Below are 56,323 nucleotides of genomic sequence, written 5' to 3'. Positions count from 1 at the left end.
GACATAGCCCATCAGATCGAACTCATGGAACTGTTCACCGACCTGAACGAGTCCGGCAGCACGCTCGTGGCGGTGCTGCACGACCTCAATCACGCCGCGCGGTACGCGACTCATCTCATCGCCATGAAGGACGGAGCCGTCGTTGCTCAGGGCGCCCCGACCGACATCGTGACGGCCGAACTCGTCGAGTCTGTCTTCGGACTGCCCTGCGTCGTCACGCCCGATCCTTTAACGGGCGCCCCGTCAGTGTCGCCGCGGGGACGCACGCGACCCAGCAAGCCCTAACGGATTCCATCGGACTGCACACGCGGTGAGTGAAACCAACGGCTACGCAGGAGTCAGGCGAGGACCTGTCCGTTATAGGTCTCGCCCCACGCCTCGTTACCTGCGGGAGTAAGGCCGCGACCCTGCGCGACCTATTCCGCCAACATCGGGGCAGCGCCTCGATAATCGCGTCACATTGACACAGGAAGATGAGTCGCCGGAGAAAGCCACTCAACGAGATCGACAGAACAATGGGGGAGTCGTCGACCCACACCGTTGTCGCTCATTTCAACGCCCCGGTCGATCTTTCCCGGCGTTTACCCACGGAGACGGGCTCCAGAACCGCATAATCACGCGGCACTGGAGCCCATACCGCGAACGGCATTTCGCCCGATCTTTCTCACTTCCATTCAATGAGAATCAGAAAGTGACCTTGATCAGGGATTTTTGGCGGTGACGGTGGGATTTGAACCCACGACCCCGGAGTGGGACTCACTCGGAATCCGATGATTCTCGCGGTTTGGATCAGGTCATAAGGCGTATCAGATCAGATATGCGGTGTTCGATTTCGTTCATCCGTTGCCACGCCGTTGCCAAAGGCACAGTCCTGCCTCGGCCGCATTCGCCAGTGTCGGAGGGGGTTACTAGTTTCAACCCAAGCCCTGACCTGAAGGAGTATTCATGACCGATCGCAACAACCTAGAGGCCAGACAGGCTCAAGCGCAACGCGTCACGCTTTCCGCGTGGCAGGGATTCGTTGCTGCGCAGCGCGTCTACCTCACCAACGAGCTCAGGCTCCAGGCGCGCACAACTGTTCTGCAACAGGACGACGTCACCGACCGGATCGCTGACCGCGGAGCCCTCCGAGCAAGCGCCGACCAGATCATGGGACTGCTGCACGGATAGGTGACAGTTCCTAGTCACGCCGCCAGCGCGACGGTCGTGTTCATGATGGTCTCGAACTCGATGGGCGTCAAACGTCCCAGGCGGCGCTGCCGGCGCCGTCGGTGGTAGGTCCGCTCAATCCAGGTCACCATCGCGATCCGCAGTTGTTCCCGGGTGGTCCAGGTGCGGCGGTCGAGGACGTTCTTCTGCAGCAGTGCGAAGAAGCTCTCCATGGCGGCGTTGTCCCCGCTGGACCCGACTCGGCCCATCGATCCGACCATGCGGTGACGGGTCAGAGCGCGCAGGAACTTCCTACTTCGAAATTGGCTGCCCCTGTCGCTGTGAATCACGCAGCCGGCGACGTCGCCACGCATCGCGACAGCATTCTCGAGTGCCTGGACGGCCAACCGCGACTTCATTCTCGAGTCGATCGAATAGCCCACGATGCGGCCGGAGAACACGTCCTTGATCGCGCAGAGATAGAGCTTCCCTTCCGCAGTTTTGTGCTCCGTGATATCGACCAGCCAGAGCTCGTTCGGCGCGTCAGCGGCGAATACATGCCGCACCCTGCCGTCCTCATCGATCACGGCGCAGAGGTCGTCGTGGACGGGTGGTCCGGGCCGCCGTCCCTTGCCGCGCTTGGGTTTCCCGAACGCGCTGAACCAGCCGTTGGCCGACGCGATCCGCCACGCGGTGCGGTCAGCCATCGCCTCACCCACGTCGCGGGCCTCGTCGGCGAGCAGCCGATGCCCGAACTCGGGATCGTCCTTATGCGCGTCGAAGAGCGCGTTCGCGCGATATGCCTCGACCACCTCGCTGGGCGTGATGGGGTCCGCCAGCCACCGGTAGTAGGGCTGACGGGAGAGCTTCAAAACCCGGCACGTCACCGTCACGGGAATCCCCGATGCGGCGAGCTCTGTCACGAGCGGGTACCACCTTTTCCCGGCAGGTTCGCCTGCGACAGATACGCCGCCGCCCGCCGCAGGACCTCGTTCTCCTGCTCCAGCAGCCGGTTCCGCTTCTTCAGGTCGCGGATCTCGGCCGCCTCGGTGCGGGATTGGCCGGGCTTGGCGCCCTCGTCGATGTCAGCTCGACGCAGCCACTTCTGCAACGTCATCGGATGGACACCGAAGTCTTTCGCGATCTGCTCGATCGTCACTCCGGGCTCGCGGTTCCTCGCGACGCGCACGACGTCGTCACGGAACTCGCTCGGGTAGGGCTTAGGCACAGCAACATCCTTCCAGGCCGCCCTCCCGGGCAAGCCAGATCAGATGTCACCTATCCGTGCAGCAGTCCCGTGTTCGGATGGGAGTTTGGTCGGACTCGGGAGCCGAGGAGCTCGGCGATCAGGGTTCACGCCTCGCGGAGGTTGCCGCGCCCCGATTTCTCCCAATACCCCTGGGGGGTATGAAGCGATTTTACCCGGATGCGGCCGGCCGTTGTCAAACCAGGGCGGAGACGCTGCTCCCGCTGGGGGCTCGTCGCGAGCGACCGCGGTGACCCCAACTCCCGCCTTGTATCGCCCAGCGGAATGGGGAAGAGTGGAGGAGTAGGCCCAGCCCGGGACTTCGGTGAACTGGGGTCGACGGATCAGAAGGGGAGGTCGACCGCCATGGCGGCTGACGTGCAGACGGTGGTGCTCGAGGCGAAGGGAATGTACCGGGGATCATCGAAGGCGGTGGTCGAGGCGGCCCTCTCACGACGCCCCGGCGTGACCCGAGTCGAGGCCAACCCGGTGTCGCAGACAGCGACCGTGACCTTCGACCCTGCGCGGACCTCGCTGGCCGACCTTCGCCGGTGGGTGGAGGACTGCGGCTACCACTGCAGCGGCATGTCCGTTCCCGATCACCTCTGTGACCCGATGGAGCAGGTCGACCATGGCGGACACGGGGGAACCGGAGCGGTGGTGACCCACGAGGACCACGAGGACCACTCGGCGCATGGGCTGCCTGCCACCGCACAGGCCGGACAGGCACAGCCGGACACGGGGCACGCGGCGGCTCCGATGGCGGGCGCGTCTGCGCATGCCGATCACGCCGTGCATCCGACGCCGGTGAGAAGCGCCCAGGAGGTGATGGGGCACGGCGGCCATGGCGCCGGCACGTCGATGGCCGACATGGTGCGGGACATGCGGAACCGCTTCCTGGTCGCCGCGATCCTGTCGGTGGCGGTCACTCTCTGGTCGCCCATCGGCCGGGAAGTCCTCGGCTTCACGGTGCCGGCACCGTTCGGGCTCCGCGATGACGTCTTCGCGCTCATCCTGTCGCTGCCCGTCATCTTCTACTCGGCGTGGATCTTCTTCGACGGTGCATACCGGGCGCTTCGGGCCCGCACGCTGGACATGATGGTGCTCGTCGCCGTCGGAGTGGGGGCGGGGTGGCTGTACAGCCTCGTCGTCACACTGACCGGAGGTGGGGAGGTGTTCTACGAGGCGGCGACCGTCCTCGCGAGTTTCGTCCTGCTCGGTCACTGGTTCGAGATGCGGGCGCGCGGCGGCGCGAACGACGCGATCCGCACCCTGCTCGAGCTGGCACCGCCGAAGGCACTCGTCATCCGGGACGGCGAGACGATCGAGGTGGGCACATCCGACATCGTCCCCGGCGACCTCATGCTCGTGAAGCCCGGGTCCAAGATCCCAACCGACGGGAACGTCGAAGACGGCGAGTCGGAAGTCGACGAGTCGATGGTCACCGGCGAGAGCCTTCCCGTGCCGAAAAGCCCCGGGTCGGGCGTCATCGGGGCCTCGGTCAACACGACCGGCACGCTGCGGGTCCGCGCGACGAAGGTCGGTGCCGACACCGCGCTCGCGCAGATCGTCGCGCTCGTGCAGGAGGCGCAGAACTCCAAGGCACCAGGGCAGCGGCTGGCCGACCGCGCCGCGTTCTGGCTCGTGTTCGTGGCGCTGATCGGCGGCAGCGGCACGTTCATCGTCTGGCTGCTCGCCGGGGCGTCGCTGCAGAGCGCCCTGCTGTTCGCCATCACCGTCGTCGTGATCACGTGCCCCGACGCACTGGGGCTGGCCACACCGACCGCGATCATGGTCGGCACCGGTCTCGGCGCGAAACGCGGCGTGCTGTTCAAGAACGCGACCGCGCTGGAGGCTTCCGCAGGCATCGACACGGTCGTCCTCGACAAGACCGGAACCCTCACCAAGGGCAAGCCTGAAGTCACGGACTTCGTGGCGGCGGGAATCCCCGAGCGAGAGCTGCTGTCTCTTGTCGCTGCAGTCGAGCGGGAGTCGGAGCACCCGCTCGCCGGCGCCGTGGTCGCCTACGCCGACAAGATGGGAGCTCCGGTGCTCAGCGCGTCCGGCTTCCGGAACGTGCCGGGCCACGGCGCCGGCGCAGAAGTCGACGGCCGGCAGGTCCTCGTCGGAAACCGCAAGCTCATGGTGTCCGAGGGCGTCGACATCGGGCGCGTCGCCACGCAGCGGGACGAGCTCGCGGCGACCGGCAGGACGGCGGTGCTGATCGCCGTGGACGGGACAGCGGCCGGGTTCGTCGGACTCGCCGACGCGGCCCGGGAGACCGCCCCGGCAGCGATCGCAGCCCTGCACGAGGCGGGCGCCGAGGTGGTCATGCTCACCGGTGACAATGAGGCGACCGCGAAGCGGATCGCGGCGCAGCTGAACATCGACACGGTCATCGCCGATGTGCTGCCGCAGGACAAGTCGGCGAAGATCGCGGAGCTGCAGTCGGCCGGCAAGCGGGTCGCGATGGTCGGCGACGGCGTCAACGACGCCCCGGCGCTGGCGAAGGCCGATCTCGGCATCGCGATCGGAGCCGGCACCGATGTGGCGATCGAGACGGCGGACGTGGTGCTGATGCGGTCGGATCCGCTGGACGTGCCGATCGCACTCAGGATCGGCAAGGGCACGGTGCGGAAGATGCGGCAGAACCTCGCCTGGGCGATCGGGTACAACGTGATCGCGCTGCCCATCGCCGCGGGCGTCTTCTACCCCGCGTTCGGGCTGATGCTCAGGCCCGAGATCGCGGCGATCTCGATGTCCGGGTCGAGCCTGATCGTGGCGGTCAACGCCCTGCTGCTGAAGCGGCTCCGCCTGCCCCGAGCCGTGGATGCCCCGGCCGGCGCCGAGTCCCCGCAGCTCGCTGCGACGAGCGCCTGACCTTTGCGCCGAATCCTGCACGATCGATCGAAAGGACATTCATGCCCGGCACGGATAGGAACACTGCAGTCACTCCTCCTGCCCTGAACCCGGACGACCTGGCCCGCCTCGATGCCTGGTGGCGCGCGGCGAACTACCTGTCGGTGGGTCAGATCTACTTGATGGACAATCCGCTGCTGCGCGAGCCGCTGCGGCCGGAGCACGTCAAGCCCCGGCTGCTCGGGCATTGGGGGACGACCCCGGGGCTGAACTTCATCTACGCCCACTTGAACCGCGTCATCGCGAAGCGCGATCTCGACATGATGTACGTGATGGGGCCGGGGCACGGCGGTCCGGGCCCGGTCGCGGCGGCGTGGCTGGAAGGCACCTACAGCGAGGTCTACCCGCACATCTCCCAGGATGAGGCCGGGATGAAGCGGCTGTTCACCCAGTTCTCCTTCCCGGGCGGCATCCCGAGCCATGTGGCCCCGGAGACACCGGGGTCGATCCACGAGGGCGGCGAGCTGGGCTACGCGCTGTCCCATGCGTATGGGGCCGCGTTCGACAACCCTGACCTCATCGTGGCTGCCGTGGTCGGTGACGGCGAGGCAGAGACCGGGCCTCTGGCCGCCGCGTGGCACTCGAACAAGTTCGCCGACCCGGTGCGTGACGGCGCCGTGCTGCCGATCCTGCACCTCAACGGCTACAAGATCGCCAATCCGACGGTCCTCGCACGGATCGACCGGGACGAGCTCGATTCGCTGCTGCGAGGCTTCGGGCACGAACCGCACTACGTCGAGGGCGAGGATCCCGCGCAGATGCATCAGCGGTTCGCCGAGGTGCTGGACGCCTGCGTCGACCGCATCCGGCAGATTCAGGAACACGCGCGGTCGAGCCGGGACAGCACCCGTCCTCGCTGGCCAATGATCGTGCTCCGCTCGCCGAAGGGCTGGACCGGACCGAAGACGGTGGACGGGCTCGCGGTCGAGGGCACGTGGCGCTCGCACCAGGTGCCGTTCGCGGAAGCACGGGAGAACGACGACCACCGGGCGGTGCTCGAGGAGTGGCTGCGCAGCTACCGGCCTCAGGAGCTGTTCGACCCGTCCGGCTCCCCGGTGTCCGAGATCCGCGACTTGCACCCGCTCGGCGCGCGCCGGATGAGCGCCAATCCGCATGCGAACGGCGGCCTGCTGCTGACGAGCCTGCACATGCCGGACTTCCGCGACTACGCCGTGCCGGTGGAGGTTCCCGGCACCGGGGCGGTGGAGTCGACGCGGGTCCTCGGCACGCTGCTTCGCGACATCATGGCAGCCAATGACAGCACCTTCCGGGTCTTCGCCCCGGATGAGAACAACTCGAACCGGCTCGGCGCGGTGCTGGAGGCAACGGATCGGGCATGGAACGCCGAGACACGCCCCGGGGACGACAAGCTCGCGCCGGACGGCCGGGTGATGGAGATCCTCTCGGAGCACACCTGCCAGGGTTGGCTCGAGGGGTACCTGCTCACCGGCCGGCACGGCCTATTCTCCTGCTACGAGGCCTTCATCCACATCATCGACTCGATGTTCAACCAGCACGCGAAGTGGCTCACCACCACCAACGACATCGAATGGCGCAGGCCCGTCGCGTCCCTCAACTACCTGCTCACCTCGCATGTCTGGCGGCAGGATCACAACGGGTTCTCACACCAGGACCCCGGGTTCATCGACCATGTGGTGAACAAGAAGTCCGACGTGATCCGGGTCTACCTGCCGCCGGACGCGAACACCCTGCTGTCCGTCGCCGACCACTGCCTTCGCAGCCGCCAGTACGTCAACGTGATCGTCGCCGGGAAGCAGCCGCAGCTGCAGTACCTCGACATGCAGTCAGCGATCGAGCACTGCACGAAGGGCGTCGGAATCTGGGACTGGGCGAGCACCGACCAGGACGCGAAGCCCGACCTCGTGATGGCCTGCGCCGGCGATGTCCCGACCATGGAGACCCTGGCGGCGGTGCAGCTGCTCACCGCGCGCTTCCCCGACCTGAAGATCCGGGTGATCAACGTCGTGGACCTCATGCGCCTCCAGGACCAGGCAACCCACCCGCACGGACTCTCCGACGCCGACTTCGACGCCCTGTTCACCACGGACACCCCCGTGATCTTCGCCTACCACGGCTACCCGTGGCTGATCCACCGGCTCACCTACCGCCGCACCAATCACAAGAACTTCCACGTGCGCGGCTACATCGAAGAGGGCACCACGACCACCCCGTTCGACATGTGCGTGCTCAACTCGATCGACCGCTTCAGCCTCGCCAGCGACGCGCTGGACCGGGTTCCCCGGCTCCGCGACGTGGGTGCCCACGCCCGCGAGGAGTTCAAGAACGCGCTCATCCGCCACCGCCAGTACATCCGCACCCACGGGGAGGACCTGCCCGAGGTACGGAACTGGCAGTGGTCCCCGGCGGACGGCCCGGCGAACGGAGTGCCGAACGAGCCGTTGCGGGAGCCGGTCTGAGATGACGGTCGAGACGCCTGCCATCCGCACCGGGTACGGCGCGGTGCTGTTCATCGTGGACGGCGGCGCGCTGGAGGCGGAGGCCGGGAACGCCTCGGCCGGCCTTCCCCGAGGCGTTCCCGATATGCTCCCGCGGCTGCGTGCGGGCGGAATTCCCGTGGCGCTCGTTCCGGCGATCGGTGCTCGGCCCGAAGCGGCAGGCGTCGAGGAGCTGTTCGATCTGGTTGCGGTCCCCGCGGCGTCGTCCGCCATCCCGCGCTCGGGTCGGGAAGCGGGCGCGCTCGTCGATGCCTCCCGACGGCTGGGAGTCCCACCCGCGCGGACGGTGGTCGTGGCGGACTCCCCGGCTGGGGTGCAAGCCGGCCGTGCCGGGAACTTCGGGCTGGTGGTCGGCATCGACGATGCATCCCGCCGCGCCGGTCTGGAGGACGCCGGAGCCGACCTCGTGCTCGGGAACGCGGCGGAACTCGATCTCGGCGCCGCCCGCACCGACCCGTGGCGGCTCGTGTACGAGGGGTTCGACCCGGCGCATGAGGGCCACCGCGAAGCGCTGACCGCGCTCGGGAACGGCTACCTCGGCAGCCGCGGCGCCCATCCCGAACGACACGACGACGGGGTGCACTACCCCGGCACCTACGTGGCGGGTCTCTTCAACCGGACCGTGGTCGAAGCGCACGGACGGCGCTTCGACGAGGAGCACCTCGTCAACCTCCCGAACTGGCTGCCGTTCGACCTGCGGATCGGGAACGGTGCGTGGTGGTCGTCCGGGGAGATCCCGGCGAGCGGCGAGCGCCGTGAGCTCGACCTGCGCAGCGGCGTGCTGACCCGCACCGTGACCCTGAGAGGCCCGCAGGGGCCGCTGCAGATCGTGCAGCGCTCCTTCGCCGCCATGCACGACCCACACCTGCTCGCGCTCGAGACCACCCTCACGGCGCAGGGGTGGAGCGGCCGGGTGCGCGTCCGCTCCGGAATCGACGCCGGGGTCCGCAACGCGAACGGCGGTGCGGACGCTCCCGCCGTGCATCTGGCCGCACCGGTCTTCCGGCACGTCGACGGGGTCCTTCTCTGCGAGGTGGAGACCGCCCGGAGCGGGGTGCGGATCGCCCTCGCCTCCCGCACACAGGTTGCTGGTGCCGACGGTGAGCCGGGACGGGGGACGGTGCACGACGGCTTCGCCGCTGCGGATGAGATCGACGTGGACGTGGCGGCCGACCGCCCGGTGCGGATCAGCAAGACGGTCGCGCTCGTCACGTCCCGCGATCCGGCGATCGCATCCCCCGCGCAGGGTGCGCTCGACCGCTTGCGCTGGCACGGCGAAGAACTGGCGCCGCTCCTGCTGCGGCACGAGGACGCCTGGCGGCGGCTGTGGCATCTGTTCGAAGTGTCCATCGAGGCGGACACGCAGAGCCGGCTGGTGCTCAACCTGCACCTGTTCCACTTGGTGCAAGCCGTGTCGCCCCATACCGCCCTCGTCGACGCCGGCGTGCCGGCCCGCGGCCTGAACGGCGAGGGATACCGCGGCCACATCTTCTGGGACGAGCTGTTCGTGGTGCCGGTGATCGGACGGCGGATGCCGGAGGTCGCCAGCGCACTGCTCGATTACCGGTGGCACCGGCTGGACGCGGCGCGGGCCGCTGCGCGGGAGGCCGGCCTCGCCGGCGCGATGTTCCCCTGGCAGAGCGGCAGCGACGGTCGCGAGGAGACTCCGACGGAGCTCTTCAACTCCCGCTCGCAACGCTGGATACCCGACAACTCCAGGCGGCAGCGGCACGTCGGACTCGCCGTCGCATTCAACGCCTGGCAGCACTTCCAGACCACCGGCGACCGGGAGTGGCTGGCCAACCGCGGCGCGGACCTGATGGTGGAAGTCGCAAGACTCTTCGCCTCGCTCGCGGCGCTTGACCCCGCTGACGGCAGGTTCCACATCGACGGTGTGATGGGTCCCGATGAGTTCCACGACGGATATCCCGGGCGACCCGGGTCGGGTGTCCGCGACAGCGCGTACACGAACGTGCTCGCCGCGTGGCTGTTCGCGCGGCTTGGTGATCTGCAGGGTGAGCTCGGCGGACACGCCTGGGAGGCGATCACGGATCGCCTCCGGGTCAGCGTCGAGGAGATCGGGCGGTGGAGCGAGCTGAGCCGGACGCTTGCGGTGCCCTTCCTTTCCGATGGGGTGGTCAGCCAGTTCGCCGGGTACGGCGAGCTCGCCGAGCTGGACTGGGACCACTACCGCCGCACGTACGGCAACATCGGCCGGCTCGACCTCATCCTGGAGGCGGAGGGCGACGCCACCAATCACTACCGGCTCTCGAAGCAGGCGGATGTGCTCATGCTCGTCTACCTCCTCGGCACCGAGGGGGTGATCGACCAGCTGTCGAACCTCGGCTACCCCACCACGATGGAGGATCTCCGCCGGACGCTCGAGTTCTACAGCGCCCGGACGTCGCATGGGTCGACGCTCAGCCGGGTCGTTCACGCATCGGTGTGGGCGGCTTTCGACCCGTCACGCTCCTGGGAGCTGTTTCGGGAGGCGCTCGTCGCCGACCTCGATGACACGCAGGGCGGCACCACCCGGCAAGGCGTGCATCTGGGCGCCATGGCGGGCACCGCGGACATCGTGGTGCGGTCGTTCGCCGGACTCACCCTCCGCGCCGGGGAGCTCGCATTCAACCCGCAGCTGCCGCCCCGCTTGCGCAGCGTGAGCTTCACGATCCACCACCGGGGTCACGGAATCACAGTGATGCTGACCCCACATGAGCTGCGGCTGGTGTGCGCGCCGAGCTCCGCCGCCCCCGTCGTTGTCGACGTCCGGGGGGAGCGGGTGCCGTTGAGCGGCGGCACGGAGCAGGTGTTCGCGCTCGACAGAAGACCCTCGAGAAAGGAAGCGAAATGACCACTGTGCGCGTCGCCGTGAACGGCTATGGCGTCATCGGAAAGCGGGTCGCAGATGCCGTTCTGGCGCAGCCCGACATGGAATTGGCCGGCATCGCCGACGTCGCCACGGACTGGCGCATCAAGGCCGCCATCGGGCGGGCGCCGATCTACGCGGCGACGGCCGAGGCGGCTGCCGGCATGGCCGACGCCGGCGTGGAGGTGGCCGGCACCCTGCACGAGCTCCTCCACTCCGCCGACATCGTGGTGGACACGACCCCGAAGCACGTGGCCGCAGGGAATGTCGCACACTACCGGGAGCATGGCGTCAAGTTCATCCTGCAGGGCGGCGAATCGCACACGACGACCGGGCACTCGTTCGTCGCCCAGGCCAACTACGCGAGCGCGATCGGACGGGAGAGCACCCGCGTGGTGTCGTGCAACACCACGAGCATCGTGCGCGTGCTCGGCGCGCTCCGCGACGCCGGTCTGCTGCTCCGCGCCCGGGGGGTGCTCATCCGCCGGGCCACCGACCCGTGGGAGTCCCACGAGGGCGGCATCATGAACACCATGGTTCCGGAGCCCGTCATCCCGTCCCACCAGGGGCCCGACGCGCAGACCGTCGTCCCGGATCTCGACCTCGTCACCATCGCGGCGAAGGGCGCGCACACGCAGACGCACAACCACTACTGGACCATCCAGCTGACCCGGCAGGCGACGCGCGAAGAGGTGCTGGACGCCTTCCGGAAGGCCCCTCGGATCGCCTTCATCCGCATGTCGGACGGCCTGGTCGCACTCAACTCCACCATCGAGCTGATGCGCGACCTCGGGCGTCCCCGCGGCGACATGTGGGAGGTGGCGCTGTGGGAGGACCTCGTCACAGTCAACGGCGACGAGGTGTACCTGACCTACCAGGTGTTCAACGAGGCCATCGTCGTCCCGGAGACGATCGACGCCATCCGCGCGCTCACCGGGCTCGCACCGGATGCCGCAGCATCGATGACGATCACCGACGCCACCTTCGGTATGCGCAAGGAATTCCTTGACGCCAGCGGGCGGAACGCGTGACCTCAGGCGGCCCGCACGGCCAGGGCCCCGCAGCGCACCAGGGCGATACCGCCCGGCCCGCCGGTGGCCCCCGCCGCTCGCCGTCGATGTGGGCGGTGCTCGCGCTGGCGGTTGCCGGGATCATCATCTACCTGGTCGTGGACCACTGGCCGCACGTGCTCGCCGCCCTGCCGTATGTCGGGATCGTGGCTCTCGTGGCGATGCACCTGTTCGGGCACGGCGGGCACGGCGGGCGGGGTGAACGGGGCGGGCACGGCGGGCACGGCAAAGCACCCGCTAACGGATCGGCCCGGAAGTGAGCACGCACCGGCCGCGCTACCAGTTCATCGCCGAGACCCTGGCCCGCCACAGTCTCGGCTTCGTCGCTGGCGTCACCGGAGTCGACCGGTTCATCCCCTTCCACAAGGGGGCGTTCGGTCACGGCCAGCGGGAGGAGCCCTACCTGACGCCGGATCACGTGCGGCTCGCGCTCGAGGAGCTCGGTCCCACCTTCATCAAGCTGGGTCAGCTGCTCTCCACCCGGCCCGACCTGGTTCCCCGGGCCTACGCCGACGAACTCGCCAAGCTGCAGGACGACGCTCCCCCCGTTCCGGTGGACGAGATCCGGGACGCGATCCGGCAGGAACTCGGTGCCGAGCCGGAGGAGCTCTTCTCCCGCTTCGACGCCAAGCCGCTGGCCGCGGCGTCGATCGGGCAAGCGCACACGGCTCGGCTGCACGACGGCATCGAGGTGGTGGTGAAGGTCCGCCGGCCCGGCGTCGTCGCCGGGGTCGAGGAAGACCTCGACATCCTGCACAACCTGGCGGCGACGGCGAGCCGACGTTGGGAGGCGGCCCGCGCCTACGACCTCCCGGGCGTGGCCCAGGAATTCGCGGCGAGTCTCCGGCGCGAGCTCGACTACCTTCAGGAGGGTCGAAACGCCGAGCGGTTCGCCGAGAACTTCGCGGGCACCGACGTCGCGATCCCGAGGGTGTTCTGGGACACCACGACCTCGCGGGTGCTCACCCTGGAGCGGATGGTCGGGATCAAGATCGATGATCTGCCCGCGCTCGATGCGGCGGGAATCGACCGGCAGCGGCTCGCCCGCCGAGGCGCCGACACGGTGCTGAAGATGATTTTCGACGATCGCTTCTTCCACGCCGACCCGCACCCCGGCAACATGTTCGTGCAGGCCGACGGCACGCTGGCGCTCATCGACTTCGGCATGGTCGGGGAGGTGGACGAGCAGCTGCAGGAACGGCTCACCGACTTCCTCGTTGCCTTCACTCGTGGTGACCCGGACGGGCTGGCTTCGGCGCTCGCGGAACTGTCGGTGAGCCCCGACCGGGTGGACGAGAAAGCGCTGCGCGGCTCCCTCGTCCCCTTCGTGGCCCTGTACCACGGCCGGCCTCTCGGTGAGATCAGGATGGGCGACCTCATCACGCAGCTGTTCACGCTGCTGCGAGAACACCGCCTGCGGCTTCCGTCCGAGATGGCGGCGCTGTTCCGGGTGCTCATCATGGCGGAGGGGCTGGGCGTGCGGCTCGACCCCGCCTTCGACCTGCAGGAGGTGCTCACGCCATACTCTGAGCGCCTGATGCGGGAACGGGTGACCCTCTCCGCCATCGTACGGCGCCTCGCCGGCTCATCCATCGACACCGGCCGACTGCTTCTGGAGCTGCCGGGAGGAATCCGCCGGCTGCTGAAGATGCTCGACTCCAGCGGCGTGGAGGTGCATCTGCGAGCGGCCGAACTGGAACCGCTAATGGGGCGTGCTGAGCGAATCGGACACCGGCTGGTCGCCGGAATCGTCACGGCCGCCCTCATCGGGGGCATCGGCGAGCTGGTCGCCGGCGAGCGCAAGTGGCGATCCTGGGAGGGTGCGCTGCTCGGCGCCGGCGTGAGCACGGTGAGCGTGCTCGGCGGTTACCTGCTCTTGACCGCGCGGCGACGCCGTGGCTGAGGTGGGACGGCATCACGCCGAACGGACGAAGCGGGCCCCCACCAAGCTGGGAATCGTCGGCGCCGGTTCGGTCGGCTCCTCCTTGGCGTACGCGGCACTGATCCGCAACAGCGCCGACCAGATCGCGCTCCTCGACCGCAACGCCGCGAAGGTGGAGGCGGAGGTCCTCGACCTCGCCCACGGCACGCCGTACACCGGCACAACGCAGGTGTCCGGCGGCACGGATCTCGATCAGCTCGCCGGGTCGGACGTGGTCGTCGTCACGGCTGGGGCGAAGCAGCACCCTGGTCAGTCAAGGCTGGAACTGGCTGGCGCCAACACCGCTCTCCTGCGTGGCTTGATGCCGCAACTCGTCGCCTGCGCACCGGACGCTATCTTTCTCGTCATCACCAATCCGGCGGATGTGCTCACCGTCGTGGCGCAGCGATACGCCGCCCTTCCGCCGAACCGGGTGTTCTCGACGGGGACTGTGCTCGACTCCTCCCGCCTTCGATGGATGCTCGCCCGGGCGGCCGGAGTCGCCGTCGCGAGCGTCCACGCCATCATCGTCGGGGAGCACGGCGACTCACAGTTCCCGCTGTGGTCCGGGGCCAGAATCGGACCGGTTCCCGCCAGGGAGTGGGCGCCTGCGGGGCGGGCGAAGTTCCGTCCTGAGGAACTGGACGACATCGCCGCCGCCGTCCGGGGCGCTGCGGCACGCGTGATCGCCGGGAAGGGGGTGACCAACTACGCGATCGGCCTCTCCGCAGCGAGAGTCGTTGAGGCGGTGCTGAAGGACGAACACGCCGTGCTGCCGGTGAGCTCGATCCTCAGCGACTATCACGGACTCAGCGGCATCGCGCTCTCCGTTCCGACCGTGGTGGGCGCCGAGGGGATCTTGCGAGTGGTCGACACGCCGATGGACGACCAAGAGATCGCACTGCTGCACCGCTCCGCCGGCGCACTGCGGGACACCCTGCGTTCCATGAAGTCCGCATAATGGCCAGCAGTGGGAAGGCCTCCGCCCTCCGCATCAATGAGACCCGGCGTGAGGCGGGTGGCGCCAGCCGATGGAGCGTCCTCGGGGGCCTCACGCTGGTGACGTTCCTGCTGCTCGCCGACGACACCGCCGTGTCGGTCGCTGTACCGGCGATCCAGACCGATCTCGGGGCCGACTTCGTCTCGATCTCCTGGGTCGTCAAGACGTACACCCTCGCGGTCGCCGCGTTCACCTTGCTGGCAGGCCGACTCGCGGACCGGAACGGCGCCCGGCCCATCTTCCTGCTCGGGCTCGCCGTGTTCGTGCTCGGGTCGCTGCTTGGCGGCCTCGCGCCGAACGCGGCCGTCCTCATCGCCGCCCGCGGCGTGCAAGGAGTCGGCGCTGCGCTGGTGGCACCGGCCGCGCTCGCGCTCATCGCATCGACGTTCCCAGACCGAGAGCGAGGTGTCGCAATCGGAATCTGGTCCGGTGTGTCTGCGAGCGCGCTCGGTGCCGGGCCGTTGTTCGGGGCCATCATCACCGACTGGGTGGGTTGGCCGTGGATCTTCCTGGTGAATGTGCCGCTCGGTGCGGGGGCCTGGCTCCTCGCACGCATCCTGCTGCCGCGATCGACCCACGTGAGGACCGGCGGCGGTGTGGACCTTCCGGGCGTCGTGCTCTCCGCGCTTGCGCTCGTCGCGCTGGTGATGTCGCTCGGACTCTTCGAAGACGGCGGGTGGGCCTCCCCCGGCTTCCTCGCCCTGCTGCTCGTGAGCTTCGCCTCCGCCCTCCTGTTCATCGCGAGGGAACGTCGCGCACAGCAGCCACTGGTCGACCTGAAGCTGTTTCGAAGCCGGTCGCTCACGGCGGCGAACCTGGTCACCCTGCTCTCGACGGCGGTCATGTGCAGTTTGTTCTTCTTCCTCGCCCTCTACCTGCAGACGGTCGCCGGCCTATCGGCCCTCGCCGCCGGCGGGGCCCTGCTGCCACTGACCCTGAGCATCGTCGTCGTGGCGCCCATCGCGGGGCGCCTGGCGGACCGGTTCGGCAATCGTCTGCTCGTCGTCGTCGGGATGCTCGCGCTTGCCGTGGCGCTGCTCGGTCTCGGCACGTTCGGCCTCCGGTCTGGCGGCATTGCGCTCCCGGCGTGGCTCGCATTGGCGGGGATCGGCATCGGCATCGCCCGCACACCGACGACGAGCGCGGCCCTGAGCGGGGCCGACGGTTCCGCATACGGCATGGCGGCGGGCATCTTGAACACCGCACAAGCCACGGGACTTGCGCTGGGGATCGCCGTGATGAGCGTGATCCTCACTTCCTTCGGGCCGAACGCCGCGTTCGATCGCACGCTGGACGCGGCACATCACGAAGCATTCGTCGACGGACTCACCGCTGCCCTCGCGGTCAACGCCGGCATCGCCGCGGCGGCCGCCCTCTTCGCCGCAGTCCTGCTAGGATCGCGCGCTCAGCGGCCGGCTGATCGCTGACCGAGTTCGGCCCGCTTGGTTCCCCGACCAACCGCCCATCCACTGTCGCCACGGTGATGTCACCCGCTCCCGGAACCTGCTGTCAAGCGCACGCCGACCATTGCCCGCAGCGCCGGTGGCGAATAGCGTCGCCAGGGCACGGATGACGGGTTCCGCTGCCCGACAGTCGGGGAAGCGAGTCACCGCGCGGGAGAAGGGGCCGTCATGAAAGCGCTTGTCTACAAAGGGCCGGGCCAGAAGAGCTGGGAGGACGTGCCGGATCCGACGATCCAGAAGCCCACGGACGTGATCGTCAAGATCGACACCACCACCATCTGCGGAACCGACCTGCACATCCTCAAAGGCGACGTGCCAGCGGTCCAGCCTGGACGCATACTCGGCCATGAAGGGGTGGGCACGATCACCGAGATCGGCGACGCCGTCACCACCCTGAAGGTCGGCGACCAGGTGATCCTGTCCTGCATCTCCGCGGACGGCAAGTGCGACTACTGCAAGCAGGGCGTCTACTCGCACTGCCTCGGCGACGAGGGCGCCCCGGGAATCGGCTGGATCTTCGGCCACCTGATCGACGGCACGCAGGCCGAGTATGTCCGCGTGCCCTACGCCGAGACGTCGGTGTACCGGCTGCCGCCGGGCGTGACACCGCAGCAGGGGACGCTGCTGTCCGACATTTTGCCCACCGGGCACGAGATCGGGGTGCGGTACGGGCAGGTGAAGGCCGGCGACGTCGTCGCGGTCGTGGGCGCCGGGCCGGTGGGGCTCGCCGTCATCGCCACGGCCGGGCTGTACGGACCCTCCCGGGTGATCGCCATCGACCTCGACGCCAACCGCGCCGAGAAGGCGAAGGCGTTCGGCGCCACCGACACCGTCCTCTCCAGCGATCCCGACTGGAAGGAGCAGGTCCTGGCACTGACGGACGGGCTCGGCGTGGACGTCGCCGTGGAGGCGGTGGGGATTCCGCAGACATTTCAGATGTGCCTCGACATGGTGCGCCCGGCGGGCCGGGTGGCGAATGTGGGGGTGCACGGCAAGCCGGTCGAGTTCCCGCTCCAAGACCTGTGGATCTCGAACATCAGCATCACCATGGGGTTGGTGAACACCAACACCTCCGCGACCCTGCTGCGGCTGCTGGCGCAGCACAAGCTGCCCGTCGATGAGTTCATCAGCCACACCTTCCAGCTCGACGACATTCTGGAGGCATACGACGTCTTCGCCCGGGCGGCGGAGACGAAGGCACTCAAGGTGATGATCAACGTGTGATCGCCTGAGCCCGGTCGTGTGGGTGTGCGATGGACACATGCGATGGACAACAGCGGGCTCAAACGGTTCAATGGGAATGGTCGGGAAGGGGGCCACATGGCGGAGCATCCGGTCGGTGTGGAGATCCTCAGCAGTGATGAATGCTGGGCCCTGCTGCACCCGCAGCGCCTGGGACGACTGGCCGTCGCGACCTCCGGAGACGTGGACATCTTCCCGATCAATTTCTTCGCCGACGGGCAGAGAATCCTGTTCCGGACGGACGCCGGCACGAAGTTGCGGAAGCTCATCGAGAACCGCCACGTCGCGCTGGAGACGGATGAGCACACCGACACGTCAGCCTGGAGCGTGGTGGCGAAGGGGCAGGCCCGTCCGCTGCTGCACCAGTCCGAGTTCGACTGGGCCGAGCGGCAGCCGCTGGAGCCCTGGATCCCGACGCTGGATTACGACGGCCCGAAATACGACTATGTGGTGATCACGGAACCGCAGGTGAGCGGTCGGCGGTTCCAGCGGCGCGGGCAGCCCAGGTGAGGATGCCGCCGGAAGGAGGACAAGATGTGGCAGGACGCAGGCGAAGTCGAACAGCTCAGCGCGGATGAATGCTGGGAAATTCTGGCCGCCCAGACGCTCGGCAGACTTGCGGTCTGCGCCGGCGGTGAGGTTGAGATCTTCCCGGTGAATTTCCATGCGGACGGCTCAACAATCCTGTTCCGCACCGCGCCAGGCACGAAGCTGCTCGCGCTCACTGTCAGCGGCCGGGTGGCGCTCGAGACGGACGGCTTCACGGAGGCAGAAGCCTGGAGCGTGGTCGCGAAAGGACCGGCGCGTCGGCTCGACCGCCAGGCGGAGATCGACGCGGCGGACCAGCGGCCGCTTCGACCGTGGATCCCCACGCTGAAGTACACGTTCGTGGAAATCACTCCGGTCCAGCTCACCGGTCGCGGCTTCGAGCGCGGCCATGAGCCCGACCGCTATGCCATGTGAGAGCGCGATGACCGGAACCGCGGCTACCGCGGCTCTTCTCGTTCTCTCGTGCGTGCCAGCCCGGAGAAGACCTTGCTCAGGACGGGAAAGTCGTCGGGACTGGCGACGGCGCGCGGTCGAATGCCGCGACGCACCCGTTCCAAGGCCAGCACAACACGCACGCACAGCGTTCCGGCGACGATGGAAAGTACGGCGCTGGCGGCGAACAGCAGCCCGGTCGCCGGACTCGGTGCGGCGGAGATCGCCGCTGTGAGCCCGCCCGCGGCCAGGATCGAGAGACCGGTCAGCACGACCAGCGACACGTGTGCGCGCCGGGGACCGGGCCTCGAGGCTTCCCTGGCGCGCCGCGTTGCGCCGGTCACAGGTGCACTTCGGCCGGGGTGATCGCCATCAGCACGGTGAGCGCCACCAACATCAGGACGAGCACGAGGGCCGCGCTCATCGCGACAGGCCGCCTGCGCCACCAGCGCTCGGGATTCCGGTCCACGAACGGCAGGATCGCGAGCAGCAGGAAGAACACCACCTCGCCCCAGACGATCGCCGCCAGCCCGAACCAGTTCTCCAGCGTGAACGGCCACCAGAACATCCACGGCGGCTTGGTGATCTCGATGCCCGGAACCGGGGGCGACCCGAGCGGTGCTGGCAGCAGCACGGCAAGGATGCCCAGGATCCCGGCGAGGGCGATGCCGAAGGCGACCAGCCGCCGCAGATGACTGGTGAACGGCTGCGTCGGCTCCGCTTCGGCGGCCTGCTCCGGCAACGAGCCGGCTGGCAGGATCGGATGTGGCGACATACGGTGCCGCTTGACGAGGAGGAAGTGCAGCACGACCAGCACGAGCAGGACGCCGGGGATGATCACGGCATGCGCCCCGTACAACCGCAATAGGATGGGAATCTGGTCTGCGAACCCGGGCGAGAACCAGTAGCCGACCCCGCCCAGCAGATCCCCGATGCCGATGTTGTGCCCGAGGGCTTCGAAGCCTTCCTGGTCCCACTTCAGCACGGTGCCGGTGAAGATGGCGAACGTGATCAGCCCCAGCATCCCGACCCCGATGAGCCAGTTGCCCTCCCGCGGCCTCTTGTAGGAGCCGGTGACGAAGACGCGCACCATGTGCAGGACCGCGCCGACGTACATCGCCTGCGCCGCCCAGAAGTGCACGCCGCGCAGCAGGCTACCGCCCCAGATCTCCGTCTCGATCATGCGGATGGACTGATTCGCCGTCTCGGGCATCGGCGAATAGAACTGGGTGAGCAGAATGCCGGAGCCGATCAGCAGAGCGAAGCTCACCGCGGTGATCCCGCCGAGCGTCCATGCGAACCGGTTCGCATGCTCCGGCACCGGGTAGGCCAGCGCGGAGACCCCGAGTCGCTCATCGATGACGTCCCAGGCGCGGCGCCACACACCCCGAGGTTCGGAGAATCCCGCTTCCGGAATCAGCGTTCGTGTCGACATCACCGCTCCTGACTCGTCATGCTGCGCGCCTGCCGCCGGCGAGCCGCCTCGGCCGCAATCGTCGCGCTCAGCTCGCGGAGGCTCTCCTTGGGCCGGAACAGTACCGCGAGCGCGATCCCCGCCGCTGCGGCGAGGACGGACAGCGCGAGGAACAGCCAGTCGGTCGGGGACAGCCCGTTCTGCGGCGGCAGCGGAGGCAGCATCTGCGTGGTGCCCGTCTCGTCCCCGACTGCCGGCTCCAGCTCGGCGATCGCCTCGGCGATGGAGTCCTGCAACAGCTGCTGCGCCTGGTCGGCATCGCCTGCCTCAAGCGCCGTCTGCGCCTGCTCCAGAGCCGCAACGTCGACTCCGTCCTGGTCCTCGGCCGCGAGCGCATCCTCCACCATGGCGCCCGCCTGAGCGGTGCCATTCGGGCCCGGTTCGTTGACGAGGAAGCTCAGCGCTTGCAGCACCATGACGTAGCCTTCGTCGGCTGACTGCCCACCGTCCGCCCACGCCGTCGATATCGCAAACGGAGAGCCGAGCGCCGCCGAGACGGCGAGGAGCAGGGCGGTCAGCCGGAGTCGAAACCGACTGGAATCCCGGCTTGTGGTGCCGCTCGTCCGGCTGCTGGTTCTTGGCATCTTCACACCCCATCCCATCTTCACACCCCATCCACAGTGAACCATCCGCGCGCGCCGCTACCGGCATCCTATCCACCGACGGCGGAGCCCGCCAGAGCAGCCGCGCGCAGGGCCGAGCCCAGGCCTGATCCTCGCCGGATCGACCAGGTCATGGCGCCACTGCGCGGGATGTCCGTCCCGGCTGTGGATCAACGAATTCCCGAGGACGGTGCCGCGTCACCGAGGGAGCACCTGTGCCCCTCCACTCCCGGCCCGAGCCGCAGTTGTCTCGCCGTGCGGAACTCCGCGTCACCGTCGGCGGCCAACGGATCGACCGCCATCCGCACCGACGGGTTCTGTGCGGAGTCGATGGACGTGGTCGCCTTGCTCATCGGGGATGGGGAGCGCGGCGACGTCCTGTCAGCGTGATGTGCGGGCTACTCCAAGACAACGCCGGGGATCATCAGCGCACCGCTCCCCCGGAATTTCGCCACGGCAACCGGGTCCCGCGCAGCTGGCCCGTGTCGCCGGTCGGTCTTCGCGACGGTGAGCAGAACTGCCGAGTCTTCGACCGCGGTCACCGAGTACATGCCCGGAGGCGCGATGAGCAGATCGCCGACCCGTCCGTCCCAATGATCGACGTCCGTTGCCATGCCTATCCGTCCCTGAAGGACAAAGACGGTTGCTTCACCGGGATTGAGGTGCTCGTTCAGCTGCTGGCCTCCGACGAGGCCGATCACGGTTTGGCGAAGGACATGCTCATGGCCGCCGTACACCGTGTTCGCGCTCCTTCCGCTGGCGACCCGCCGGGCGGTGTCGAGGTGCACTCGCCCGATCGCGGTCAGGGAGAACTTCTTCATGGGAGTGCCTTTCCAGACGGCGGTCGACGATGACGGTAGCGAGCGCTCAGTATTCCGCATTCGGCTGTGCTGCACGTCACAACCTCGCTCACCGTGGGGTCTGCCCCTTCGCCCCCAGCCGCGGGCGAACTACGGTGAAGGCATGCGGCGATCAGAGGAACGGTATCTGGCCACGAACGTGCTGGTGATCGGCACCGGAGGCGCGGGCCTGCGTGCATCCATCGAGCTGAAGGAGGCCGGCATGGATGTGCTGGCCGTCGGCAAGCGACGCCGGCACGACCCGCACACCACCCTGGCGGCCGGCGGCATCAACGCCGCCCTCGGCACCGTCGACCCGGAGGACTCCTGGCAGCAGCACGCCGCGGACACCATCAAGGAGTCCTACATGCTCGCGGATCCCCGGGTCGTGCAGACCGTCGTCCAAGGCGCAGCCCAGGGGATCGCAGACCTTGAGCGGTGGGGCATGCCGTTCGCCAGGGAACTCGACGGACGGATCAGCCAGCGCTTCTTCGGCGCCCACAAGTACCGGCGTACCGCGTACGCTGGGGACTACACCGGGCTCGAGATCCAGCGCACCCTGCTGCGCCGGTCCACCGAGCTGCACCTGAACATCCTCGACACCGTTTACGTCACCCGGCTGCTGACCTCTGGCGGCCGGGTCTTCGGCGCGTACGGGTTCGAGACCTCCGACGGCTCGCACGTGATCATCCACGCCGACGCCGTCGTGCTGGCCTCCGGCGGCCACACTCGGATCTGGCGCCGTACGTCGTCCCGCCGCGATGAGAACACCGGCGACAGCTTCCGGCTGGCCTCCCTCGCTGGCGCAAGGCTGCGGGACGCAGAACTGGTCCAGTTCCACCCCTCGGGCATCCTGGAACCGGAGGACGCCGCCGGGACCCTGATCTCGGAAGCGGCCCGAGGGGAGGGTGGGATCCTGCGGAACGCCGAGGGCGAACGCTTCATGAGCAGGTACGATCCCGAGCGGATGGAGCTCTCCACCCGCGACCGCGTGGCGCTGGCGAACTTCACCGAGATCGCCGAGGGGCGCGGCACCGCCAAGGGCGGCGTCTATCTCGACGTCTCGCATCTGCCGCGCGAGACGATCCTGACCAAGTTGCCCAGGGTGTACCGCACCATGCTGGATCTGCAGATGCTGGACATCACCGCCGCGGCCATGGAAGTGGCCCCGACCGCGCACTACTCGATGGGCGGCGTCTGGGTGGAGCCGGAGGAGCATCGGACGGATGTGGCCGGGCTCTACGCGATCGGTGAAGCGGCCAGCGGACTGCACGGCGCCAACCGGCTCGGCGGCAACTCCCTGATCGAGCTCATGGTGTACGGGCGGATCGCCGGGCGAGCGGCGGCAGTATTCGCGAAGGGCTCAGCAGCACCGCACCGCGACGCCGAGGCGGTGTCGCAGGCGCGTGCCGAGATTGACCATCTGCTGTCCGCCGGCGGCACGGAGAACGCCCGACGGATGCAGCGCGACGTCCGCAACATCATGACCGAGCACGCCGGCGTCGTGCGCAGCGACGCGGGGCTGAAGGCGGGCCTGGACCGGCTGGCGGCCGTGGAGGCCCGGATGCCGGACCTCGCCGCACATCCAGATATCGCCGGGTTCGACGATCTGGCGCACGCCTTCGACCTGAAGGGCTCGCTCATCGCGGCCCGCGCAACCCTCGAATCGGCCCGCGAACGCCGGGAGACGCGCGGGGCCCACAACCGCTCCGACTTCCCCGAGACCGACCCGGAACTGCAGGTGAGCCTCCTCTGGAAGCCAGACAGCGGCGTGGAGCGGGAGGCCATACCGGCGGCGGACCCGCACATCCTGGCGCTCATGCATGACGACGATTCCGTCGTCGGCAAACTCGTCGAGTGACGCAGCCTCCGCGGAGGAGGACACGATGCCACCGGTCGTTCAGAGCTGAGCGCCCTGCTCCTGCGGCGGCAGCGAGGAGACCACGGCATGGTCCTTGTCGATCTTGCCGAGCTTCGCGGCGCCGCCGGGAGAGCCGATGTCGTCGAAGAACTCGACGTTGGCCTTGTAGTAGTCCGCCCACTTGTCAGGCAGGTCATCCTCGTAGTAGATCGCCTCAACGGGGCAGACCGGTTCGCAGGCGCCGCAGTCGACGCACTCGTCGGGCTGGATGTACAGCATCCGGTCGCCCTCGTAGATGCAGTCCACCGGGCATTCCTCGATGCATGCCTTGTCCTTCACGTCGACGCACGGCAGTGCGATCACGTAGGTCATTCCTCGTCCTCCTTCTTCTGCCACGGCCAGCGGCCGGTGATCTCCAGTTCAAGTGAGAAGCTGAGCAAGGTCCTGATCAGGATGATGGCCGCCAGCACCGCGACGCTCTCAAGGGTGGGCGATATCGCCACCGTGCGGATGATGTCGCCCGCGACCAGCAATTCCAGTCCAAGGAGGATCGCGCGGCCGAGGGACCGGCGGTAGGTGCGGTAGACACCGGCCGTCCTTTTCATGAGCTGCGCGAGGGCGGTCACGGACGCGATGACGGCCCCGACCACGATGACAGCCACCCCGGCACCCTCAATGGTGCGACCGACGAACTCGATCGTTTCGGTGAACTCCATGAAGCCTGAGGCTGGCACGGCCGGATGAGGGAGTGCTGGGAATCGCCGCCTCTCCAGTGTCCGGGAGGACACGCTCTTGTCCGGCAAACGCTGTGGAGGCTGTCGTGCCACAGTTCGCACCCTGCCATACCGTCGCAGGCATCACGCTGATCCGGTTCACCGGGTGCCCGGTTCCAGCGGACCGGCGAGCGCGCCGATCCGCTCTTGAGAACGCCGATATCACGCGCCTTCCGCCTGGGAGAGCGATCCCGGTGGAAAAAGGGCACACTAGAGAGGTTTGATCCCTAATCCCTGATCCCGATGGCGGTGGCGAACTGATGGCCCTGACCAAGGTGTGCTCTGTCGCGGAACTCTCGGTCAGCTCCGCCAGGCGCGTCGTTCTCGACGGTGTGCCGATCGCCGTGGTGATGGACTCGGCCGGCACGGTGCACGCGATCGGGGACACCTGCACCCACGGGGAAGTCTCCCTGAGCGAGGGCTTCGTCGAGGACGAGACGTTGGAGTGCTGGGCACATGGCTCCAAGTTCTCGTTGCACACGGGGATGCCGCTGACCCTACCCGCCTACGAGCCCGTCCCTGTCTACGCCGTGACGTTCGACGGCGACGACGTGCTCATCGACCCGAACGTTCTGGCACCATCCAGCGCCGTCCGCTGACCGGCGCGTGGGCTTGCCGGAACATCTCCTGCTGAGACCGGAGACTTCATGCCGAAGATGTCCCGCATCGAGACGGCATTCTGCAGCAGCTCCGCTTGGGGTCGCTTCACGGGATCTGTCATCCTGCCCTGGGCGCTGCAGGGCCACGATCCCAGCGGTGATGTATTGGAGCTCGGTGCCGGCAGCGGAGCGACGGCTGCGGCGCTGTTGCAGCGCGCACCCGGAATCCGTCTGACGGTCACTGACGTCGATGAGGGCATGGTGGCCAGAGCCCGCGGTCGTTTGCCCCGCCCCGGTCCCCGAGTGGAGCGAGCGGACGCAACGGCGCTCCCCTTCGACAGCGGGTCCTTCGACTTCGTGCTGAGTTTCTTGATGCTGCATCACGTGGTGAACTGGCAAGCCGCCATCGCAGAAGCGGCTCGCGTGCTCCGACCGGGCGGCCTGCTGCTCGGATACGATCTGACCGCCTCGCCGACAGCGAAGCTGATCCACCTCGTCGACCGCTCGCCCCACCGGCTTGTGCAACCTGCAGAATTGACAGTCACCGCACGGATGGAGGGTCTCGAGATGGCGGTACGCACGGGCCTGGTGCACCAGGTGATGCGGTTCCGTGGCCGGAAGTGAATCGGCCGACCACAACGAGCGCTACGGTTCGCGAAGGTGAGCGAGCACGAGCCCGACCGGGATGCTGATGAGCATGAGCATGACCAGCAGTCGGTAGAGCCGGAGCGGCCAGGTCGGCGCTCCGCGGCGACGCCAGCCGACGGCGCGGATCATCAGCGCCAAGGCGAGAACGAGCAGGACGCCGCCTGCATCGACGAGAAGTGGCGTCCGTGCCACGGTGCCGCCGATCACCGCTGCGCCTCCCGCATTCCAGCCGATCAGCTGAGTCGTCACGATGGCGGATGACGGAGCGCGCCTGGCGAGGGTGGCCTGGGCGTCACCGAGCGCAATCTGCGACACCCCGTTCACCAGCACTAGGTAGGCCGCAGCCCACGAACCATGTGCGAGGTTCAGTGGTGAGGTCACCGCGGCGACGAGCCCGCCGACGATCACCGATGCGACACCGATGACACGGAAGAGCCGGAAGCGGCCAGCGCGAGTTCCAATCCCAGACACGCAACCCATTCGAGCATGTCCTCAAGCTACCGGAACACCACGCCGCGTCGCTCGGGCGCGTAACCCACCTCGCCGGGTGCGCCCACCGGAGGCCTTGCCGGGCACGACAGCCGGCGGCGACTCCGGTCAGGCGAGCGATTGGCCGATCCGGCCCCCGTGGTTGCATCCAATCTCCGGGGCAAAGGTGTGCTGTCGGCGAAGCTCCAATCTGACGCATTAACGACGGGCGAAAACGAGGCCACCCAGAGTGGCGTCCGGCAGAGTGGATGCTCCTATTGCTGTCAAGCGGCCCTCGGATGCTCGAGTTGGGCGAGGACGAGCGTGGCGCGTTGTTCGAGTTCGGGGTCGGCGCGGGTGCCGATCTCGAGCCGTCGGAGCCGCTGGTAAGGGACTCCGAGGGTGGCGGCGAGCACGCTGATCGGGACTCCGATCGCTTGCCGTCGGGCGCGCAGCTCACGACCGGCGGGGTTCTCGGCGGCGGGGTTGAGCAGCGCCGTGTAGACCTCGTTCGCGATGTGGCGTTTCAGGCAGCGCATGATGTCCCGGTCGGTGAGTCCCTCGGCGCGTCGGCGGGTGAAGTAGGCCATGGTGCGCGGCTCGCGGTGTCGCATGCGTAGTAGCACGATCCGGTGCAGGGCGGCGTTCGCGTGCCGGTTCCCGCCGCGGGAGAGTCGGTGTCGGGTGCGTTGCCCTGAGGAGGCGGGGATCGGTGCGGCTCCGGCGAGAGCGGCGAAGCTCGCCCGGGTCGCAAGCCGTTCCGGGTTGTCGCCGGCGGCGACCAGGAGCGTCGCTGCGGTGACCGCTCCGACACCGCTGAGCGACAGCAGTGTCGGGTTCACGACACGGACCAGTTCCTCCAGTTGCTTCTCGATGATGTCGATCTCAGCCTGCAGGGTGAGGTGGCGGGCAGCGAGACGCTTCAGAGTTTGTCTTGCAACCGACTCCGGATCCACTGCGGTCGTGCCGCTGGGGCGGGTCCGCGCCAGCGTCGTCACCAGCCGCTGCCCGGAGAGCGCCCGGAACGTCTGCCGAACCAGCTCAGGGACGGTAACCAGTAGTGCGTGGATCTGGTTCATGGTCTGCGCCCTGGCTTTCGCGGCGGAGCGGCGTTCGCTCACGAGTATCCGCAGCGACTCGACTGCGCCGTCGCCGCTCTTGGGAGTCGCGATGTCGGTGCCGGCGAGCACGGCGACCGCGGCCTGGTGCGCGTCCAGCGGGTCGGACTTGCCCCGCCGCCGGCGTGCTTGCCGGTTCTGCCGCGCGACCTCGACGACGGTCAGTCCGGCGACGGTCAACGCGCGAGAGATCCCGGCACCATACGACCCGGTGCCTTCGACACCGATCCGCTCGATCTGCCCGTGGTCACGGAGGAATGCGATGATCTGCGCGTAGCCGCGACCGTCCGCGCGGAACTCGTCGTCCACGACCGGTCGGCCCACAGAGTCGATGATCGCGACGTGGTGAGTGTGCTTGTGCGTGTCGATCCCCGCGACCAACCGACCCGGCGGAGCCGGAGGGTTGGCGGGCGAGAGAGCGGGTGTCATGCTCGTCATAGACGGATTCCCTTCCAACGGTGGATACGTCACCGCGGGTCGGGTAGGTGCAGACAGCACAGAGGTGAGACGACTTCCCGGTCAGGCTCCTATCAAGTCATGTCCCTGCCCGGTCCGCAGCGACCCCGGCGTCGGTGGACAGATCCACAAAAAGACAGCCCTCACGGGCGTCTGTGTAATTTCGAGTCACGCCGACGCCGGAGCCGAGTCCATCATCTCTGTGTACGGCTCCCGGTGAGTGTGTCGCTCCGAACGTAGCGACGGTCACCGCGTGATCCTTCGAGAGAACCGCTAAATCCATCTCGAAAGGACCCCCGACGATGACCGTCCCTCCCAGTATCGACCCTGCCCGTTTCCTTGAGGAACACCTGGCTCAGGCCTCTCCGGATCTGCTGCGGCAGATGCTCACCACGTTCGTCAACACGCTGCTCTCCGCGGACGCGGACAGTGTCTGCGGCGCCGCATACGGCACCATCACCGACGAGCGGGTGAACCGCCGCAACGGCTACCGACACCGCGACTTCGACACCCGCGCCGGAACGATCGATGTCGCGATCCCGAAGCTGCGGCAAGGCAGTTACTTCCCGGACTGGCTGCTGGAGCGCCGCCGCCGCGACGTACGGCGCCAGATCCGAGTGTGGCCGCCGGAGGCCAGCACGACGTCTCCACCCGCCGGATGGACGGGCTGGTGCAGAGCCTGGGGATCACGGGGTTGTCGAAGTCGCAGGTGTCGGAGATGGCCAAAGACCTCGACGCCCATGTCGCCGAGTTCCGGTCCCGACCGCTGGGTGCCGGCCCATACACGTTCATTTCCGCCGACGCGTTGACGATGAAGGTGCGTGAGGGCGGCCGGGTGGTGATCGTGCACGTCCTGGTCGCGACCGGTGTCAACGCCGACGGGCACCGGGAGATCCTCGGCGTCCAGGTCGCCAGCGCTGAGGATGGCGCCGGCTGGTTGGCGTTCTTCCGCGACCTGGTGGCCCGCGGCCTCACCGGGGTGAAGCTGGTCACCTCCGACGCCCACGCCGGCCTCCTGGCAGCGATCGGCGCGACGCTGCCGGGAGCTGCTTGGCAACGCTGCCGCACCCATTACGCCGCGAACCTGATGGCGGTGACGCCGAAGTCCTCGTGGCCGTGGGTGAAGACGCTGCTGCACTCGGTCTATGACCAACCCGACAAAGACGCCGTGCACGCCCAGTTCGACCGGGTCCTCGACGCCCTCGAACACAAGCTCCCGCGCAGCTTCCAGCACCTGGAGGCCGCCCGGGAGGAGATCCTCGCCTTCACCGTGTTCCCGAAGGAGATCTGGCGGCAGATCTGGTCCAACAACCCCAACGAGCGGCTGAACCGGGAGATCCGCCGCCGCACCGACGTCGTCGGCATCTTCCCCGACCGCAGCTCGATCATCCGCCTCGTCGGCGCGGTCCTGGCCGAGCAGCACGACGAATGGGCCGAAGCCCGCCGCTATCTCGGCCTCGACGTCCTCGCCAAGAGCCAGGCCATCGGCGCCGAACCCGAGGAGGTGAGCACCCCCGGACTTCACGCCCTCAGCGCATAACCCCACAACGAAGGATCACCGAACCGATACACCACCACCGCGGACTTGACCCGAACCGGTCGAATCACTTCCGTTCGACGGCCTCGGCAAGACGCGGAACGCCCGCCATATCGTCTTGTGGGCGGGGCTCGTCGCCGCCGTGCGGGATGGCCCTCGCGAGACCCGACCGGCGCTGTTTCGGCGACTCGTCCTCACTACTGCTCGGTGCCTCGTATCTGCTGGATGCGGCTCGCGTCGTACCCGGTTCGTCATCCATGACCAAGGAGGTCAATCTTCCGCCCGTCTGCCGACGGCCTGCGCGGTCTGGCGGGCGATCTCGAGCTCCTCGTTGGTGGGGATCACCAGCACGGCGACCGGTGCGCCATCCGGAGAGATGAAGCCCGCCTGCTTCGACTTCAACTCATTGCGGTTGGGGTTGACATGGATGCCGAAGAACTCGAGCCCCTGGACCACCCGCCGCCGCAGCAGCGCGTTGTTCTCGCCGACACCGGCAGTGAAGACGAGCGCGTCGAGACCGCCGAGCTGCGCCGTGTACGCGCCGATGTAGTGGCGGATGCGGTGCCGATACACGGCGAGCGCGGCCTCCGCCGTGTCGTCTCCGGTGGCGGCGGCCGCCTGCACATCGCGCATGTCACCGTTGCCGGTCATCCCGAGCAGGCCGCTGCGCCGGTTGAGCAGATCGTCGAGTTCGTCGATGTCGAGCCCTGCCACCCGATGCAGATGCAGGAGCACCGCCGGGTCGATGTCACCGGAGCGCGTGCCCATGACCAGGCCCTGCAGCGGAGTCATCCCCATCGACGTGTCGATCGATACGCCGCGCACCGCGGCCGCGGAGGCACCGTTACCGAGGTGCAGCACGATCGTGCGCAGCTCTCCCAGCGGCCGGCCGAGCATCTCGGCGGCGCGTTCTGACACGAACTTGTGCGACGTGCCGTGAAAGCCGTAGCGGCGCACCCGGTGTTTCACCGCGAGCGCCGTGTCGATCGCGTACGTGTATGCGGCGGGGGGCAGGGTCGCATGGAATGCGGTGTCGAAGACGGCGACATGGGGCACCTGGGGAAGGACGGCCCTGGCCGCCCTGATCCCGGCGACGTTCGCGGGATTGTGCAGCGGCGCGAGTTCCGAGAGATCGTCGATGGCCTGTTGCACGGCGTCGTCGAGCAGCGTCGGCGTGGTGAACCGGTCACCACCGTGCACCACACGGTGCCCGACCGCAGCGATCCTGATCTTCGGATCGACACCACCGAGAGCGCCGCGAAGGCCCGTCTCGTGATCCGGGATGCCGGAGCCCGGTTCGCCGATTCGCTCCAGCAGCCCCCTCGCCCGCGACCGCTCGGTAGCGAGGTCGATGAGCTGGTACTTGATCGACGACGAGCCGGTGTTCACCACCAGGATGATGCTCATGCCGAGCCGCTCGACCGTCTAGCCTGGGCTTGGATCGCGGTGATGGCCACCGTGTTGACGATGTCGCGCACGAGCGCGCCACGCGAGAGATCGTTGATGGGGTTTGTTCAGGCCCTGAAGGATCGGTCCGATCGCCACCGCGCAAGCGCTGCGCTGTACCGCCTTGTAGGTGTTCAAGTCGGGGAAGACGAACACCGTCGCCCGGCCGGCCACCGCGGAGCAGGGCATTTTTGCCGCCGCGACCGCGGGATCCGCCGCCGCGTCGTACTGGATGGGGCCCTCCACGAGCAGGTCCGGTTGGCGCCGCCGGACCAGCCCCGTCGCCATCCGCACCTTTTCGACGTCCGCACCCGATCCCGATTCACCCGTCGAGTAGCTGAGCATCGCGATTCGAGCTTGGATACCGAACTGCCTTGCTGTTTGCGCGGATAACACCGGCGAGCTGCTCGACTGTCGGATCCGGGATGACCGCGCAGTCACCGTAGACGTGGGCAGCTTCGTACTCGACTGGTGAGACCATGCCGATCTCGCCGTGGAGTCGCCGGTTGTTGTACCAGTCGATGTATTCGGCGGTGGCGATCTCGAGGTCGTCGATGCCCCTCCAGGGACCGCGGTTGCGGACGAGTTCGGCCTTGAACAGCGAGTTGAACGTCTCCGCCCATGGCGTTGTCGTAGGAATCGCCGATACTGCCGACTGAGGCGACGGTGCGACGCCTCGGAAGCGAGCCTCGACGCTCGCTCCTGCAGCTCCAGCGGATACTTCTTCGGCACCACTTACTTACTCCCTCAGGGTCAGACAACTCCCTCCATAAAAGCCGGTGCGTGACAGTACGCCCGTCGTTGATGGTGGGGCCAGAAACGATCGGTTCTGAGCAGGGTCGCTGACGCGCAGTGCCCCTCCCGAGAATCCGCGGAACCGCGGATGTGTGGACATTGTCGCTTTTTGGCGGTGTTTTGTGATCGCTTAGCCTCAATACCGTTCAGTTAAGGGTTCGTGCGGTAGTTTTGGGGTATGCCTCGTTCTGGTTGGGTGAAGCCGGTTTCTGACCGCCGGTTGTCGGATTTGGTGTCGGTGGGTTTGCTGACACGGGTGTTTCCTGCGGAGGTTGTTGATCAGGTGATTGCTGATGCCGGGCGTACCGAGCAACGGAATCGGTCGTTGCCGGCGCGGGTGATGGCGTATTTCTCGATCGGGATGGCGTTGCACTCGGAGGGTTCCTACGAGGATGTGTTCGCCCAGCTGACGGATGGGCTGGCATGGTCCTCGGGCTGGGCCGAGTCATGGTCGCCGCCGTCGAAGTCGGCGATCTTCCAAGCCCGCTCCCGGCTCGGATTCGAACCCGTGCGTGACCTGTTCACCCGGGTGGCGCGCCCGCTGGCCAGGCCGGCGACACCGGGTTCGTGGTTGGCCGGACGAAGACTGGTCGCGATCGATGGCACGGTCTTGGATCTGGCTGACACGCCGGCGAATGTCGACTTCTTCGGCCGCCCCGCGTCGAGTCGGGGTGAGCATGCCGCGTTTCCGCAGGCCCGGCTGGTGGCGTTGGCCGAGTGCGGCACCCATGCCATCCTCGACGCTGAAATCGGCCCATGCACCACTTCGGAGATCGCGTTGTCTCGGGAACTGCTCGACAGGCTGGAGCCTGGAATGCTGGTGCTCGCCGACCGAGGCTTCTACGGGTTCACACTCTGGCAGCAAGCCGCGGCCACGGGTGCAGACTTGCTCTGGCGGGTCAAGACGAACCTGCGCCCGCGGTTTCGGGAAGCTCTACCCGACGGGTCATGGTTGGCGGAGATCATCCCCACCTCCGGCACCGACCGGAAGTCGACACCGCCGCTGAAGGTGCGGGTCATCGACTACACGATCGAGGACGGGAGGGAGAACCCCGAGTCGTATCGGCTGCTCACCACGATCCTGGATCCAGCCGAGGTGACCGCCGAAGACCTCGCTGCGGCCTATTCCGAGCGGTGGGAGATCGAGTCCACCTTTGACGAGTTGAAGACACATCAGCGTGGCCCCAGGGGCGTGCTGCGCTCCAAGTCTCCCGATTTGGTCCAACAAGAAATCTGGGGGCACCTGTGCTGCCACTACGCCATCCGCACCCTCATGGTCGACGCCGCCGCCCACGCCGGACGGGACCCCGACCGGGTCTCGTTCGTCGCAGCGCTACGCATAGCCCGCCGCTCAGTCGCCTCGGGCTCTTTTTCCCCCTCAGCGCCCTGACACTGCCGTCGCCGCATGGCGTCACGCCATCCTCAGCCTTCTCAAACGCCTGAACCCTGCGCGCCGACAGCGCTCAAACCCCCGCGTGATCAAACGCAAGATCTCCAAATGGCTTGCCAAACGCGACCACCACAGTCGTTGGCCACAACCCGCGAACAGTCCCCGAGTTCACGTTCAAACCCTTAACTGAACGGTATTGCGCTTAGCCTCGATCCACCGATGAGCTTTGGGTGGGCCGGGCTGGCGTGGTCGGTGTGCGGTGGCGTGTCGTGGGCAGGGTTGAGCTCCGGGCGTCGCATCCCGGTCGTCCACTGGCTCCTCGGTCGTGCCGCGGTCGCGGCCATGGTCAGACGGCCGCGACTGGTGGCGGCGCGTGCGTGATCGTGAATAGCTGGGTGAACGCGTTCTGCCAGGGCCAGGCCTCAGGTAGGTGCAGCGTGATCCGGCGCGCGGAGCGCGCCAGCCGCGCCGGGACGTGGATCAGGGTGCGGCGGATCGTCGCGGTCGTCGCTCTCGCGAGCCGTCCCACCCGATCGGCGATGATTCCGGCAGTCCGGGTGAGGTTGAACGCGATCACGGCGAGGACGAGCCAGGCGCTGTTCGCGGTGAACACTCCGCAGGGCAGGTGCGCGAGCGGCCCGGCTTTGAGGTCGGCGTGGACTTGCTCGATGATCGCGTGAGCGCGGTGGGTCTTGTCCGCCACCACGGTGTCCATGTCGTCCGTGTTGGTCGTGGTGAAGAACGCGTGGTGCCGCCAGGTGTCGAACAGTGTCGGTTGCTCCGCCTGTGCCGGGTTCAGGTCGGGGATCCGGCGGACCACCAGCCGTCCCGCGACGCGTTCGGCTTTCTTGCGGGAGCGGAACGCGGTGAAGTCGATCTCGGCGACCTCGGCTTTGGAGATCAACTGGCCTGTGGCTTCGTCACGGATTGAGTCGGTGTACTCGATCATCTCCCACGCGTCATCCGGGATGGTCGCGATCGCGGCCTTCACCGCCGGGTCCATCCGGACGGTCACCGACACGTCGGCGCCGGCTTTGATCGCGGTGCCGATCGTGGCGTGGCCGTAGAACGCGGAATCCGCCCGCAGCAACGGCCGAGCCCCTGCGGCGACGCCGGTGCGGCGCAGGGTGGCGAGGGCGTCACCGACGATCCGTGCGGCGCCTTTCGGGGATCCGGTCTTCCCCTGCCGCAGCCGCTGCCCGAGGATCACCGGCGCCGATGCCGACGTCGATGCCGTGGCGATCAGTGCGTTCAAACCGCGGACACCGGAGTACCCGAACGAGGCGCCCTGCTTCTGGTATCCGTGGACCTCGATGATCGTGTCGTCCAGATCCACCATCACCCGCTCACCAGCCCGCACCCGCAGCAGCGGCGCAGCCGAAGCGAGGTTCGCCAGGACGCGGGAGGCGACCGCATCGAGCTGCCGGACGTGTCCGAACCGGAACTCGCGAAGGAACGATCCCAGCGTCGATGGCGCATACGTCCGATCGAACAACCGGCCCATCCCGCCGTGGCGGAGCAGATTCATGTCGTCGATCGAGTCCGCCCCGGCGAGCATCCCCGCCACCAGCGACATCACCTTCGCGCCCGCGTTCGCGCCCTTGTCCGTCGGGACGCTCAACCGCTCACGCGCGAGCTCGTCCAGCCCCGCGGAACGCGCGAGTCGCAGCATCGGCACCAGCCCCGCGGCCGACACGAGATTCGGATCATCGAACACCGCTGACACCGCGGCAGGAGCGTGCTTGAATTGCATCTACGAGATGCCTCTCGTTTCTGGGAATTGGAACCTTAGACAAGCTCTATTTTCCCTGATCCGAGGGGCATTTCCGGTCAATGCTCCCACCCATTCAATACTGCGATTCATCGGTGAATCGAGGGTGCGCTCAGGAGCTTACTGATGGAGCTTGATCGCGCGATGGATTCTGCCCTGGTCTGTGGCGCGTCGGGACATGCCGATGCGAGCCCCGCATCCCGCTCCAGCGGAGGGGGCTACCCTGATCGATCGCTTGCCAGACCGAGAACCGTGTTGAGCTGTTAGAAAGGGTTGTGATGAAAGCGCAGGGGTCGATGAGCAACCGGTCCGTGTGGGTGTTCGAGTCGGTCGTCACCGCGCTCGTCGTGTTAGGGCTCATATACGTTGCGAGCTTCCGCTACGCCCGACCACTCGTGGATCCCGCACCGCCGCCCCCAGACTACGCCCTGCAGGCAACCATCGCATATGTCGGCGCCGGGCTCGTTTCCATCCTTGCCGTGCTGCTGACACTGTTGCTCACACGTCGGCCCACGCCACGATTCTCGTCGGCGCTCGGGGTAGCAGCGATCATCGTGGCGAGTGGAGTCGGCGTCGTAGTCGTCGCGTTCTTGGTCCCTGCGGCGTAAATGTATGCAGGAGCATCTAGGCAAGCGCATTCCGGATTGATACTTTCTCAAGATGTCTCGCGCTCGCGGGGCAACTTGAGAGGAACACATGAAACGACGGATCTTCGCAGGAGCCTGCAGTTCGCGTCCTTGTCCGGATCGCTCAACGCTACGGGCACCGACGCCGGGGCTTGTTTGCGCTGCATCTACGAGATGACTGTCAGGGTTGGATGAATAGGACCACAGGGATGCTCCATCCTTCCCGGTCAGAGGGACATTTCCGAGTCGCGTTAGCTGCCCAGCACCCACGGTCATCGGTGGATCGGGGCTTAGTGCAATACCGTTCAGTTAAGGGTTTGAACGTGAACTCGGGGACTGTTCGCGGGTTGTGGCCAACGACTGTGGTGGTCGCGTTTGGCAAGCCATTTGGAGATCTTGCGTTTGATCACGCGGGGGTTTGAGCGCTGTCGGCGCGCAGGGTTCAGGCGTTTGAGAAGGCTGAGGATGGCGTGACGCCATGCGGCGACGGCAGTGTCAGGGCGCTGAGGGGGAAAAAGAGCCCGAGGCGACTGAGCGGCGGGCTATGCGTAGCGCTGCGACGAACGAGACCCGGTCGGGGTCCCGTCCGGCGTGGGCGGCGGCGTCGACCATGAGGGTGCGGATGGCGTAGTGGCAGCACAGGTGCCCCCAGATTTCTTGTTGGACCAAATCGGGAGACTTGGAGCGCAGCACGCCCCTGGGGCCACGCTGATGTGTCTTCAACTCGTCAAAGGTGGACTCGATCTCCCACCGCTCGGAATAGGCCGCAGCGAGGTCTTCGGCGGTCACCTCGGCTGGATCCAGGATCGTGGTGAGCAGCCGATACGACTCGGGGTTCTCCCTCCCGTCCTCGATCGTGTAGTCGATGACCCGCACCTTCAGCGGCGGTGTCGACTTCCGGTCGGTGCCGGAGGTGGGGATGATCTCCGCCAACCATGACCCGTCGGGTAGAGCTTCCCGAAACCGCGGGCGCAGGTTCGTCTTGACCCGCCAGAGCAAGTCTGCACCCGTGGCCGCGGCTTGCTGCCAGAGTGTGAACCCGTAGAAGCCTCGGTCGGCGAGCACCAGCATTCCAGGCTCCAGCCTGTCGAGCAGTTCCCGAGACAACGCGATCTCCGAAGTGGTGCATGGGCCGATTTCAGCGTCGAGGATGGCATGGGTGCCGCACTCGGCCAACGCCACCAGCCGGGCCTGCGGAAACGCGGCATGCTCACCCCGACTCGACGCGGGGCGGCCGAAGAAGTCGACATTCGCCGGCGTGTCAGCCAGATCCAAGACCGTGCCATCGATCGCGACCAGTCTTCGTCCGGCCAACCACGAACCCGGTGTCGCCGGCCTGGCCAGCGGGCGCGCCACCCGGGTGAACAGGTCACGCACGGGTTCGAATCCGAGCCGGGAGCGGGCTTGGAAGATCGCCGACTTCGACGGCGGCGACCATGACTCGGCCCAGCCCGAGGACCATGCCAGCCCATCCGTCAGCTGGGCGAACACATCCTCGTAGGAACCCTCCGAGTGCAACGCCATCCCGATCGAGAAATACGCCATCACCCGCGCCGGCAACGACCGATTCCGTTGCTCGGTACGCCCGGCATCAGCAATCACCTGATCAACAACCTCCGCAGGAAACACCCGTGTCAGCAAACCCACCGACACCAAATCCGACAACCGGCGGTCAGAAACCGGCTTCACCCAACCAGAACGAGGCATACCCCAAAACTACCGCACGAACCCTTAACTGAACGGTATTGGGGCTTAGTGACGGGTGTGGCTGGCCGGCGACTGACGGAAAGCAGAGGTAGTCGGCTCTGTGTGTTAGTTGGTCAGAGTAGGGAGCCGAGGTCGGAGCCGAGGGAGGGGTAGGTGGCGGTGGTGGATTTGAGTTGCCGGGTGGTGAGACCCAGTTTGATGGCGATGCCGAAGGTGTTGATCAGTTCGGAGTAGCCGGGGCCGAGCAGGTGCGCGCCAAGGATCTGATCGGTGTCGGTATCGATGATGATCTTCGCGGCGGCGGTGGTTTCGGCGACCCGGTAGGTGGAGTACCAGTTGCTGGTGTCAGTGAAGCGAACGGCGGTGTTGTGGCTTGTGGCGGCTTCTTCTTCGAGGAGGCCGACCCGGTTCAGCTCCGGGATGGTGAACACGGTCGTGGGGACCCCGGTGTAGTCGGGTGCTGTGGTGGTTCCTTTGAGCATGTTCGACGCGGCGACTTTCCCCTCAAACACGGCCACCGGAGTCAGGGGACGTCCCGCGGTGTCGGCGGCGTCTCCTGCGGCATAGACGGCGGGGTTGGTGGTGCTTTGCAGGTGCCCGGCGACGGTGACTCCACGTAGGCTGCCGGCAATACCGGCAGCGTCCAAATGGAGGCCATCGAGGGCGGGGACGCGACCTGCTCCATGAACGACGAGGTCCGCGTCAAGACGGGTGGTCGTGCCGTGGGTGTTGATGCTGATCTGGAACCCGGCGGGGGCGGCCTCGATGGCGGTGACGTTGGTGTTTCGGTAGACGTGGATGCCGGCTTGCTCGGTGCGGGAGGTCAGCAACTCCACCAGGTCGGGGTCGAACTCGCGCAGGGGTCGCGGGCCGTGGTCGATGATCGTGCACTGCGCGCCGGCGCGGGCGGCGATGTGCGCGAACTCGAACGAGATGAAGCCGCCGCCGATGAACACGATCCGCTGCGGTAGAGCATCGAGGTCGAGGAATTGGGTGCTGTCGATGAGGTGTGCCGCACCGGGGAACGTCAACGGCCTCGGGGTGGCCCCGGTGGCGATGAGGAAGCGGTCGGCGTGGTGGGTAGTGCCATCGATGGTGAGGGTGTTCGGGCCAGTGAACTCGGCGTGGCCGTGAAAAGTGGTGGCACCGTTGCCGGTGAGTTCGTCTTCCATGCCTTTCGGGACACCGTCGGTGAAGCCGCGCTTGCGCCGCATCAGGGCCGGCCAGTCGACACGGAGGCCGCCTTCTGTAATGCCGGTGTCGTTCATCAGCCGGGCGGCATCGACGATTTCGGCGCCGCGGCGGAGGATCTTTTTCGGGTCGCATCCCCGGAGCGCGCAGGTACCGCCGTAGGGCAACGCGTCGACAATCCCGACCCGCCAGCCCTGCGCCGCACACTTGTTCGCAGCGGACGTGCCCGCCATGCCTGCACCGATGACCAGCAGATCGAACGCGTCACTCACCGGATACCCGCTTCGACGGTCCTGATGGCGTCCCGGATCTGCTCTGTCGTGGGCGACCCGGCAAGACCTGCCGGTGTCAAATACACCCGGCACGACAGGCCGGGCGGAGCTTCTGGCGCGGGAAACAGCGGCACACCGTCGGCCAGGAGAGTCGGGGACCCGCGGAAGTCGAGAGCTTCCGCTTCCTCCTGCGTCTCGATGAGCTGCCGGCTCACCGTGACGTCGGATCGTTCCGCGGCGATCACCGTGAGGCGATCCGCGGCCGTCTCCCAGTTCGGGCACCCATCGAAGTACTGCAACGTGATCTGCATGCATCGACCGTAAACGTTGCAGCCCGGTACAAGGTCAAGTGGTGAAATGGGGGTATGCGCATTGGAGACCTCGCCGCCACCACGGGAGTCAGCACCCAGACCCTTCGTTTCTACGAACGCGAAGGGCTACTTTCTGCACCGAGTCGACAAAGCAATGGATACCGGGTCTATGACGATGAGGTCGCTTCCCGCGTCGGATTCATTCGCGCCGCTCAATCTGCCGGATTGACGCTGGCCGACATCGCCGGAGTCCTCACTCTCCGGGAAGACGGGCAGGCGCCCTGCTCGCACGTGCACTCGCTGCTCGATGGCAAACTCAATGAAGTCAGGGTCCGTCAACAAGAACTCGCCCGTCTCGAAACAGAACTCGTCGACATGCTCACCACCAGTTCGGCCGTCGACCCAGCGACGTGCTCGGAGCGCAGCATCTGCAACGTCATCCCGCGGCCGCTACCGTAAACCCGTCGTTGTACGCACCAGCAGGGCATCTCGAAAAGCTACAGCTTTTCGAGACATCGGCCGGATCCCGGCTGTGTGATCGCTGATCCGTGTGATCCTCGGTCAGCGTCTGTCTCAACAATGCGTCTCACCGGAAAGTGTCTCAGCGCGATGACGCGGCGGGGTTTGTGAGGCACAATGGCCGAGTGAGACTTCTTGGATACACCCGCGTGAGCACATCGAGCCAGGATGCGCAGCTGCAGCTCGACGCACTCGTCGCCGCTGGTGTTCAGAAGCGCGACGTGTTCGCCGATGTCACCTCCGGGAGCAAGACCGCGATCGAGCGTCGTGGGATGAAAAAACTCCTCGAGCACGCAGAAGCCGGTGACACCGTCGTCGTCTGGCGCGTGGACCGCCTCGGCCGCTCCCTCATCGACGTGCTGAACACCGTAAACCTGCTGCGCGAGCGGGGCATCCATGTGCGTTCTGTCTCGGATGGGATAGATCCAGCGACATCGACGGGCCGGTTGATGCTGAACATGCTCGCCACGCTCGCGGAGTACGAGCGTGAACTGATTGTCGAGCGGGTAAATGCTGGGATCGCCGCCGCCAGGCAGAGCGGCACTCGCTTCGGTCGTCCACTCTCGGACCCAGCGGTAATCGCCGACAAGCTCGCGATCGCCGCCGACGCCCGAGCGAAAGGTCGCACCGCCGAAGATGCAGCACGGCTCGTCGGGTGGAGTCGCGCCACGCTCTACCGCCACCAGCAAGCCCTCGCCAGCCGCGAGAGCATCACCATCTAGCGATGTGATGAGCGGCGGGGAGCGGTGGCGAATTCTTCGACTACACGTCGAGGACCAGATACCTCTCACCGCTCTCTCCCGAGAAACCGGGATTGGCCTGCGCACGCTCCAACGCTGGCACCAGCTCTACCGAGACCACGGCATCACTGCACTCGACCCTCAACCGAGAGCCGACGCCGGCATTCGTCGCACGGGGGGCGAATTGGTCAGATTCATCGAGCACCTCGCGTTGACCAGGCCGAGGCCAGCGATCGCGACGCTGCACCGCCTTGCGAGTACCGAAGCGGAGCGGCAAGGCCTGGTGGTGCCCAGCTACGCCACCGTCCGAGATATCGTGCAGTCCCTCGACCCGGCACTGGTAACGCTCGCGTTGGATGGACCCATTGCGTATCGCGATCGATACGAGCTCGTATACCGGCGCCGAGCCGACGGGCCCAACCAGATCTGGCAGGCCGATCACACCGAACTCGACATCCTCATCACCAGTGCCGTAGGCGGCAAATCTGATCGACCCTGGCTCACGATCGTGATCGACGACCACTCACGCGCGATCTGCGGATACACCGTCTTCACCGGTGCACCATCAGCGATGAACACGGCCCTCGCGCTCAGGCAGGCGATCTGGCGCAAGACCGACCCCGCGTGGGCCATGTGTGGAATACCCGACGTGCTCCACGTCGACCACGGCTCCGACTTTACCAGCCATCACCTCGAACGCACCGCCATCGAGCTGCGCATCCGGATCATCCACTCCACCGTGGCTCGGCCCCAAGGCCGCGGCAAGATCGAACGCTTCTTCCGCACCATCAACACAGAGCTTCTCTCCACTCTCCCCGGGCACCTCAGACCAGGCGACAGGAATCCTCACCCCGCTCTAGATCTGGCCGCCCTCGACCAGGCGATCGGCGGGTTCATCGGGATGTACAACGCACGCCCGCACCGGGAGCTCGGAGTATCGCCTCGGGACGCGTGGGTCGCGAACGGCTGGCTTCCGCGAATGCCCGACAGTCTGGAACAACTCGACGGCCTCCTGCTCACGGTCCCCAAGAACCGGGTCGTGCAGCGCGACGGCATTCACTTCCAGGGCCAGCGCTACCTCGCTCCGACACTCGCCCCCTTCGTCGGGCACACGATCACAATCCGCTACGACCCGCGCGACATCTCCGAGATCCGCGTGTACGACCGCGACACATTCGTCTGCATCGCCGTCGACGAAGCCCACCCCAATCTCCGCCTCAGCCTCCGCGACATCGAAACCGCCCGCCGAGCCCGCCGCCGCGCACTCCGACACACCATCAACGACCGCATCCTCACCGCCGTCACCCGCGACGAGCCACGCGACGTCGCGGCACCTCCGCATCGCCGCCGGCTACGCACCTACGAAGAGGACGAGTGATGAACCAGCCATTCATCGTCACCAAAGAGCACCGACGCTTCACCGAATTCGCGAACGCCGTCCGCAAAGAGAAAACCATCGGCATCTGCCACGGCGACGCCGGCGTCGGCAAGACCAACTCCGCCCGCCGCTACGCAAACTGGGACGCTCTGGAGCCCTACATCAACAAGTGGGGACCTCGCGGCGAGCACGACGCCAAGCACTACGCCCTCGCCAACCGATCCCGGACTGTCTTCTACACACCCGAGGTCCTCTGCAGACCCAAAGATCTCATGCACGACATCGACCGCTGGCAGGCAAAGGTCGAGATCTGCGCCGACGAACACCTCCGCTCGCGTGAGACCGAACCGACCACCACGCCGATCGGCATGTCTCACCTCGTGGATCTGCTCATCATCGACGAAGCCGAAAGGCTCACACCGACTGCGCTCGAGCTGCTCCGCGACCGCCACGACCGTGAACACCTCTCTATGATCCTCATTGGCATGCCCGGCATCGACCAACGGTTCCGCCACTACCCACAGCTCTACAGCCGACTCGGCTTCTCCCACCACTACCGAACCCTCGGCCGAGAAGAACTCCTCTTCGTCCTCGACCGCCACTGGAAACACCTAGGACAGCAACTCGACCCAGAGGACTTCACCGACGCGCAGGCGATAGCTGCGATCGAACGCATCACCCGTGGCAACTTTCGTCTCCTTGAACGGCTCTTCCCTCAGATCGCCCGAGTGCTGAAGATCAACGGGCTTGAGACCATCACCGACGACGTCATCGAAGCCGCAGCTAGCATCCTCGTCATCGGCAACTAACGCCGCCAAGCGATCACAGAACACCGCCACCGAGCGATCAACTCCACACGCGGATGCTCAAAACCCTTGTCAAAACCCCATTCTGTGCAAAACCAGTTCTATGGGTTTTTGAGCAAGTCCGGTAGGCTAGAGGCAACGAAGGAGGCCACCATGAGCGTCAAGACCGCCAGCACCATTTCCGCGGCCGAGCGCGAGTTGCGTGAGCGGGTCGTGGCCGACGCCGCACACAGCTCCGCGATGGAAGGCCTCACCGCCGGCCCCGAATATCGCGCCGACGCCGCCTCCTACGCGGCGGGGGAGTTCGACGTCGACGAGCTGGGACGCCGCACCCGGGCCCGCTGGGGCCTTGCCTGATTTCGTCGACCCGTACCTCGAGCCCGCATCGGGCATCCTCCACAACCGGCTCGGCCTGACAGACCATGCCACGCTGGATCGCGCCGAAGCGGAACTGACCGAGTGGCGACGGGCCGAGATGATCACCCGACCCGTCAGAGTCACCGGAGATCTCCGACAGCTGCAGGCGATCCATCGACAGCTGTTCCAGGACGTCTACGACTGGGCCGGGCAGCTGCGCACCGTCGACATCCGCAAGGGCACCGATCCCGCCGCGGAGTTCTTCATGCCGGTGTCCCGGCTGGAGTCCGCGGCGGGGTTCGCGTTCGCGGAGCTCGCGGAGGAGCACCAGCTGCACGGGCTGGACCGTGACCGGTTCGTGGCGCGCCTGGCACATCACTACGACCAGGTGAACTACCTGCACCCGTTCCGGGAGGGCAACGGCCGCACGCAACGCATCTTCTGGACCCAGATCGCCGCCGGCGCCGGGTTCGACCTCGACTGGAGCCGAGTGACCGGAGCGGAGAACGACCAGGCGTCACGGGACGCGATGGAACGGCAGGACTTCACCGAGCTGCGTGGCATCTTCGACCGCATCGTACAGCCGGCCGCGGGTGGCCGGCTCACCCCGGAACGGATGGAGCAGTTGCGCGCATTCGCCAACCTGGGCAGCAGCCTGCCGCCCGGACGCTCCGCCCCGTCGACGTCGAGGGGACGCTCACGTCGGCCGACAACGCCCGGCCGAGAAGCCGAGCAGGGGAGGGGACTATGAACATCGTCGGATACGCCCGAGTGTCCAAGCGGGAACAGAATCCGAAGGCGCAAGAGGCCGAGCTGCACGCCGCGGGAGCGGCGCGGGTGTTCGTCGATCACGGCGACTCCAGCCGGGTCAAGGACCGCCCACAGTGGGTCGCGTGCATGGACTACCTCCGCGCCGGCGACGTCCTGTTGGTGCGCCGCCTCGACCGTCTCGGCGGGACCGAGCGCATCCTGATCGAGACGCTGCACGAGCTGGAGGACAAAGGCGTCGATATCAAGAGCCTCACCGAGCCGGTGATCGACACCACCACCCCCATGGGTCGCGCCCTGTTCGGCATCGTCGCCGTGTTCGCGCAGCTGCGCGTCGACACGATCCGGGAGAACACCCGGCTCGGTCTGGAGTACGCACGCGCCCAGGGCCGCGTCGGAGGCCGCCCCACGGTGATGAGCGCCGAGCGGGTCGAAGTCGCGCGACAGATGCGCGCACAGACCCCGCCGGCGACATGGGAGACGATCGCCAAGACGTTGCACGTCAGCTCCGCCTCCGTGCGCCGCGCCCTGGCGCAGCCCGAGAAGGTGAGCAGGTAGCCATGTGCGGGCGCTTCGCGATGAACAGAGAGACGAACGAGCTGATCGAGGAGTTCGTCGCTCAGGGTGGCCGCGCGCATGACTGGCGGCCGTCATACTCCGTCGCGCCGACATCGGATGCTCCGATCGTTCGTGAATGGGCCGGCGAGGACGGCACGGTGAACCGGGAGGTCACCCTGGCGCGCTGGGATTGGCCGAAACCGGCCAGCCGCCCGACCGGTGCGCCGATCATCAACGCACGGATGGAGAAGCTGCCGACCGGGTTCTGGGTGGGCGCGTTCTCGAACGCGCGGTGCATCGTTCCGATGCGGGGCTACTACGAGTGGACCGGCCCGAAAGGTGACAAGCAGCCGCACTTCATCCACAGCGACGAGCTGCTAGCGGCGGCCGGCCTTACCTGGACTATGGATGTGGCGGGGGAACGGCGCCGGGTGTTCGTCGTCGTCACGCGCGAGGCCCGCGACGCCAGCGGAGAGGTACATGACCGGATGCCGGCGTTTCTCACCGCGGACCTGTGGGACGAGTGGCTGAGCCCCGTGTCGCTCACCGTCGACGGCGATGCCACCCAGTCGAAAGCGCACCGCGCCGAGCTGCTAGCCGACCTCCATCATGCCTCGTCTGCGATCGCGTCGACGATGCACACATACGAGGTCGACCGGCGGGTGAACAACTCCCGCACGGTCGACCCCGCCGACTCGACTCTCATCGAACCGGCGTCATAGCCGCCGCCTCCAGCACCGAGTCGCGGGCGTAGCGGATCAGGCCGCGGCCGAGGTCGTGGAACGTCGGGCCGACGTTCTGACGCCGCCACCGTCGCAGTTCCGCCACGTCGCGGCCCAGGATCGCTGCGGCCTCGTCCGGGGTCAGCAAGACAGGCGCAGGGGAGTGCTCGTGCACCATCAGACGTCCTCCCTGGTGAGTGTGTCGATGACGGTCACGAACTCGGTTCCGGGCACCGTCACCGTGTTCGCAAGCCGGTAGCCGTGCCGGCCGTAGTCGTGCAGCTGTTGGTCACGTTCCCCGACCTTCTGCGACAACCGGTAGTGGTCCTTGTCGCCGCAGGGAAACGTCGTCTGGATCGTCGCGAAGCTCACCGTCGTGCTCATCGCTCACGCCACCCTCGACTTGGCTGGCGGAGAGACGGTATTGGTGGTTGCGATATTCATCAATTTGGTCGGCGCACTGGACACTTTTGGCCGTGCTCGTACTCATCGCAGGGCGATGGAGTGTGCCCACGCTGCCCGCCCGAGCAGTGCTGTCCATGGCCGGGGCCGGTCTGCGGCTCTGGTGGTCGCTCGCCGGGCTGGTGTTCCTCTCACCGGCGACGGATACCACGGCGCGACTCATACTCGCCGCATAGCAAGTCGGCGTCCCGAAGAACGCCGAGCCTCGTTTGATCTCAACCGGGCCCGGGCGCACAAGAGGCCCCACCGGGTTCGCCGGTGGGGCCTCTCAGTTCGTCAGGCGATAAGCACCCGGGTCTTTAGTTGCAGGCGGAGGCGATAAACCCGGCCAGCCCCTTGTCGGCAGCGTTCGTCTCCAGATTCCACGGGGACTTGAACGCCCCGCCGACCAGGTGGCAGCCGATCTGGTTGCGGGTAGTGGACTTGTTGATCTTCGCCTTATTCGTCGAGTTCACCTGGGCATTCGCAAGCTCTGTTTGCGCCGCTCCCTGCCAAGTCGCCGCGCAAACGACGTTGCCGGGGCACGCAGCCTTGGCAAACAGCGTCGGCGTCATCGCAATGCGCGTGATACCGGCGTACCAAGCCCACGACTCTGTCCACGTGCCGCCAAGCCACGGGTCTGCCACAACGGGGTAGGCGTTTGATGCATCGTGAGCGACATGCTGGACGAGGTCGTTGCCGTCGACCGTGTAGGTGGTGCTCACCGCAGCACCGTTGGCATCCACCGCCCACGGAGCGAGGATCGCGTAAAGAACGCTGCCATCGGCGGCGGTCACTGCCACGCCACCATCGTCGACGGACTCGAGCGTGACATCCGCGGGCAGATCCAGCTCATAGCGGTACTCCGTAGGACTCGACGCGCCGTCGATGACGGAGATCAACTGCACCGAACCGTCGTCCTTCACCACCGGCACTGCCGTCGACCCGTCCCCGCCATCAAAGCCAACGAGGCCCTGTCCGATTGTGGCTGCATCGGCTGCCGCGCCAGGAAGAGTCACCCCGATCTCGACCGCACCAGAATCGATGACCACAGGGTCCGCGGAGTTACCCGGGACGGTCACCCCCACTGAGGCCGGGTCCGCGTTGTCAGAGAGGACATCAGGCGCCTCGTCAGTCTCAGCCGTCACCGCCAATGCGGCCAGAACGTCGCCGTCGTCTTCGCTTGCAGCGGCAGCTGTCGCCCCCAACGACGCCAGAAGAAGCCCCCCAACGGCCGTAGCGACCACTCCAACACGCAGTCGTCTCATCATCACCAACCAACCCCGATCTGCCCTAGTCGCCGACTCTCGGCGAGTACTCAGCATCACTCTAATCAACTAGAACTCTGCTTTTCCAGATATTCCGAGCCATCAGAATATAAACTGCTAATATGAATGCATGAGCGTTACCGATCTGCAGTTCGCGGTCCTGTCCTCGTTGGCAGCAGGCCGCCGCCATGGCTATGGTCTGCTGCGCGACGCAGAGGAGCAGCTCGAGAAGTCCTTGCCTGTCGCCACCGTGTACGCGGCACTCGAGGTCATGGTCAGCAAGGGGTGGATCACCCCCGACGGCGAGGAAGTCGTCCAGAGCCGCACCCGCCGCTACTACGTCCTCTCCCCCACGGGGGCGCAGACCTTGGAAGCACGCGCCGACCAGCTGGAGTCGCAGGCGCGCCTCGCGCACGAACGACTCCGAAACGCAACCGGGAAGGCGGCCACCGCATGACCACTCTCGAGCAGGATGTCGAACGGATGCTGCGGTGGTACCCGCGGCACTGGCGTCAGCAGCACGGGGACGCACTGATCGGTCTCCATATGGACCGCGCCGAGGAAGTCGGCGACGCAGCCAAACTCAGCCCCGAGGATCAAGCGGCCATGCGCGCGGAGGGACTCTTCGAACGCACCCGCCATACCCTTCCCATCGTCACTGCTGCACTCGGTACCGCCGCCATCGTGGTCGGGTACATTCTCGCGCTCGGAGGCAACAACGCCATCGGCAACCCCTTGTGGCTCTTCGCCGGCCCGCTGTTGCTAAGCCTCTCCCTATGGAGCCTCCGCGCCTCCCACGACGGACGGTGGAGCGTCCAGACGGTTGTTCCTGCACTCGCCTCTGCGTTTGCCGCCCTGGCACTCCTCACGACCATGAACATCGCCATTCTTCGCGACGGCACCGGAATCATTCCGAGCGTCGGGAGCCTATGGGCGATCGGCGCTCTCAGCGCAGCCTTCATCGGTATCGCCGTCGCCGTAGCAGCCGCGCCGAGCTTCCAGCGCGGTGGGATGTCCAAAGACTGGGCCCTCACCGTCGGATTCGCCGCCGGGTTCGTCGGCGCAATTCCGCTCTACCTCGGCCTGCTCGCCGGAATCGTCGCCGCGACTGCCGGCGGTGTCCTCCTCTGGCTCACCATCCGCTCAGCCCGGCGAGGAAGCGGCACCGGGCTGTTCGGTGCAGAGCAACGCGAACTCGCCTGACCGCGAAAACTTCGCCCAGCGTGCAGCGCCTGTCAGACCGATCCGAGCCGCTCTAGACCCAGCGATGGGCCCCGCCAGACATTCTGCCTGCGGGGCCCATCGCTGGGTTTCAGGCGAGCCGTTTGATGAGCCGGTTGATCTGGTCAGGTTGAAAGCCGCTCCAATGGTCCTGGGGACTGCTGCACGGATAGGTGACATCTGATCTGGCTTGCCCGGGAGGGTGGCCTGGAAGGATGGCATCGTGCCAAAGCCCTATCCCACCGAGTTCCGTGACGACGTGGTCCGCGTCGCGAGGAACCGCGAGTCCGGAGTCACGATCGAGCAGATCGCGAAAGACTTCGGCGTCCACCCGATGACGTTGCAGAAGTGGCTCGGCCGCGCCGCGGTCGACGAGGGCGCCAAGCCCGGCCAGTCCCGGACCGAGGCGGCGGAGATCCGTGAACTGCGGAAGCGGAACCGGCTACTCGAGCAGGAGAACGAAGTACTCCGGCGGGCGGCGGCGTATCTGTCGCAGGCGAACCTGCCGGGAAAAGGCTCTACCCGCTCGTGACGGAGCTCGCCGCTGCAGGGATCCCTGTGACGGTGACGTGTCGGGTTTTGAAGCTCTCTCGTCAGCCCTACTACCGGTGGCTGGCCGCTCCCATCACGCCCAGTGAGGTGGTGGAGGCGTATCGTGCGAACGCGTTGTTCGACGCGCACAAGGATGACCCGGAGTTCGGTCACCGGCTGCTCGCCGACGAGGCAGCGGAGGCGGGTGAAGCGATGGCCGATCGGACCGCATGGCGGATCGCATCGAGCAATGGCTGGTGGTCCGCGTTCGGGAAGAAGCGGGGCCGCAATGGCAAGAAGCCAGGCCCGCCGGTCCACGACGATCTCTGCGCCGTCATCGACGAGGACGGCAGAACGCGACATGTGTTCGCGGCCGAGGCGCCGAACGAGCTCTGGTTGGTGGACATCACGGAGCACAAGACCGCGGAAGGCAAGCTCTACTGTTGCGCGATCAAGGACGTGTTCTCCGGCCGGATCGTGGGGTACTCGATCGATTCGAGAATGAAGTCTCGTCTGGCCGTCCAAGCGCTCGAGAACGCTGTCGCCATGCGCGGCGACGTCGCCGGCTGCGTGGTTCACAGCGACCGCGGCAGCCAATTTCGCAGCAGGAAATTCCTGCGCGCCCTGACCCGACACCGCATGGTCGGATCGATGGGCAGAGTCGGCTCAAGCGGAGACAACGCGGCCATGGAAAGCTTCTTCGCCCTGCTCCAGAAGAACGTCCTCGACCGACACTCCTGGACCACGCGTGAGCAACTGCGCATCGCACTGGTGACCTGGATCGAGCGGACCTACCACCGACGCCGACGCCAACGGCGCCTGGGCCGTTTGACGCCCATCGAGTTCGAGACCATCATGAACACGACCGCCGCACTGGCGGCGTGACTACAACCTGTCACCTATCCGTGCAGCAGTCCCACCTGATCAGCATCACGATGAGGACACCTGTATCAATTGCTGGACCCACGACATTCAATAGGAATACCAGACCGCTCGGCCCGACACACTCACTGGATCGTAGGTGGCAGCGGTAGCGAGCAAGGTGGATGAGACAAACCGTTCAGGACGGGTTCAACGGATGATGTGTCGGACGGCGCCCAGGCGCCAGGGACCGTGCCCGAGCTCAGGGCAGGGTGTGCAGCGCTGCAACGAGGCGTGACCCGAAATCGTCCTCGGTGCGTAGGACGACTCGATTCCGCGCGCCTTCGACGGCGACCGGCCCGTGGTAGGCCCGTCTCAGATCGACGATGGTGGCGCCGCGCGATGGCCCGTTGGCCAGTTCGACCGTGATGGGCGAACGGGCCTCGTGTAGGACGGATTCGTCGCCGACGGCGACCGCGACAGCGAGAGGGTCGTGCAGGGCGCATTCCTGTAAACCGAAGACGTCCTCGTAGAACCCGAGATAGTGAACCAGCGCTTCACCGATCAGTCTCGCGGTCGTGCTGGAGGAGGCCTGAAGCTGGGCAGCGTCCGCGGCGGTTAGGCGCTGGCGCATCGTTGCGTCGAGCGGCACCATGCGTACGCGCATGGCAGAGGCGAAGACCCGCTGCGCCGCTTCCGGGTCGTGCCAGATATTCGCCTCGGCGACCGGGGTGGCGTTCCCGGCGTGTTGCACAGCACCTCCCATGACGACGACCTCATCGATCAACGTCGCGATCGACGGGTCCATCGAGAGTGCGATCGCAAGATTCGTGGGTGGCCCGACGGCGATGATCACCAGTCGACCCGAGTATTCGTGGGCGAGACGGACGATCGCCGCCGGCGCGGACTCGGCTGATGGCTGTCGCGCGGATGTGGGGAGCGCGACGCCGCCGAAGCCGTTCGTCCCGTGGACGCGGTGGGCGGTCCCCGCGAAGGCCCCGTCCAGCGACGTCGCCGCACCCGTGTGAACCGAGATATCCGGTCGACCCGCGACAGCAAGCAGATCGAGCGTATTGATCGTCGCCTGTGCAACGGAGACGTTGCCGAAGACCGTTGTGACCGCGACGAGCCGGTCCCCGTGGCGCGCGAGCATATAGCCGAGCGCCAGGGCGTCGTCGATCCCGGTATCGCAGTCGATGACGAAGAGGCGGTCGTCAGGTTCGGTCGAGGGGGTGATGGATTGCACGGATCTGCCTCTCGTCGGTCGCCCGGAGGCCGGGTCTGTCAACAACTCGTTAAGACTTCGTTTCGGTGTGTGCCGAGACCGTATCCCCGGAAGATACTGGGTGCGGAATCGATTCGTCACAAGTGTATCCACGCGGAGCGTGGGAGCGGAAGGAATGGCACGTGAGATCGCGCCGCGTGTATCTGGCTGGGCCCGAGGTGTTTCTGCCGCAGGCTCGCGAACTGATCGAGCGCAAACGTGCGCTGAGTGCGAGCGTGGGCTTCGAGCCGTCGCCCCTGCACGCCGACCTGAGCCCTGGGGATGCGGCGACGCCCCTCGGGCGAGGAATCGGGATCAGTCGTCGCAACGAGCGGCGGATGGACGAGGCGGAGATCTGCATCGCCAACCTCACACCCTTCCGCGGCATCAGCGCCGACGTCGGCACAGTCTACGAACTCGGCTATATGGCGGCTCAGGGCAAACTCGTTTTCGGCTATACCCACGAACCTCGCGACTACTCGGAGCGCGTGGCGGCGTACGACGGCGGGACGGCTCGCGACGAAGAGGGCATCCTCCGGATGACAGACGGGCAGATGGTCGAGGACCACGGAATGTCCGACAACCTCATGCTGGAAGGCGGCATCCTCCTGCGCGAAGGGGCCCTGATTCGCGCGGCCCAATGGGTGCCGTGGGACGACCTCGGTCCTTTCACGCGATGCCTGCAGCATATCCGCGACGTGCTCCGCTCCGGCGCATGACGAACGTCCAACGAAGGAGGCACACGTGAAGCAGATCAAGCTGGGCGTTTTCGAGTTCGCAACACCGAAACCCACGTGGGCGCATCCGCGCGCGACGTCCCACCGCTACGGCGAGCTCGACTACTGGATCGAGTACGCCCAGAAGATGGATGCGGCCGGCTTCGATTTTCTCTTGTTCGCAGACGGCTATGGATTCACCACCGTCGACGGCAAGCTCTCGGACGCCGCGGTCAAGCAGGGCTTCGCCGGAAGCGATGCGATGCTTATGATCCCGGCGCTTGCGCACGCGACGCGTGACCTCGGCTTCGTGGTGACGTATCCGACCGGAAGAGACCACCCGATCCAGACGGCCCGCCGCTTCGCGGCGCTGGATCAGCTCACGCACGGACGGATCGCCTGGAACATCGTGACGGGGGCCGCGCAGGACTCGGTCGCCTCTCTCTTCGGTGACGCCGTGATGGTGCCGCACGACGAGAGGTATCGGCGTGCCCGGGAGTACGTGGATCTCGCACTGAAGTATTGGGAGGGGTGCTGGGAAGACGGAGCGGTGGTCGAAGACCGCGAGAGCGGGATGCACGCGGATCCCGCCAAGTTGCACCGCGTCGAACACGAAGGCACGTTCTACCGGTCCTCGGGGTACCTCTCCGTCGCGCCGACGCCGCAGCGGACGCCGCTCCTCTTCCAAGCCGGTACCTCGCCCGCGGGCAAGGCTTTCGCCGCGGGGTATGCCGAATGCGTGCTCGTTCAGGCGATGTCGGCGGAGCAGGTCACCGAGGCGGTAGCCGACATCCGAGCGCGCGCCGACGCCGCCGGCCGCGACCCCGCGCGGATCAAGATCGTCGTCGGGATCACCGTCAATGTCGCTCCCACCCGCGAGGAGGCGCTCCGTCTGCGCTCCGACTACGAGGCGCTGACATCTGACGAGGATGTCGCCACGGTGTACAAGCACCGCACGGGCATCGACCTTCTCGGTCTCGACCCCGACCAACCCCTCACGCAGGTGCCGGCCGAGCTGCTGAAGACCGAGCTCGGCCAGACGAACGTCGATCGCTTTCTCCCGCGGGACGGCGAGTCGGGACCGACGGTGCGGGAGATCCTCGTCGAGCTGAAGAACCCGGGCTTCGGGATGGCGGGGGACCCCGCCGACATCGCCGACCGGATTGAGGAGCTGATCGACCGTACCGACCTCGATGGGGTTCTCATCCGTCCCGTGTTCGGGCTGCAAGAGGTCGACGCTTTCGCTGAGTTCGTCATGCCGGAGTTGCGACGCCGGGGACGCCTTCCGCAATTCCCGTTGGAGGCTGCCTCTCTACGAGAGAGGATGCTCGAAGCCGGTCCTCGAATCTCGGACGACCACATGGGCGCCCCGTTCCGAGTCGAGACGGCGGCAGCTGGCCATTAGCCGGAACCACGGGGAGGAGTCAGGAGGCGGCGACCCCACGGTTGGCAGCGCCCGGATGCGTATCGCTCAGGCGAGGATGTCCGCTCAGCCGCCCGCGGAAGGTGTCGCCCGCGGACGAGGCGGGGACGCGGAGGCCACGCTCTTGCATGACGGGCAGGACGTGGGTGACGAAGCGCTGCAGCTCGGCGATGTCCAGTGCCGGTTGCAGCATGAAGCCGTCGATGTCGGTCGCCTCGACGATGCGCGTCATGGCGTCGACGACCTCTTCGCCGCCCCCTGTGATGGTCCAGTCGCCGAGTTTCGCACCCTTGAGGTCGTCGAGGATCTCACGCACGGTCATCGCGCGCTCGCCCGGCCGAGGGAGGTACTTGCGCACGTCGCTCTGGTTCATCTCGCCGAGATCCGTGCCGCGCTGGCTGAGGGGCAGGGTCGCGTCGAGCGACATCAGGTCGATGCCAGCGAGGGCGCGGAACTGACTTGCCGCACCCTCGTCCGTCTGCAGATCGATTATGCTCCTGCGCCATGCGTGAGCCTCGTCGCGGTCCGGGCCCGCGATGATGCTGACGCTGCAGAACATCGTGATGTCGTTCGCATCCCGTCCATACGCGACCGCTCGGCGCCGGATGTCAGCGACGCTCTCAGCCGTGCGTTCCAGGCTCTCGGACTTGACGAAGACGCACTCCGCGTATCGCGCTGCGAAGTCCTTGCCCACCTCCGAGGTGCCAGCCTGGAACAGGACAGGCGTGCGCTGAGGCGAAGGCTCGACGGTGAGATAGCCGGACGTGCTGTAGAACTCGCCACTCAGGTCCAGACGGTGGATCTTTGACGGGTCGGCATAGACACCGCGATCCCGGTCCACAACGACGCCATCGTCCTCCCATGATCCCTCCCACAACGCGAGCACCATCTCGAGATACTCCCGTGCCCGCGCATACCTGTCGTCGTGGGCGCGCATCTGCTCGTGGCCGAAGAGGAGCGCGATCGCGTCCTGCGAGGAGCCGGTGACGACGTTCCACCCGAGCCTTCCCTTCGTCAGATGGTCGAGCGAGGCCAGGCGTCTCGCCGTGTGCACGGGGTGATCGAGACCGGTCGGACTAGTGAAGACGAGACCGAGCCGCTGCGTCGCGTACGCGAGGGCCGGGATCAGGGTCACCGACTCCACCCCGGAGAAGCTGCCACCCTCGACGGCTGCGGGCAGAACGTCGCCATCCGCGTCGATCGGGTACCCGTAGCCGTCCGCGAAGAACAGGTAGTCGAAGTCCGCCGCGTCGAGCAGTTGCGCCATCTCGACCCAGAAGGCGAGGTCGGTGTACTCGTGGTGGCGGCTCTCGGGATGCCGAAGAGCGAACTTGTTTCCGTTCGCCGCTCGCGCGGACTCGAAGACGCCGAGGCCGATTCGCTTCATGGGGTTCCTTTCACAGACAGAGATGCCGCGATGACATGCAGAGATGCCGCGAGCGGTGCTTCGAGGCGGGTGCGTGCGGTCAGCCGGAGATTCCGAGTCGACGCGTGACCCAGCCGCTTACGATGCCGAGAAGCAGGTAGACGACAAGGACGACGATCACCAAGGCGATGCTCGCCGCCCACAGCTGCAGGTATTCGGCGCGTGCCGACGACAGGGTGAGCAGATATCCGACGCCATTGCCGGTGGCGAGCCACTCGGCGAGCGTCGCGCCCGCGATCGCAGCGGGCACCGCAATTTGCGTCGACGCGATGATCGAGGGGACGGCGTACAGTAAGCGCACCCGCCGCGCCGCATCGAAACTCGAGCCGCCGCTCGCCCTGACCACATCGATCGCGCCGTCGGGCGCGGCGCGCAGCCCCGTCATCACGTTCACGAGGGTGGGGAAGAAGCTCACGAGGACGACGACGATGGTTACCGTCAGGATGCCGCGCCCGAACACGATCACGACGATCGGCAGCATCGCGAGGATCGGGAGCGACCTGAGGACGATCGCGAGCGGTAGCGCAACCCGGCTGAGTCCGGGCACCGCCACCAGCGCGAGCGCGCCCGCTATGGCCAGAACGATTCCCACGATGAAGCCGGTGGAAGCATCGATTACGGTTTCGCCCAGCGCCACGAGGAAGACGCCCCAGAACGCCTCCGGGCCCAGGCCGCGCAGGGCGTCGCCCGTGAATGCGTACACGAGGAGCTCATGCGGCAGCTTGACAAAGTACTCGTCGAGGCCGAAAGCGAACCGCAGTGAGTACCAGAAGGCGATGATGACGACCAACGCGATGAGAGCGGAGCCGATCGCGGACCACGAGGCCAGCGGAGTCGATTGGGCGCCCGCAACCGAGGTGCCGACCGACGTTCCGCGACCCGCCCACGGTACGACGACCCGCGCCAGGAGTGCGACGAGACCGAAACCCAGGGCGGCGATGACGCCCGCGAAGATCCCGATAGCCCAGACACGGTTCACCAGCATCATCTCTTGAGCCGAGATGAGGAGCGCACCCAGTCCCTCCGCCGAACCGAAGAACTCGGCGATCAGCGCGCCGAGCACCGCCGCGGGGACGGCGATCTGCAGAGCGGCGACGATGCTCGGCAGCGCCGACCACAGGCGCAGGAATCGCAGTCGTGCCCACTCGCGTCCTCCGCTCGCCGTGATGACGTCGAGGCTGCGGTCGTCGACGGAGCGAAATCCGAGGAGCACTCCGATGAGCAGGGGGAAATAGACGAAGAGCGCGGTGACGACGACACGTGCCATCTCGGGCTGCAGAGCCGCGATCAGGATCGGTGCGATCGCGACGGTCGGAATCACATTGAGGACGATCGCGACGATCATCACCACGGGCTGGCTGATCGGCAGTAGGAAGCAGATCGCCGCGAGCGGAATGATCACGATGATCGACCACATCAACCCCAACGCCGCGTTGTTGAGCGTGAAGAGCGCATTCCTTCCGATGAGTTCTGCGTCAGCCGCCAGCTGCGCTCCGAGCTCCCAGGGGAAGGGGATCACGTGCCGACCGGAGAACGCCCAGGCCACCAGGATCCACGCGGCGAACAACCCGACGATGATCGTCGCGGGCAGGACGAAACTGCGGGGTTCGATTGGTCTGCGTGACGCGCGGGGGGCCTCGGTGATATGGGTTGTCGCCATCACGTGCGCTTCGCTTCGAACAGCAGCTGAGACAGCTGATCCGCGTACGCGTGAAACTCCGGGCTGGTGCGCGCTTCTGTCGTGCGGGGCCGCTCCAGCCCGACATCGACGCGGGCGACGATCCGACCCGGACGGGCCGCCATCACGAAGATGTGATCGCTGAGGAACACGGCCTCTGCGAGAGAGTGCGTGACCAGGAGGGTGGTCGTCGGTCTTTCCGTCCAGATGCGCTGCAGTTCGGTGTTCATGGTGTGACGCGTCATGTCGTCCAGTGCACCGAACGGCTCATCCAGGAGAAGCACTGTGGGCTCGAGGACGAGCGCACGCGCGATCGCCACGCGCTGCCGCATACCGCCCGAGAGCTGCGCGGGTCGTGCCTTCTCGAAGCCCGCCAGGCCGGTGAGCGCGATCAGGTCCGCGATCGCTTTCTTCTGGACCCGTCGCCCCGCGACCTGTAGCGGGAGAGCGATATTGGCCTCGACCGAACGCCAGGGCAGAAGTGCGGAGTCCTGGAACGCGACACCGATGTGATGCGCCTGCTGGACGTCGGTGGCCGACTGGCCGAGGAGCGACACCTGCCCAGACGTGGGGCTGTCGAGTCCCGCGAACATCCTTAACAGGGTCGACTTGCCGCATCCCGACGGCCCGATCAGTGCCGTGAATGATCCTCGGTCCGTGTCGAACGAGACGCCATCGAGCGCCGTGACCGGACCTTGGCTGGTCTTGAACGTCTTGACGACTTCCTCCGCGCCGAGGCCGGCTCGAATCGAGCCCGCCTCGGCGCCGAGGGCCGATGCCGAGGCATCCGTCATCAAAGGATGCCTTCGGCTACGGTCAGGTCGAAGATGTCGTTCGCATCGAGGTCGATGACCAGGATGTTGTCGAAGAGCGACTGCGTCTCTTCGATGCCGGACTCGGTGACCTCCAGCAGCGCGCCACCAGAGCGCTCCCGTCCACGTTCGATCAAGTCGGCCCACACTACGGCGCCCTCGACCTGGGTCTCGAGCTCGAGCCCCAGCTGCTCGCCGTATGCCTCGTAGGTGATCTCGCCGACGGCCGCGGGGTCTTCCAGGAGGACTTCGACGCCCACGAGTGTGCCTTCGATGATCGCGCGGATCTGCGCCAGCTTCTCGGGATCTTCCAGCGAATCCTGGCGCACCGTCAGGATCGAGCTCCATCGGTTGTAGCCGTGGTCGGCGACCGGGATGACGCTGGTCTCGATTCCCTGCGCGGCCAGGACGACCGGCACGTTGCCGATCGGACTTACGATCGCGTCGACCTCACCTGAGGCAAGGGGCGTGGGTGAGCCGTCGACCGGTACGGTCGTGATCGTGTCCATGTCGAGTCCGCGCCACTCGAGGAACGGCAGGGTGGTGCGGTCGTTCGCGCTCAGTCCGATCGTCGCGCCCTCCAGATCCATGGGTTCTTCGATGCCCGAGTCCG

General features: G+C 66.8%; 55 protein-coding genes and 3 pseudogenes (2 of these 58 cut by a window edge). 33 read left to right on the top strand and 25 right to left on the bottom strand.

The features are described from left to right. Nucleotides 1-285, top strand: partial view of an ABC transporter ATP-binding protein gene (locus ACT9TC_RS10865; protein ID WP_458040518.1) — the 3' end only. Its footprint begins 534 nt before the window's first position; the window shows 285 of its 819 coding nt (coding positions 535-819); its start codon lies beyond the left edge, outside the window; it ends in the stop codon at nt 283-285. 660 nt (nt 286-945) lie between these two features. Continuing rightward, entirely contained in the window at nt 946-1,170 is a 225-nt protein-coding gene (locus tag ACT9TC_RS10860) for a hypothetical protein (RefSeq protein ID WP_458040517.1), read from the top strand. 14 nt (nt 1,171-1,184) lie between these two features. Here the strand turns inward: ACT9TC_RS10860 and ACT9TC_RS10855 are convergent. Continuing rightward, nucleotides 1,185-2,377, bottom strand: a protein-coding gene (locus ACT9TC_RS10855) for an IS3 family transposase (protein WP_458040516.1) whose coding sequence is annotated in 2 segments (ribosomal slippage) — nt 1,185-2,090 and nt 2,093-2,377 — 1,191 coding nt in all. Because the reading frame shifts where the segments join, the coding sequence is not laid out codon by codon here. 384 nt (nt 2,378-2,761) lie between these two features. Here ACT9TC_RS10855 and ACT9TC_RS10850 point away from each other — a divergent pair. From ACT9TC_RS10850 to ACT9TC_RS10800, 11 genes are all read left to right on the top strand, one after another. Further along, complete coding sequence (locus tag ACT9TC_RS10850) at nt 2,762-5,275, top strand: heavy metal translocating P-type ATPase (RefSeq protein WP_458040515.1); 2,514 nt, start codon at nt 2,762-2,764, stop codon at nt 5,273-5,275. 41 nt (nt 5,276-5,316) lie between these two features. Continuing rightward, nucleotides 5,317-7,752 carry a phosphoketolase family protein gene (locus ACT9TC_RS10845; protein WP_458040514.1) on the top strand — a complete coding sequence of 812 codons (2,436 nt, stop codon included), beginning with the start codon at nt 5,317-5,319 and terminating at the stop codon, nt 7,750-7,752. Nucleotide 7,753: 1 nt separating this feature from the next. Beyond that, on the top strand, nt 7,754-10,645 hold the full coding sequence (locus ACT9TC_RS10840; RefSeq protein WP_458040513.1) for a glycosyl hydrolase family 65 protein: 2,892 nt from the start codon (nt 7,754-7,756) through the stop codon (nt 10,643-10,645). After that, nucleotides 10,642-11,691, top strand: a complete 1,050-nt coding sequence (locus ACT9TC_RS10835; RefSeq protein WP_458040512.1) for a type II glyceraldehyde-3-phosphate dehydrogenase — start codon at nt 10,642-10,644, stop codon at nt 11,689-11,691. The genes ACT9TC_RS10840 and ACT9TC_RS10835 overlap by 4 nt, the downstream gene beginning before the upstream one ends. Next, nucleotides 11,688-11,990: a DUF2933 domain-containing protein gene (locus ACT9TC_RS10830; RefSeq protein ID WP_458040511.1), complete on the top strand. Its 303-nt coding sequence runs from the start codon at nt 11,688-11,690 to the stop codon at nt 11,988-11,990. Before ACT9TC_RS10835 ends, ACT9TC_RS10830 begins: the two co-directional genes overlap by 4 nt. Then, entirely contained in the window at nt 11,987-13,633 is a 1,647-nt protein-coding gene (locus ACT9TC_RS10825; RefSeq protein ID WP_458040510.1) for an ABC1 kinase family protein, read from the top strand. The genes ACT9TC_RS10830 and ACT9TC_RS10825 overlap by 4 nt, the downstream gene beginning before the upstream one ends. After that, nucleotides 13,626-14,612, top strand: coding sequence for an L-lactate dehydrogenase (locus ACT9TC_RS10820; RefSeq protein ID WP_458040509.1), 987 nt, complete (start codon nt 13,626-13,628; stop codon nt 14,610-14,612). The genes ACT9TC_RS10825 and ACT9TC_RS10820 overlap by 8 nt, the downstream gene beginning before the upstream one ends. Then, entirely contained in the window at nt 14,612-16,078 is a 1,467-nt protein-coding gene (locus tag ACT9TC_RS10815; protein WP_458040508.1) for a DHA2 family efflux MFS transporter permease subunit, read from the top strand. Before ACT9TC_RS10820 ends, ACT9TC_RS10815 begins: the two co-directional genes overlap by 1 nt. Before the next feature lie 204 nt (nt 16,079-16,282). Then, nucleotides 16,283-17,338 (top strand): zinc-dependent alcohol dehydrogenase family protein, encoded by a 1,056-nt coding sequence (locus ACT9TC_RS10810; RefSeq protein ID WP_458040507.1) that lies wholly within the window; start codon nt 16,283-16,285, stop codon nt 17,336-17,338. Between the two features lie 96 nt (nt 17,339-17,434). Further along, a complete protein-coding gene (locus ACT9TC_RS10805) occupies nt 17,435-17,866 on the top strand; it encodes a pyridoxamine 5'-phosphate oxidase family protein (protein ID WP_458040506.1) in 432 nt (143 codons plus the stop codon). Between the two features lie 24 nt (nt 17,867-17,890). After that, a complete protein-coding gene (locus ACT9TC_RS10800) occupies nt 17,891-18,319 on the top strand; it encodes a pyridoxamine 5'-phosphate oxidase family protein (RefSeq protein ID WP_458040505.1) in 429 nt (142 codons plus the stop codon). Nucleotides 18,320-18,342: 23 nt separating this feature from the next. Here ACT9TC_RS10800 and ACT9TC_RS10795 read toward each other — a convergent pair whose 3' ends face one another. The 5 genes from ACT9TC_RS10795 to ACT9TC_RS10775 all read right to left on the bottom strand — a co-directional run bounded on the left by ACT9TC_RS10795 (nt 18,343) and on the right by ACT9TC_RS10775 (nt 21,234). After that, on the bottom strand, nt 18,343-18,621 hold the full coding sequence (locus ACT9TC_RS10795) for a hypothetical protein (protein WP_458040504.1): 279 nt from the start codon (nt 18,619-18,621) through the stop codon (nt 18,343-18,345). A 56-nt stretch (nt 18,622-18,677) separates the two neighbouring features. Next, nucleotides 18,678-19,772, bottom strand: a complete 1,095-nt coding sequence (locus ACT9TC_RS10790; RefSeq protein ID WP_458040503.1) for a cytochrome b N-terminal domain-containing protein — start codon at nt 19,770-19,772, stop codon at nt 18,678-18,680. Next, the gene (locus ACT9TC_RS10785) at nt 19,772-20,395 is read right to left on the bottom strand and encodes a hypothetical protein (RefSeq protein WP_458040502.1); all 624 of its coding nucleotides are present in this window, start codon (nt 20,393-20,395) and stop codon (nt 19,772-19,774) included. Before ACT9TC_RS10785 ends, ACT9TC_RS10790 begins: the two co-directional genes overlap by 1 nt. A gap of 188 nt (nt 20,396-20,583) precedes the next feature. Then, nucleotides 20,584-20,766 (bottom strand): hypothetical protein, encoded by a 183-nt coding sequence (locus ACT9TC_RS10780; RefSeq protein WP_458040501.1) that lies wholly within the window; start codon nt 20,764-20,766, stop codon nt 20,584-20,586. 45 nt (nt 20,767-20,811) lie between these two features. Further along, nucleotides 20,812-21,234 carry a LuxR family transcriptional regulator gene (locus ACT9TC_RS10775; RefSeq protein WP_458040500.1) on the bottom strand — a complete coding sequence of 141 codons (423 nt, stop codon included), beginning with the start codon at nt 21,232-21,234 and terminating at the stop codon, nt 20,812-20,814. Between the two features lie 142 nt (nt 21,235-21,376). On the opposite strand from ACT9TC_RS10775, the gene ACT9TC_RS10770 reads away from it, so the two are divergent. Next, complete coding sequence (locus tag ACT9TC_RS10770; RefSeq protein WP_458040499.1) at nt 21,377-23,113, top strand: FAD-binding protein; 1,737 nt, start codon at nt 21,377-21,379, stop codon at nt 23,111-23,113. Between the two features lie 39 nt (nt 23,114-23,152). Here ACT9TC_RS10770 and fdxA read toward each other — a convergent pair whose 3' ends face one another. Further along, on the bottom strand, nt 23,153-23,485 hold the full coding sequence (fdxA, locus tag ACT9TC_RS10765; RefSeq protein ID WP_458040498.1) for a ferredoxin: 333 nt from the start codon (nt 23,483-23,485) through the stop codon (nt 23,153-23,155). After that, nucleotides 23,482-23,829 (bottom strand): DUF1622 domain-containing protein, encoded by a 348-nt coding sequence (locus tag ACT9TC_RS10760; protein WP_458040497.1) that lies wholly within the window; start codon nt 23,827-23,829, stop codon nt 23,482-23,484. Before ACT9TC_RS10760 ends, fdxA begins: the two co-directional genes overlap by 4 nt. 317 nt (nt 23,830-24,146) lie before the next feature. On the opposite strand from ACT9TC_RS10760, the gene ACT9TC_RS10755 reads away from it, so the two are divergent. Both ACT9TC_RS10755 and ACT9TC_RS10750 read left to right on the top strand, forming a co-directional pair. Next, the gene (locus ACT9TC_RS10755) at nt 24,147-24,485 is read left to right on the top strand and encodes a non-heme iron oxygenase ferredoxin subunit (protein ID WP_458040496.1); all 339 of its coding nucleotides are present in this window, start codon (nt 24,147-24,149) and stop codon (nt 24,483-24,485) included. A gap of 48 nt (nt 24,486-24,533) precedes the next feature. After that, nucleotides 24,534-25,109 carry a class I SAM-dependent methyltransferase gene (locus ACT9TC_RS10750; RefSeq protein WP_458040495.1) on the top strand — a complete coding sequence of 192 codons (576 nt, stop codon included), beginning with the start codon at nt 24,534-24,536 and terminating at the stop codon, nt 25,107-25,109. 21 nt (nt 25,110-25,130) lie between these two features. Here the strand turns inward: ACT9TC_RS10750 and ACT9TC_RS10745 are convergent, their stop codons facing one another. Next, nucleotides 25,131-25,604, bottom strand: coding sequence for a hypothetical protein (locus ACT9TC_RS10745; RefSeq protein WP_458040494.1), 474 nt, complete (start codon nt 25,602-25,604; stop codon nt 25,131-25,133). Nucleotides 25,605-25,885: 281 nt separating this feature from the next. Then, on the bottom strand, nt 25,886-27,157 hold the full coding sequence (locus tag ACT9TC_RS10740) for an IS110 family RNA-guided transposase (protein ID WP_458040493.1): 1,272 nt from the start codon (nt 27,155-27,157) through the stop codon (nt 25,886-25,888). A 320-nt stretch (nt 27,158-27,477) separates the two neighbouring features. On the opposite strand from ACT9TC_RS10740, the pseudogene ACT9TC_RS10735 reads away from it, so the two are divergent. Beyond that, nucleotides 27,478-28,715, top strand: a pseudogene (locus tag ACT9TC_RS10735) (IS256 family transposase). Between the two features lie 267 nt (nt 28,716-28,982). On the opposite strand, the gene ACT9TC_RS10730 reads toward ACT9TC_RS10735, so the two are convergent. From ACT9TC_RS10730 to ACT9TC_RS10720, 3 genes and pseudogenes are all read right to left on the bottom strand, one after another. Then, the gene (locus tag ACT9TC_RS10730) at nt 28,983-30,119 is read right to left on the bottom strand and encodes an acetate/propionate family kinase (protein WP_458040492.1); all 1,137 of its coding nucleotides are present in this window, start codon (nt 30,117-30,119) and stop codon (nt 28,983-28,985) included. Further along, nucleotides 30,116-30,606: pseudogene (locus ACT9TC_RS10725) on the bottom strand (phosphate acyltransferase); the annotation flags it as partial. The gene ACT9TC_RS10730 and the pseudogene ACT9TC_RS10725, both read right to left, overlap by 4 nt. Nucleotides 30,607-30,624: 18 nt before the next feature. Then, a pseudogene (locus ACT9TC_RS10720) lies at nt 30,625-30,798 on the bottom strand (integrase core domain-containing protein); the annotation flags it as partial. A 333-nt stretch (nt 30,799-31,131) separates the two neighbouring features. On the opposite strand from ACT9TC_RS10720, the gene ACT9TC_RS10715 reads away from it, so the two are divergent. After that, nucleotides 31,132-32,343 carry an IS4 family transposase gene (locus ACT9TC_RS10715; protein ID WP_168914865.1) on the top strand — a complete coding sequence of 404 codons (1,212 nt, stop codon included), beginning with the start codon at nt 31,132-31,134 and terminating at the stop codon, nt 32,341-32,343. 346 nt (nt 32,344-32,689) lie between these two features. On the opposite strand, the gene ACT9TC_RS10710 is transcribed toward ACT9TC_RS10715, so the two are convergent. Further along, entirely contained in the window at nt 32,690-34,096 is a 1,407-nt protein-coding gene (locus tag ACT9TC_RS10710) for an IS1380 family transposase (RefSeq protein WP_196382794.1), read from the bottom strand. A 314-nt stretch (nt 34,097-34,410) separates the two neighbouring features. Here ACT9TC_RS10710 and ACT9TC_RS10705 point away from each other — a divergent pair, with 314 nt between their 5' ends. Continuing rightward, complete coding sequence (locus ACT9TC_RS10705; RefSeq protein ID WP_196382795.1) at nt 34,411-34,722, top strand: hypothetical protein; 312 nt, start codon at nt 34,411-34,413, stop codon at nt 34,720-34,722. A 513-nt stretch (nt 34,723-35,235) separates the two neighbouring features. On the opposite strand, the gene ACT9TC_RS10700 is transcribed toward ACT9TC_RS10705, so the two are convergent. The 3 genes from ACT9TC_RS10700 to ACT9TC_RS10690 all read right to left on the bottom strand — a co-directional run bounded on the left by ACT9TC_RS10700 (nt 35,236) and on the right by ACT9TC_RS10690 (nt 38,221). Continuing rightward, on the bottom strand, nt 35,236-36,447 hold the full coding sequence (locus ACT9TC_RS10700) for an IS4 family transposase (protein ID WP_168914865.1): 1,212 nt from the start codon (nt 36,445-36,447) through the stop codon (nt 35,236-35,238). A 113-nt stretch (nt 36,448-36,560) separates the two neighbouring features. Continuing rightward, nucleotides 36,561-37,910: a dihydrolipoyl dehydrogenase family protein gene (locus tag ACT9TC_RS10695; protein ID WP_082750005.1), complete on the bottom strand. Its 1,350-nt coding sequence runs from the start codon at nt 37,908-37,910 to the stop codon at nt 36,561-36,563. After that, nucleotides 37,907-38,221, bottom strand: coding sequence for a hypothetical protein (locus ACT9TC_RS10690; RefSeq protein WP_060921760.1), 315 nt, complete (start codon nt 38,219-38,221; stop codon nt 37,907-37,909). Before ACT9TC_RS10690 ends, ACT9TC_RS10695 begins: the two co-directional genes overlap by 4 nt. Nucleotides 38,222-38,275: 54 nt before the next feature. Here ACT9TC_RS10690 and ACT9TC_RS10685 point away from each other — a divergent pair, with 54 nt between their 5' ends. From ACT9TC_RS10685 to ACT9TC_RS10650, 8 genes are all read left to right on the top strand, one after another. Then, entirely contained in the window at nt 38,276-38,680 is a 405-nt protein-coding gene (locus ACT9TC_RS10685) for a heavy metal-responsive transcriptional regulator (protein ID WP_183151636.1), read from the top strand. Nucleotides 38,681-38,865: 185 nt separating this feature from the next. After that, a complete protein-coding gene (locus ACT9TC_RS10680) occupies nt 38,866-39,462 on the top strand; it encodes a recombinase family protein (RefSeq protein WP_060921759.1) in 597 nt (198 codons plus the stop codon). Nucleotides 39,463-39,469: 7 nt separating this feature from the next. Next, nucleotides 39,470-40,858 (top strand): Mu transposase C-terminal domain-containing protein, encoded by a 1,389-nt coding sequence (locus ACT9TC_RS10675; RefSeq protein WP_082750003.1) that lies wholly within the window; start codon nt 39,470-39,472, stop codon nt 40,856-40,858. Next, on the top strand, nt 40,858-41,667 hold the full coding sequence (locus ACT9TC_RS10670) for an AAA family ATPase (protein WP_060921758.1): 810 nt from the start codon (nt 40,858-40,860) through the stop codon (nt 41,665-41,667). Before ACT9TC_RS10675 ends, ACT9TC_RS10670 begins: the two co-directional genes overlap by 1 nt. Nucleotides 41,668-41,817: 150 nt before the next feature. Then, the gene (locus ACT9TC_RS10665) at nt 41,818-42,021 is read left to right on the top strand and encodes an antitoxin VbhA family protein (RefSeq protein ID WP_458040491.1); all 204 of its coding nucleotides are present in this window, start codon (nt 41,818-41,820) and stop codon (nt 42,019-42,021) included. Next, a complete protein-coding gene (locus ACT9TC_RS10660; RefSeq protein ID WP_458040490.1) occupies nt 42,014-42,772 on the top strand; it encodes a Fic/DOC family protein in 759 nt (252 codons plus the stop codon). Before ACT9TC_RS10665 ends, ACT9TC_RS10660 begins: the two co-directional genes overlap by 8 nt. Beyond that, nucleotides 42,769-43,347: a recombinase family protein gene (locus ACT9TC_RS10655; protein WP_458040489.1), complete on the top strand. Its 579-nt coding sequence runs from the start codon at nt 42,769-42,771 to the stop codon at nt 43,345-43,347. The genes ACT9TC_RS10660 and ACT9TC_RS10655 overlap by 4 nt, the downstream gene beginning before the upstream one ends. Then, nucleotides 43,263-44,069: an SOS response-associated peptidase gene (locus tag ACT9TC_RS10650; RefSeq protein ID WP_458040488.1), complete on the top strand. Its 807-nt coding sequence runs from the start codon at nt 43,263-43,265 to the stop codon at nt 44,067-44,069. The genes ACT9TC_RS10655 and ACT9TC_RS10650 overlap by 85 nt, the downstream gene beginning before the upstream one ends. Here ACT9TC_RS10650 and ACT9TC_RS10645 read toward each other — a convergent pair. Together ACT9TC_RS10645 and ACT9TC_RS10640 are read right to left on the bottom strand one after the other, a co-directional pair. After that, nucleotides 44,050-44,247, bottom strand: coding sequence for a helix-turn-helix domain-containing protein (locus tag ACT9TC_RS10645; protein WP_458040487.1), 198 nt, complete (start codon nt 44,245-44,247; stop codon nt 44,050-44,052). The two genes, ACT9TC_RS10650 and ACT9TC_RS10645, sit on opposite strands and share 20 nt — an antisense overlap. Next, nucleotides 44,247-44,453: a hypothetical protein gene (locus ACT9TC_RS10640; RefSeq protein ID WP_458040486.1), complete on the bottom strand. Its 207-nt coding sequence runs from the start codon at nt 44,451-44,453 to the stop codon at nt 44,247-44,249. Before ACT9TC_RS10640 ends, ACT9TC_RS10645 begins: the two co-directional genes overlap by 1 nt. A 92-nt stretch (nt 44,454-44,545) precedes the next feature. On the opposite strand from ACT9TC_RS10640, the gene ACT9TC_RS10635 reads away from it, so the two are divergent. Next, complete coding sequence (locus tag ACT9TC_RS10635) at nt 44,546-44,707, top strand: hypothetical protein (protein ID WP_458040485.1); 162 nt, start codon at nt 44,546-44,548, stop codon at nt 44,705-44,707. Between the two features lie 123 nt (nt 44,708-44,830). Here ACT9TC_RS10635 and ACT9TC_RS10630 read toward each other — a convergent pair whose 3' ends face one another. Further along, entirely contained in the window at nt 44,831-45,757 is a 927-nt protein-coding gene (locus ACT9TC_RS10630; protein WP_458040484.1) for a hypothetical protein, read from the bottom strand. A gap of 151 nt (nt 45,758-45,908) precedes the next feature. On the opposite strand from ACT9TC_RS10630, the gene ACT9TC_RS10625 reads away from it, so the two are divergent. The 3 genes from ACT9TC_RS10625 (at nt 45,909) to ACT9TC_RS10615 (ending at nt 48,415) form a co-directional block, all read left to right on the top strand. Beyond that, on the top strand, nt 45,909-46,235 hold the full coding sequence (locus ACT9TC_RS10625) for a PadR family transcriptional regulator (RefSeq protein WP_458040483.1): 327 nt from the start codon (nt 45,909-45,911) through the stop codon (nt 46,233-46,235). Beyond that, a complete protein-coding gene (locus ACT9TC_RS10620; protein ID WP_458040482.1) occupies nt 46,232-46,981 on the top strand; it encodes a hypothetical protein in 750 nt (249 codons plus the stop codon). Before ACT9TC_RS10625 ends, ACT9TC_RS10620 begins: the two co-directional genes overlap by 4 nt. A 241-nt stretch (nt 46,982-47,222) precedes the next feature. Then, nucleotides 47,223-48,415 (top strand): IS3 family transposase gene (locus tag ACT9TC_RS10615; protein ID WP_458040481.1). Its coding sequence is split into 2 segments (ribosomal slippage): nt 47,223-47,507 and nt 47,510-48,415, totalling 1,191 coding nucleotides; the frame shifts between segments, so codons are not numbered across the junction. 238 nt (nt 48,416-48,653) lie between these two features. Here the strand turns inward: ACT9TC_RS10615 and ACT9TC_RS10610 are convergent. Continuing rightward, nucleotides 48,654-49,637, bottom strand: a complete 984-nt coding sequence (locus ACT9TC_RS10610) for a nucleoside hydrolase (protein WP_458040480.1) — start codon at nt 49,635-49,637, stop codon at nt 48,654-48,656. 161 nt (nt 49,638-49,798) lie between these two features. Here ACT9TC_RS10610 and ACT9TC_RS10605 point away from each other — a divergent pair, with 161 nt between their 5' ends. Together ACT9TC_RS10605 and ACT9TC_RS10600 are read left to right on the top strand one after the other, a co-directional pair. Further along, entirely contained in the window at nt 49,799-50,374 is a 576-nt protein-coding gene (locus ACT9TC_RS10605; protein WP_292814153.1) for a nucleoside 2-deoxyribosyltransferase, read from the top strand. A 25-nt stretch (nt 50,375-50,399) separates the two neighbouring features. After that, nucleotides 50,400-51,776 (top strand): NtaA/DmoA family FMN-dependent monooxygenase, encoded by a 1,377-nt coding sequence (locus tag ACT9TC_RS10600; RefSeq protein ID WP_458040479.1) that lies wholly within the window; start codon nt 50,400-50,402, stop codon nt 51,774-51,776. A 19-nt stretch (nt 51,777-51,795) separates the two neighbouring features. On the opposite strand, the gene ACT9TC_RS10595 is transcribed toward ACT9TC_RS10600, so the two are convergent. The 4 genes from ACT9TC_RS10595 to ACT9TC_RS10580 form a co-directional block, all read right to left on the bottom strand. Then, complete coding sequence (locus ACT9TC_RS10595; RefSeq protein ID WP_458040478.1) at nt 51,796-53,181, bottom strand: NtaA/DmoA family FMN-dependent monooxygenase; 1,386 nt, start codon at nt 53,179-53,181, stop codon at nt 51,796-51,798. 79 nt (nt 53,182-53,260) lie between these two features. Further along, nucleotides 53,261-54,880 (bottom strand): ABC transporter permease, encoded by a 1,620-nt coding sequence (locus ACT9TC_RS10590; protein WP_458040477.1) that lies wholly within the window; start codon nt 54,878-54,880, stop codon nt 53,261-53,263. After that, nucleotides 54,880-55,692 carry an ABC transporter ATP-binding protein gene (locus ACT9TC_RS10585; protein WP_458040476.1) on the bottom strand — a complete coding sequence of 271 codons (813 nt, stop codon included), beginning with the start codon at nt 55,690-55,692 and terminating at the stop codon, nt 54,880-54,882. Before ACT9TC_RS10585 ends, ACT9TC_RS10590 begins: the two co-directional genes overlap by 1 nt. Then, nucleotides 55,692-56,323, bottom strand: partial view of an ABC transporter substrate-binding protein gene (locus ACT9TC_RS10580; protein WP_458040475.1) — the 3' portion only. The gene runs 421 nt beyond the window's last position; only the last 632 of its 1,053 coding nucleotides appear in the window; its start codon lies beyond the right edge, outside the window — the gene reads right to left on this strand; the stop codon is at nt 55,692-55,694. Before ACT9TC_RS10580 ends, ACT9TC_RS10585 begins: the two co-directional genes overlap by 1 nt.

The sequence above is a fragment of the Microbacterium sp. HM-570 genome (assembly GCF_054165885.1).
This window is presented reverse-complemented; position numbering and strand designations above follow the sequence as displayed.

Coding starts and splice junctions, on each gene's coding strand:
- ACT9TC_RS10860 (WP_458040517.1), top strand. CDS start 946: ATGACCGATCGCAACAACCTAGAGGCCAGACAGGCTCAAGCGCAACGC.
- ACT9TC_RS10850 (WP_458040515.1), top strand. CDS start 2,762: ATGGCGGCTGACGTGCAGACGGTGGTGCTCGAGGCGAAGGGAATGTAC.
- ACT9TC_RS10845 (WP_458040514.1), top strand. CDS start 5,317: ATGCCCGGCACGGATAGGAACACTGCAGTCACTCCTCCTGCCCTGAAC.
- ACT9TC_RS10840 (WP_458040513.1), top strand. CDS start 7,754: ATGACGGTCGAGACGCCTGCCATCCGCACCGGGTACGGCGCGGTGCTG.
- ACT9TC_RS10835 (WP_458040512.1), top strand. CDS start 10,642: ATGACCACTGTGCGCGTCGCCGTGAACGGCTATGGCGTCATCGGAAAG.
- ACT9TC_RS10815 (WP_458040508.1), top strand. CDS start 14,612: ATGGCCAGCAGTGGGAAGGCCTCCGCCCTCCGCATCAATGAGACCCGG.
- ACT9TC_RS10810 (WP_458040507.1), top strand. CDS start 16,283: ATGAAAGCGCTTGTCTACAAAGGGCCGGGCCAGAAGAGCTGGGAGGAC.
- ACT9TC_RS10805 (WP_458040506.1), top strand. CDS start 17,435: ATGGCGGAGCATCCGGTCGGTGTGGAGATCCTCAGCAGTGATGAATGC.
- ACT9TC_RS10800 (WP_458040505.1), top strand. CDS start 17,891: ATGTGGCAGGACGCAGGCGAAGTCGAACAGCTCAGCGCGGATGAATGC.
- ACT9TC_RS10790 (WP_458040503.1), bottom strand. CDS start 19,772: ATGTCGACACGAACGCTGATTCCGGAAGCGGGATTCTCCGAACCTCGG.
- ACT9TC_RS10785 (WP_458040502.1), bottom strand. CDS start 20,395: ATGCCAAGAACCAGCAGCCGGACGAGCGGCACCACAAGCCGGGATTCC.
- ACT9TC_RS10780 (WP_458040501.1), bottom strand. CDS start 20,766: ATGAGCAAGGCGACCACGTCCATCGACTCCGCACAGAACCCGTCGGTG.
- ACT9TC_RS10775 (WP_458040500.1), bottom strand. CDS start 21,234: ATGAAGAAGTTCTCCCTGACCGCGATCGGGCGAGTGCACCTCGACACC.
- ACT9TC_RS10770 (WP_458040499.1), top strand. CDS start 21,377: ATGCGGCGATCAGAGGAACGGTATCTGGCCACGAACGTGCTGGTGATC.
- fdxA (WP_458040498.1), bottom strand. CDS start 23,485: ATGACCTACGTGATCGCACTGCCGTGCGTCGACGTGAAGGACAAGGCA.
- ACT9TC_RS10760 (WP_458040497.1), bottom strand. CDS start 23,829: ATGGAGTTCACCGAAACGATCGAGTTCGTCGGTCGCACCATTGAGGGT.
- ACT9TC_RS10755 (WP_458040496.1), top strand. CDS start 24,147: ATGGCCCTGACCAAGGTGTGCTCTGTCGCGGAACTCTCGGTCAGCTCC.
- ACT9TC_RS10750 (WP_458040495.1), top strand. CDS start 24,534: ATGCCGAAGATGTCCCGCATCGAGACGGCATTCTGCAGCAGCTCCGCT.
- ACT9TC_RS10740 (WP_458040493.1), bottom strand. CDS start 27,157: ATGACGAGCATGACACCCGCTCTCTCGCCCGCCAACCCTCCGGCTCCG.
- ACT9TC_RS10730 (WP_458040492.1), bottom strand. CDS start 30,119: ATGAGCATCATCCTGGTGGTGAACACCGGCTCGTCGTCGATCAAGTAC.
- ACT9TC_RS10715 (WP_168914865.1), top strand. CDS start 31,132: ATGCCTCGTTCTGGTTGGGTGAAGCCGGTTTCTGACCGCCGGTTGTCG.
- ACT9TC_RS10710 (WP_196382794.1), bottom strand. CDS start 34,096: ATGCAATTCAAGCACGCTCCTGCCGCGGTGTCAGCGGTGTTCGATGAT.
- ACT9TC_RS10705 (WP_196382795.1), top strand. CDS start 34,411: ATGAGCAACCGGTCCGTGTGGGTGTTCGAGTCGGTCGTCACCGCGCTC.
- ACT9TC_RS10700 (WP_168914865.1), bottom strand. CDS start 36,447: ATGCCTCGTTCTGGTTGGGTGAAGCCGGTTTCTGACCGCCGGTTGTCG.
- ACT9TC_RS10690 (WP_060921760.1), bottom strand. CDS start 38,221: ATGCAGATCACGTTGCAGTACTTCGATGGGTGCCCGAACTGGGAGACG.
- ACT9TC_RS10685 (WP_183151636.1), top strand. CDS start 38,276: ATGCGCATTGGAGACCTCGCCGCCACCACGGGAGTCAGCACCCAGACC.
- ACT9TC_RS10675 (WP_082750003.1), top strand. CDS start 39,470: ATGAGCGGCGGGGAGCGGTGGCGAATTCTTCGACTACACGTCGAGGAC.
- ACT9TC_RS10670 (WP_060921758.1), top strand. CDS start 40,858: ATGAACCAGCCATTCATCGTCACCAAAGAGCACCGACGCTTCACCGAA.
- ACT9TC_RS10665 (WP_458040491.1), top strand. CDS start 41,818: ATGAGCGTCAAGACCGCCAGCACCATTTCCGCGGCCGAGCGCGAGTTG.
- ACT9TC_RS10655 (WP_458040489.1), top strand. CDS start 42,769: ATGAACATCGTCGGATACGCCCGAGTGTCCAAGCGGGAACAGAATCCG.
- ACT9TC_RS10650 (WP_458040488.1), top strand. CDS start 43,263: ATGGGAGACGATCGCCAAGACGTTGCACGTCAGCTCCGCCTCCGTGCG.
- ACT9TC_RS10645 (WP_458040487.1), bottom strand. CDS start 44,247: ATGGTGCACGAGCACTCCCCTGCGCCTGTCTTGCTGACCCCGGACGAG.
- ACT9TC_RS10640 (WP_458040486.1), bottom strand. CDS start 44,453: ATGAGCACGACGGTGAGCTTCGCGACGATCCAGACGACGTTTCCCTGC.
- ACT9TC_RS10625 (WP_458040483.1), top strand. CDS start 45,909: ATGAGCGTTACCGATCTGCAGTTCGCGGTCCTGTCCTCGTTGGCAGCA.
- ACT9TC_RS10620 (WP_458040482.1), top strand. CDS start 46,232: ATGACCACTCTCGAGCAGGATGTCGAACGGATGCTGCGGTGGTACCCG.
- ACT9TC_RS10595 (WP_458040478.1), bottom strand. CDS start 53,181: ATGAAGCGAATCGGCCTCGGCGTCTTCGAGTCCGCGCGAGCGGCGAAC.
- ACT9TC_RS10590 (WP_458040477.1), bottom strand. CDS start 54,880: ATGGCGACAACCCATATCACCGAGGCCCCCCGCGCGTCACGCAGACCA.
- ACT9TC_RS10585 (WP_458040476.1), bottom strand. CDS start 55,692: ATGACGGATGCCTCGGCATCGGCCCTCGGCGCCGAGGCGGGCTCGATT.